Genomic DNA, 57,671 nt, shown 5'->3' with positions numbered 1-57,671 from the left:
ATCTTGGACCGGAAGAAAAGCACGTCTGGATATGGAAGAGAGAGGATTACGTAAGGTTAACCGGAAGTTCAGATCGCCGTTTTGATCCTGAAAACCTTGTAGAACACGCTACCCATTATATTTTGAAACCCGGTGATTGTCTGTTTATTCCGAAGGGAGATTTTCATGTATTTAAGAACGTAGGGTTTTCTTCATTTTTAGGATTCATCCTCTATCCTTCTTCCGCAGGGACGGTTGGGACAGAAGGCATAAAGATGCTAACAAAACTAAACGGCAATCAGCCTCATTATTTTGTACAAGAAGAAAACTTGGAAAATAGTATATATGAGCAAATTGATTCCATAACAAAGTCTCATCGGGATGATCTTGAAAAGGGAATAAAGCAAGGATCTTATTTTTATCATCTTCTACTAAAAAGCAATGGCTACGCTATACACAAACCTATCCTGAAAGAAATGGATACTACTAATGATTTGAGTCATGCAACATTGATTAAACCTTCATGTTTTCCTATCCTTCACATCATTGAAGAAGAAAAGATCACATTATTTATTCGCGGGAGGCTTCTCCAGCTTAATAATATACCCGGCATTGCTCAGTGTATCGAAATAATGGATGGTAAGAACGAGATAACGTACTCGGGTCTCATTGAGGAAATGACAAACGTACTATCTTCCGAAGTGGCTGCGTTCTTGGTTGATTGTGCCATTCAATATAAGGGCTTAATCGTAAAGGAGGACGGAAAATGAGTATAACCGCATTATATAATCTGGAGGAAGAAACCGGTCACTTTACACGCCCAGTCGTTTGGAAATCATTTCTGGAAAAGATGGATTGGGATGAAATTTACACTGATTTTGTGGGGGAAGTGCAAAATAGTGAGAGAATTCCCCAAATGAATATTAATGTTAAGGATGCAGTCAAGCCATGGTTAAGAAATAAATTGAAAGACTCTCCAGTAGGGAATTATGATTCATTGGAACAATGGTTTTCTCATTGGCTTGGAGATGACGAATTCTGCGTATTATTTGACCGGATAACGGATTATAGTGAAAAAGTACATGAGATCCTTACTTCTAAGGTGCTGGCTAATTTGGGTGAAAAGGACCTGGTAATGGGTGCGGATTCTTATGCGATATTTGGTAACTATGGATATACTCCATTTGGTATTCACCCGGATAACGAACCTATCTTCCTGATTCATTGTGGACCATCGAATAAAGAGATTTGGTACTGGGAATCAGAACCAGATCCAAGTATCACTGGGAGAACAGATCTGTTGGAGTCTGGATCAGAGTGGGAAAAATCTGCTGTACATGTTGTACTCGAACCCGGTGATATGATTTTCATTCCAAGCAAAATGTATCATTTGCTTTATACCCCGGATTTTTCAGTTACACTGGGGACGGCTTTGTTTCCAAGCAGCGCTTCCTCGTTAGTTCGTTCAGGGATAGCTAATTTGAAGCATCAGCCAGCCGAATCTTTAACCTTATCCTGGTCAAAAGAAAATTCTATTGAGGAACAATTTCATTCCATAATAGAAAAAGAATTGAATATAAACTATAAAGATCTTGGGGAATTACTCTTCCAAGGAGTACTCGACCAGCGAAATAAAATCAAAAGCAATGGTGGCTTTATAGGAAATCCAACTGGTATAAAACAGCCGGCTTCGGTTGATTTTACAAAGTCCTGTTTTAAAGTACGGAAGAATACTGAAATACCAATAAAAAAAGTGGGTAGTGAACTAATCCTTTATCTACGAGGCAGGAAATGTACATTGAATTATGATCCAGTAATTGAAAAAGCAGTGAACTTTATTCACAAAACTCGAAAGTTCTCTTTAAAGGACATAGTAGATGAAGTAGGAGAAGAAACTGTAGCGTTACAATTGATTAAGTTACTCTATTTGAACAAAAGTATCGAAATTGCTTGTACGTGTAAAGTACACGGAGGTATGAAATGACTATCACCGTTAACGAATTGACCAAAGAGGAAGAAATCTCATTAGATGCATTGAACCAGCCATTTATAATAAGAAGGCATTTATCAGTGCCGGCATGTTACGATCTTTTATCGAATACTATTGAGTCTCCGAAACATAGTGCTTCCTTAATTGCAGCAAGCCAAAAAGGGAAGCGGGAGACCCGGGAATTTACCATAGAAGAATATTTGAAGTATATGAAAAGAACGTGTGATAGGGAACCATGGTATGCGTCCAATCTGCGTAACGAGGAAATGTTAGACGAGATCATGGAGAAAATCGAGCTCCCTCCAACTTTTTCTAATTGGTTAGACTCTTTACCCAAAGGAGTGAAGCCACCCTGGCTCTGGTTATTTCTAGGTCCCCAATCATCCGCTACTGCCCTTCACATTGATGTAATGATGAGCAGTGCATGGAATTTACTGTTAAGTGGAACGAAAAAGTGGAGGTTCCTATCTCCTTCAGAATCTATTGCCAAGAATATATTAGATGATGGATATACATCCGAGTTTCCTTCTTCCCGATTCGAAGTGGAAGTTCTTCAGTTTCCGGGAGATTTGGTTTTCACACCGAGTGGTTGGGCACATGAAGTAGTTAACCTCGAACCAACGGTTTCCGTCACGGGGAATTTTCTCAACGAAAGTAACGTACATCTTGCAGAGATCTATCTTGAGAAAAGGAAGAAGGAAGCCTGGCTCAAAGTACTCAACAAGCTAAAGGAAATGAAAGGTACATCCAGTCTATCAACCGCAGGAGGAATTCAATGAAAACTCATTTAACTACACATGTTCTAAAAGATCTGAACTTTCTTACGTTTTGGCTGTCACATGTCATTTCTTCTATTGGTAATACCCTTATACCTGTCACCATTACATTTGCCGTATTGGAGGTTACAGGAAGCGCAACCAGTCTCGGTCTCGTGCTGGGGGCACTTTGGGTTTCAAGAGTGGTGTTTGTCATGTTTGGAGGGGTTTGGGCCGATCGTATTTCAAGAAAGGCCATTCTCATATGTTCAGACCTGCTCCAAGGGGCCAACCATTTATTGATTGCTTATTTATTTTTCACGCATTCCATTGAACTATGGCATTTAGTAGCTTCGGCATTACTATATGGGGCAGTAAGTGCCTTTCACTCCCCTGCATCAGGTGGATTGATCCCACAAATTGTTAAAAAAAACCAGCTTCAACAGGCTAATTCACTTCTAAGCATCGTGAATAGCATATTTGAAATAGCAGGTCCTGCAATAGCGGGGATATTGGTCGTATTGGTCGGATTTGACGTAATCTTTTTCATTGATGCCATGACATTCTTTGTAAGCCTGCTCCTCATGCTTATGGTTTTACCTAAATACAAGTCGGAAACCAGCGTAGATAACTCCTATTGGCAAGATTTAAAAGAAGGGATAAAAGTAGCCCGAAGTCATACTTGGATATGGAAATCCCTTGTCACATTCTCCCTGTTGAATTTTGCAGTTGCAGCATTTAATGTCCTGGGGCCACTAGCCCTTATAGATCAATTAGATGGTCCGAAGAAGTGGGGATTAATTTTAACCGCTGCATCGGTTGGCGGCTTACTTGGAGGTTTATTATCTCATAATTTAAAGCCCAAGAATCCATTAAAGTTTGCATTTACCTTAATGACCGTTTTAGTGCCACTTGAGATTCTCATGCTGATTGGACCGGCTTCACACTGGTTGATCATGATCGTGGCTATGTTTGCCAGCGCAAGTATTATTATCAGTGCGGTGTTCTGGGATACACTTGTTCAGCAGAAGGTACCCGAGCACATGCTCTCCAGAATCGGTTCATTGGATTCCTTTGTTTCCTTTGTATTTATGCCAGTGGGATTCGTATTGGCCGGCCCGCTGTCTGAAGCGCTTGGCATGACATGGACTCTTATTCTCTTAGCATCTTTAGTGTTCATCTTAAATACATGGGTGATCTATTTCAAAGATGTTAGAAAAGTCGAGTTTGATAAAGCAATCGAAATAGAAGCGTAATAAAATAGGGACTTTGGGACAGCACCCTGTCCCAAACATAAAAGCGACGAGGGGATTCATCCCTTCGTCTTTATTTTGGTTCTGGGACAAGGCACCTGTCCCTATGGCCCACTAAACAAACGTTTGATTAGGTTCTCGAAGTGGCTTGATTCTCCTTTTTAGACCTTTAAACAGTTGTTTAATAGGGACGTGGGGACAAGACACCCGTCCTAAAAGTGAGAGAGACGAGGGAACAAACCACCGCGTCTCAATTCAGACCCTGGGACAAGGGACCTGTCCCTCCGTCCCTTACTCCACAACCGGAATCCTCTCAATACTTTTATCTGTAAATATATCATTCTCATCCGTACTTTTTGTCGAAAATTCAGATACGATGGCCCCTTCCTCTCCTGCTTGAAACCAATGGAGAGTATTTGGATGGATAGTATATTGTTCTCCCTCTTTAAGAATGATCTCATTCCAAACAGTGAAGGTGTCATGTTTGTCTTCGGGAATAATCGCTCTTGGACTTTCTGTTGTTGGACCCGGTACATATAAGTAGACGGTTCCAAGGCGGCATCTGAACGTTTCCTCTTTCCCTGGCGATTCTCCTACTGGGGGATGTAAGTGCTCAGGGCATGTTTGCCTGGGAAGGAGCACGAGATCTTTTGCACAACAGCGTTCTGTATTTACGTACTCAATTAACTGTAATCCCAATTCTTTTATTCGATTGAGCCCGAAATCCGCTACCTCGATCCTTTCTATTTCATTATCCGTTAATCTAATGTTTGCCTTCTGGAAATAAGCCAATGTTTCCGTCTTTATTTGATTAAATTCTTCACGTGAAAGCATAATGATCCCTCCTATAGTAGTGATGTCACTCCCTGAAGCATAATGTACTACCTTAATTTTTTCTATGACAGATATGAGTGTTCTCTTATCTGATATTCAGATATCCATAAATCAGTCCTATCTCATGAAATCCCGTTAACTCGAGACGGTAATAGGTTATTTTTATACAAATCTGAATTTTGGTTAAATTCATTTGAATTCTCTCCATAGAACTATCCTTACTCCTCACCTATAGTAGAAATACAAATGTAAGTGGTTACAAAAAAACGAACAACGAAGGAGAGAGATTAAATTATGGTAAGTAAAATGACCGTACCTCCAATGCAATTAGTGGAGCATGATGGAGTAGGGACTCAAATGTGTGCAGTATTATCAGACATAGAAAAAATAGAAATTAAACGGGCAGCGATCCCGGAGCCGGCTGAAGGGGAAGTCAGAATCAAAGTAAAATGGGTCGGCATTTGTGGAAGTGATGTGGAAGTTTATCGCGGGGTCCGTGAGCCAGAATTTATCTCTTACCCGACACGGCTGGGACACGAAGTAGCGGGTGTCATTGATAAAGTCGGAGATAATGTCCTAGGGTTGAAAGTGGGAGATCATGTAGCTCTTCGTTATATCTGGGGGGCCTTCGCAGAGTACGTGTGCTGCAAACCCTTCTCCGTTAAAGTGCTTCCTAAAGAACTGCCATTAATAGAAGGTTCATTAATAGAAGTAGTACCAGCATTATTATCCGCCGCAGAAAATGCTGATATATCCCCAAACAAAAATGTACTCATTATGGGGCAGGGAGTAAGCGGGCTTGCATTGACTCAAGTAGTGAAACTTTACAGCCCGAAAAATTTAGTGGTAACAGACTTGTTTGATGAAAAGCTGGAATTGGCAAAGAAATATGGGGCTACCCATACGTATAAAATGCCATCGGCAGATGCGAAAACCATGGATGTAGTGGGAGAGAATTTTCCTGAAGGATTTGACATCGTCATCCCTTGCCTCCTCGAAGGCTCTGGAATGGTGGACGCAATCGATGCAGCTGCACAAAACGGAAGAATCGTGATGTACGGATGTATCGGCACCTGTCATGAACCAATCGATTTCTTTAAGGTTCATAAGAAGCGTCTTGATATCTTATCGACAGAACCTAAAAGGGATATAGACAACCGCCGTTATTTTGAAGAAGGACTGAAACTCGTAATGGATGGTCTTGTAAATACAAAGGAAACCATCACTCACATTTTCCCCTTGTCTAAAGTCGATGAAGCTTTCAAGACAAGGAATAACCATCGCGGGGACACGATCCACGTCATGATTGATTGTGAAGTGGAGGGAACCAATGAGTGACACCTGTTTTTACTGCAAAAAAGACAGCAGGTTAAGCGATTTGATGATTAGAATGGAGGTCTTAACCACCTCGACCTTCTATCTTAATAGGGATCAAACCCATCGAGGCAGATCCATTCTGGCTTTCAACGGTCATAAAAGAGAATTGTTTGAACTGACACCCTTTGAACTCCAGGCATTTATGGAGGATGTAGCAAAGGCTGCTAAAGCTTTGCAGGAAGCCCTTCGACCCCAGAAGATCAACTATGCCATCTATGGGGATGTCGTTTCCCATCTCCATTTTCATATTGTCCCTAAATATGAAAATGGAGAAAAGTGGGGTGAGGCCTTCGTGAATGCTCCAACACATAAGAAGTTTATGAATGAAGCGGAATATGAACTATTGATTAAAACGATTAAAGACCAATTATGAATGAGGGGGTACCACAAAGATGAATAGGTTGAATAGGAAGCTTGTGATATTTATGTCCGTATTACTAATGGTTGCTGGTATCGTAGGCTGTTCTTCCAAGGGAACCACAAGTAGTGACAAAAATGATAGCGCTGTCAAATCCGGTGATCAAATTGTATTGAAACTCTCAGAGCCTCAAGTAGATGATTATCCAGATTCCATAGCAGAAAAAGAGTTTGCTAAAAAGGTAGAGGAACTTTCTGATGGAAGAATAAAAGTGGAAGTATATACTGGTGGTCAGCTTGGAGATGAAACGACCACCATTGAACAGACTCAAGTAGGTATCATTGATATAGGAAGAGCGAATGCAGGTCCGTTAACGCAATTTGCAGATAGTCTGGGAATCTTTAGCTTCCCGTTCCTATTTGATAGCAGGGAACATATGTGGAATGCGTTGGAATCATCGTTAAGAGAAGATTTATTTTCTGATTTAGAAGAATCAGATCTTATTGGGCTGGCTTTCTATGACGCAGGTGCAAGAAGCTTTTATTCGACTGAACCAATTGAAACAGTCAAGGACATAAAAGGGAAAAAGATTCGTGTAATGCAAAATGACATCCTCATTGACGCCTTTAAAAAGCTGGGAACTTCACCTACACCACTTGCTGCTTCTGAGGTGTACAGCGCTTTACAAATGGGAGTCATCGAGGGAGGAGAGAATAATGTCAGCACTTATGTAGCAGACGGTCATTTTGAAGTGGCCAAGAACTTCACACTCTCCGAACATTTGAGAATCCCGGGAGTATTATTCATGAGTAAGAGCTCTTGGGATAAGCTTTCCGAGGACGATCAGAAAATCATTAAAGAAGCTGCATTGGAATCAGAAAAAACGCAATTGGAGCAGTACGATAAATATGCCCAAACCTCGATGGATCGTGTAATGGAATCAGGAAATAACGTGGTGGAATTGTCCGATGAAGAACGAGCTAAATTCAGGGAGAAGGTCCAACCGCTTTATAAAGAATATGAGTCAACATATGGTCCTTTATTCGACGCGATTGATGAAGCAAGATAGAACATTGGGGCAAAGGGTATTCCTACTCTTTGCCTATTTTAAAAAGGAATAAGTAAGGAGGAGACTACATGATTAACAGAGCTCTTTTAACTGTGAGGAAGATAACAGAATCCTTCGTTCTACTAATGATTGTGGTCATGACCGTTATCATTAGTTACCAAGTCATCTCGAGGTTTGGGTTGAACTATACACCGACTTGGATTCAACCAATGTCCCTACTACTGATGGTGTGGATTGGCTTTCTTGGTATTGCCATCGGTTTTCAGGATAACAGTCACATTAGAATCACTCTTTTTGAGGATAAAATGCCCAAAAAGCTTCAGCGTGTATTGAATGTACTACAGCGCCTATTAGCTATTTTATTCGGTTTCTTCATGCTGATTGAAGGAAGTAAGTTTTCTTATAAAATGCTGGATTCCAGTATCCCCGGTATCGGTGTACCTTCAGCCCTCCTTTATGTTGTCGTACCTGCAGCGGGTGCGCTGGTCATAATCTATTTGCTTTCCGAATTTTTAGGGTTTTGGCAAGGTGTGAAAGAAGAAAGTGAGGTGGAGGGGTAATGGCTATCGCCACTTTGATCGTATTATTCCTTGTATTTTTAGTGATTGGGGTACCGGTGGCCTTGGCAATGGGCTTGACATCCATGGCGGTTGCCTTCCTTCTTGATATTCCAATGTCCGTTCTTGCACAGCGCATGGTTGCGGGAGTAAACAGCTTTCCGTTATTGGCTATCCCGTTCTTTATCCTGGCAGGTGAAATCATGAATGCTGGTGGAATTTCACAGCGACTGATCAAACTTTCTGATGTGATTGTTGGAAGGTTCCGTGGCGGTCTAGGGATGGTGAATGTCAGTTCAAGTATGCTCTTTGGCGGTATATCGGGATCCGCCTTGGCAGATACATCTTCCACGGGTTCGGTCATGATCCCGATGATGAAGAAAAAGGGGTATGACGCGGATTATTCAGTAGCTGTAACTGTTACCTCAGCGACCCAGGGCATTGTCATTCCACCAAGCCACAACATGATCATTTATGCATTGGCAGCTGGAGGAGGGCTCTCCATCAGCTCTTTATTTCTCGGAGGCATCATTCCTGGAATTCTCCTAGGCCTTGGACTGATGGTTACTGCTTATCTAATTGCGGTCAAAAGAAAGTACCCAGCAGAAAAACCGTCATCTTTTATGGAAATCCTTGCTGCCATCAAGGGAAGTATCCCTGGTTTAATGACGGGTGTCATCATTATCGGTGGAATTATGACAGGTATATTCACGGTCACAGAATCTGCAGCCATTGCGGTTGTGTATGCATTTGTTGTCAGCTTTGTCTTCAATAAGGAAGTACCATTATCCATGATTATCCCTGTATTAAGACGAACATTTAAAACGCTGGCCTTGGTATTATTTTTGATTGCGACATCGAGTGGATTTGCTTGGTTGCTAGCTTTATTGAGGGTTCCTGCACTCATTTCAGAAAATCTATTAAGTTTAACCAGTAATCCGATTCTGATCACACTCATCATCATTTTTATTTTGTTGATGCTTGGTATGATCTTAGATGTTGCCCCCATTATTTTGATTACCACACCAATCCTGTTACCAATTGCAACAAGTATCGGGATGGACCCTATACATTACGGGATTGTCATGATGATCTGTATGGCGATTGGTCTTGTCACTCCCCCGGTTGGAGGAGCCTTGTTTATTGGAAGTGCTATTGCCAAAATACCAATTGAAGGTGCTGTGAAAGCGTTACTTCCATTTTATGTCAGTATGCTTGCCATCTTGTTGTTGGTTGCTTTTGTGCCACATATAACCTTATATATACCAAGCATATTTCAATAATTCATTATAGAATATCTTTAGAAATCTCAGGTTGTTTTTTTAAGGAAGGCGAAAAATCCTCTTCTAGAAGGATATGTTTCCCGACGACCGTTCGGGCTTGCTCTCTATACTCTGTTGGAGAAATTCCTTCTTTCGAATGGAACAACCTTGAGAAATATGGAGCAGATAAGCCAACAAGTTCGGCAATTTCCGTAACGGTATAATTGCTGAATTCCAGATACTCTTTTGACTTCTCGATCCGTAACTCCTGCAGCAACTTCATTGGGGTTGTATCAAATTTCTTCCTGAATAAGTCGATGATATAGTGTGGATGAAAGTTGAAATGTTTCGCAATATCTTCAAGGGTAATGCTGGATTGAAGGTTTTCCAACAGATAGTCTATCACTGGAAAATCAGGGTGGAACTCACTTTTTAATGAATACATGGAGCGGGGACTGGTATCTTGTGTAAAAGAATTTTCCTGTATCATGGCCAGTAATATGTCTTTAAAACCAACGTCTATCCGGTAAGGAATAATGGGGCTGGAATTCTTTAGATTCATAACGGATAGTTTAAACAATTCTTTCAACTTGGGAGAATCACCCATGAAATATGGCACCGGAAAACAATCTGCTTTTAAAAGATTTTCCAAGTCGTTACTGATCATATCAAATTTTAGATCGATGGTGGAGGAAGGGCGTGTAAAATAAAAACGATGCTTATATCTTTTTGAAATAAAATAAGCATGCTTAGGGAGTAACTCATATGTCTCATCGTTAATATGGATTGTCCCTTCTCCATCTATAAGATAGAGGAATTGGTACAAATCATCATGGAAATGACTTCTAACACCGGTATTTTTCTCGTAATCTATGCGGGACATCCAGAAAACACGTAATTGCTCATCTCGTAACACTTTTTCCACCTCTATTTTTTTAGTAGAATACTTACCTTGATAGTTATTAGAATATTACCACAATAATAAGTGTTTTTCATAGATAGCAAGAATTTTGACAAATATACGTGGAACGACTGACAACTGGGGGGATGGACATGAAATATGTAATTGGAATCGATTTGGGTTCAAGCGCCGTCAAAGCAATAGTAGTGGATCGAGGGGGGATCGTTCATCAAACCCTATCTAAGCATTACCCAATGATTCAAGAAAAATCAGGATTTAGTGAGCAAGACACAGAACAATGGTACATAAAAACAAAGGAAATCCTCGCAGAAGTAATGAAGAATTTTAACGGAAAAAAAGAAGAGATTGAAGGAATAAGTTTTTCAGGTCAAATGCACGGTTTGGTTCTTTTGGATGAAAACAACCAAGTACTTCGAAATGCCATTCTGTGGAACGATACGCGAACGTCCAAGCAATGTGAAGAAGTGGTTGACGTGCTGGGTAAAGATAAGCTTCTGGCCATTACAAAGAACCAAGCATTAGAAGGATTTACCCTGCCCAAGTTACTTTGGGTAAAGGAAAACGAACCCGATATCTTTGAGAAGGTCAGACACATATTACTGCCTAAAGACTATCTTCGTTATCGACTTACAGGAAACATTGGGATGGATTACTCCGATGCAGCCGGAACACTCTTACTAAACGTAGAGAAAAAAGAATGGAGTCAAGAAATCTGTGAGGCATTTGAAATCGATTCTGCAATATATCCTCCATTAGTGGAGTCTCATGCTTTTATGGGAAATATCACGGAAGAATTTTCACAAGAAACAGGACTCTCAGTATCTACAAAAGTATTTGCAGGCGCAGCGGATAACGCTTGTGGTGCTATCGGGGCTGGAATCCTCACAGAAGGAAAAACGTTATGCAGTATTGGAACGTCAGGTGTGGTGCTCTCTTATGAAACTCCAAATCATACAGATTACCAAGGAAAAGTCCATTATTTTAACCATGGGAAGGAAAATGCTTTTTACAGCATGGGGGTAACCTTGTCTGCCGGCTATAGCCTAAGCTGGTTTCGGGACGTTTTTGCTGAAAAGGAATCGTTTACTTCTCTTCTTGATGGAATAGAAGACATTCCACCCGGCTCAAATGGACTCTTATTCTCTCCTTATCTAGTAGGGGAGCGAACGCCACATGCCGATGCTTTAATTCGTGCAAGCTTCATAGGAATGGATGCGAATCATACGAAAAAGCATTTTGTCCGTGCTGTGTTGGAGGGCGTCACGTTCTCACTTAAAGAAGCACTGGATATCTTAAGACAAAGCCGTAGTCAAATCGATACCATCATATCGATAGGTGGAGGAACAAAAAATAAAGAATGGCTCCAAATGCAAGCAGATATATTCAATGCGGAAATCATTACATTATCGAACGAACAAGGCCCTGCGCTAGGAGCCGCCATTCTAGCAGCATATGGCTGCGGCTGGTACAGTTCCCTGCAAGATTGCTCCAGAGTATTCATATCCTTTGAAGACTCCTTCGTGCCTGATCCTGAAAACGTCGATACCTATGAAATCTTATATGAACTTTACAGAAAAGTATATCAGCAAACGAAAGAACTGAACGAAGGATTGAAGAGGTTTAGGTGATTGGGACGGGAACGTTAAGTCTGAACCCCATATTTATTGAGGGACAAGAAGCAAGGGTGGGAAACGGGGACAGGCACCCCGTCCTAAAACTGAAAAAGACGAAGGGACTAATCCCCTCATCTCTATTTAGACCCTGGGACAAGGGACCTGTCCCTTCGTCCCTTTATCCTTTAAATAACTCAATAACAGGGTCTAATAATCCCGTAAACCTCATAATGAGAAACACGACGCAAAAAATGGTAAATCCGAAACTTAATCGTTGGAAAAATGTTTTGTGCTCTTTCTTTGCTACGCTTGCCATAACTTGTTCACCTCCTGTTTGATTGTTGTTTTATTGCTTTTGTATAACATTCGAATAATGATCACGATTGTTAGAATTCTTCATAATAATTATAGCTGTTACATTCACGATACCCTTTTATATGTAAAAATGTAATATATTAGTATTTGAAGTTAATCATAGCATTGTACATTCTCTTTCAACAAGAAAGAGAATACCAGACGAAAGAATCATTTTCTCTGATATTCCCTTATCTATGTATGTTGGGGGGACAGGCACTCTGTCCCAAGAGTGAAAAAGAGGAGGGGAGTATAACCCCAGTCTCTACTTAGATTTCGGGACAAGGGACCTGTCCCTCCGTCCCTTATGAGGAAAGATCAATCGGATGGTTGTTCCGGTGTTCAGCTTACTCGTTACTTCGACTTTTCCGTCATGTGCTGACACCAGCTGATGAGCAATGGCCATCCCTAATCCTGAGCCGTTATCACTGTCTTTGGTATTTCCGCCGCGGTAATATTGATTAAATAGGTTTTGTATGCTTTCAGAATCGATCCCTGTCCCGTTGTCTTCCACACTTATGATGATGGAGTCCTCTGACTTCAGTACCCTAATGTTAATGATGGTCCCGATAGGGTTGTGTTTGATGGCATTGACCACTAAATTATTCATAATTCTCGTAAACCATTTTGGATCCACATCGAGGAACACCACCTGATGGGCTGTCTCGAGAAGAATCGGTTTATCAGAGGATTGATGCTGGGTCATCCATTTTTGCAAGAATGAAATGACGTCGATTCTCTCTTTATGGAGGGGGAGGGCATCATTCTTCAGTCGATACGTCAGGTTCAGATCTTCAATTAATTCACTCATATAATGGGATTTGTCTTGTATGATTTGCCCGAATTCATTCATCTCGTTTTGACTCCACGTATAAGAATCAGAAACGAGGAGGGTGGAGTATCCATAGATTGAGCTGATGGGAGTCTTTAAATCATGGGAAAGACCCGTAATCCATTCTTCTCTTGTTTTGTCCATTTTTTTCTGGATTTGTTCATTTTTCTTCAAGGTGGATGTGAGCTTTTCCAAAGAATGAACGACATCCTTAAAGAAAGCGTATCGTTTATGCAGCATTCCTGCTTTATTTAGTAAAGGGCTTACTCCTTTTTTATTTAGAGGGATGACATATTTTCCTTCAGACATATCGTTGATCCACTTCATCATATACAACAAAGGAACCCCGAATTTCTTTCCGTACCATAGCCCCAGTAATATGATCATTAGGCCAAGAATGGTAGAAACGATCAAGAAGCCTTTGATAAACGAACGGTCGATCATGCCATCCGTGATCGCATCGGGGCTGTAGTATGTATTCTCCGTACCAATTACATATAAATGACTACTGCTGTCAGGACGGTATAACGAAAGGTCATACTTTGAATTCCACGGTTCTTCCTTGACTCCCAATAGTTCGTTAAACGAGTAGTGTAACGTCTTAGGTGCTCCGTAATCCTTGATCATATCTCCCTCAGAGTTATAGATCTGTATCCAGGCATCGTTTTGAACTAAATAATCTTGAACTTCCTTGCTGATTTCGGGAAAGTCGTCCAATGTGGTCAGTTCATTTTTGATTTTAATGCTTCTTACTTTTTCCCCATAGATGACGGTGTGGCCGTCTGGGATTTTCCAATAGTTCATTCTGTACATTCGGTTCTCTAAGGAGAGTATATCCATGAAGGTATAGGAAGCGGGCAATTCTGATGGAGTATTGTATTGACCGATTACGCGGCCATCCCGATTAACGACTTGCAGCCATCCTTCATTTTTTTTGACAGATTCTTTCACATCTTGATTTATGTTCACTTTCTGTCCCTTAATCTCTATGGCGTGTTCAATGTACTCTTTGGAAGTTCTTGAGAAGTCTGATTTCATCTCAGATTGAGAGATAATGAAGGACAGTGTGACAAGGGCAATGATGATCAGCACAATGATGACAACTAACAAGAAAATGAAGTGCGATAAAAAGTGTATGGTCAGTTTTTTTCGTAGATTCATAGTGTCCGGCTCTTTCCGCTTACCAGCTTATATCCCAGCCCCCTGACAGTTTGCAAAAAAGTTGGCTTGCTGGGGTTTTTCTCGATTTTTTCGCGGATTTTTCTTATATGGACCATGACGGTGTTATCGTCCATCAGTACATGATCTTTCCATACTTGATGATAGAGTTGCTCTTTTGAAAAGATCCTGTCAGAGTTTTTACAGAAAAAAAGCAGGAGGTTATATACTTGAGCGGAACAAGGGACCAGGCGATCCTCAACCCATAACTCTGCCGATTTCGTATTCAGCTTAAAATGACCGAAGTCCAGGATTTCTCCTTCTTCCTTCTCTCCTTGAGAGGCAAGATACCGCTTCATTTGGACCTTTACTCTTGCGGCCACTTCAAGAGGATTGAACGGTTTGGTGATATAGTCATCACCGCCATGGGTGAACCCGGTCAATTTATCCAGATCAGAATTCCGGGCCGAAATAAAGAAGATCGGAGCGTTGGATTTCTTCCTGATCGTTGAACAAATCTCATATCCATGCATATCGGGGAGCATCACATCCAGAAGGATCAAATCATATCGATTGCCTTCCATTAATTTGATTGCCTCCTCCCCGGTTGTGCATGTTTCCACCGACTGGAATCCTTCTTTGTTTAACACCAGCTTTATCATTTTTAGAATTTCCACTTCATCGTCTACAATCAGTATTTTTCCTTTTTCCATTTCTCGGCTCCTTTTTAAGGTAATGTTAAGGATGAGTTAAATTTATCTTAATTTACCAATAGTATACTATTTTTAGAAAGGAGTGGTAATGAATGTGGGCAATATGCATGAATGAATTTAAAGGACATTTTAAAAGTGTTAAATCGATCATCGTCATCGCAATCATCTTTGGGATAAGTTATGTATTGGCAGATTTCATGACTACGGTTGCAGATCAGTTGGATTTAGGTGGGAGTAAGGATGGATTTGCGATTGGAACCCTGATGATCGTATTTGGATTAGGGTTTTTATTTATAGCAGGCCTGTCTCATGATTTAATGAACCGGGAAATCAGCAGCCGCACGATGAGATTTTTAGTGACGAAGACCACCCGAACGAAGATTTTATTAGGAAAATATCTGGGGGTTTGGTTTTTCTGGTTCTTTTGCATAACGGTTTCTTATCTGTTGGTAACATTTGTTTCGAAAGAATTCCTATGGCTTGGTGTTGTGGATTGCATGTTGTTTCTTTCGGTCGCCCTGGCATTGAATCTTATCTTTTCCATTGTGATGCCGAAGCCTGCCGTCTCGATGTTTTTCGGCATCGTATTCGCTCTTGTGTTCCCTGCGCTCAGTTTTTGGGCGATCTATGCCGATAGCATTTATACGAACTGGTTTAAGTATTTAACCCCCTATTATTATTCAACGCTTGGAAGTTACTATATCTTAATCAATCTCATTTATGCGGTATTACTATTCATCGTTGCAAGAGAGATCTTCAAGAGGAGAGATTTATAATGAATGTGATAGAGGCAAACGGACTCACGAAACAATTTGGTTCCAAAAAGGTAGTCAGTGAAGTAAGTTTACATGTGGAAAAAGGGGAGATATACGGGTTCCTGGGAAGGAATGGCGCAGGAAAATCCACCTTTATCAATATGATCACCGGGGTGATAAAACCTACTTCAGGAGAATTCAAGCTGCTGGGTGAAACAAAGCTTGAGAACGTATACAGCCGAATCGGGGTTTTACCTGATTACTCAACCTTTTATGATTCCTTAACCGCACTTGGTCACATAAAATATTTTGCCAGCATTAACGGCAAAAAAATATCAACGGCACAAGGAAAAAAGGTTCTGGATCGAGTGGGGATTTTAGAACATGCAAACGTAAAGGCCGGAAAATTTTCTTTCGGTATGAAGAAAAAATTAGGGATTGCCCAGGCGATCGTTCATGACCCCGATCTGGTCTTTTTGGATGAACCAACTTCAGGTGTCGATGCGGAATCAGGACTTAGCATCCAGCAGCTAATATTGGATTTGAAGAGAGAAGGAAAAACCATTTTCATGACCTCCCACAACTTAAATGAGGTCGAAAAAATCTGTACCCGCATGGCTATCATGAAAGATGGAAAAATTATCAATGAAGGAACATTAGAGGGATTAAGGGCCCATTATTCTTCCTCCATCCAGGTGGAGATCAAGCATTCTTCCCTGGAAAACGGAAACCCTCATCTCATCAACCAGTACCTTGAAACCGTGGGAAAAGAGATCGAGACAAGAGGAAATGTCACATCTCTTGTAATCGAATCAGAAAAGAAAATCCCGCAAATCGTCCGGGCATTCACCGGACATAATATTGATTTATACAGGATTAATGTTGATGAACCGTCTTTGGAAGATATTTTTTTGCAGAACGAATCCGGGGGACAAGGGGACAGGCACCCTGTCCCGCTATAAGAAGTGCCGGGACGCGATACCTGTCCCCATGTCCCAAAAAAAGAGGTGCTCCTAGTGCTTGGAACACCTCTTGGATCTGGAACTGAACTGCCTTCCAATTGAGAAATACATTGGACAAAATGTTATATCATTAAAACTTTAACGTTCGTTTTAGTCTGGCAAATTTGCGGTTTGCTTTTTCTAAAGCGTGTTTAGATCCAAATAATAGTTGGAACATATGGACCCCTCCCGGAGATTTTTATATTTTTCTTAATATCTTTAGTATAAGAAGGATATGATAGGAAGTCAATGATAATTGTATACCAAATACCTTATTTTAAATGTAATTAACGTAAAAAAATAGATGAATAAAGCATTATGGTATACCATAATAAAGAGGTGGATTTCCGAAAACCGTATTAAATCCATGTTATAAGTCAATTATCAGCAAGGAACCGATACTTATGTTGTAATAGGAAAGAGTAAACACAATCAAAAAACCTGGTTTTTTCTGAAATAATGTATACCATACAATTGATTTTCATTCTCAAGAGGTTTAATATATAGAATAATCAGAAAAAAGAATTGGTGATTAGATGATAAAATTCTTATCCGGTGTTTCCATCCTGTTTTATTTGATCAACGAACTTTTCAGTGGTATCAATATTTCTCCCATCATTTCTGTGATTTCCTTCCTGATTGTCATGATCACTTTATTCAGAGTAAACAAGTTTGTAAGGGTGATAGGGGGGACGTTTCTTGTATTGGGATTCATCATGTTGTTGAAGGGTGACGCCGGTTTGAAAGATATTCTGTTTTCATTCGGCCCGATGCTCAATCTTCTGACGTTGTTTGCTTTGGTCCCTTTGTTAGCGCTTCCTATCAAGCTCGGAAACTACTCTGAGAATATTCAAGGCTTTATATCCAGGAGGGTGAAATCCTCAACAAGCTTATATAGTCTCACATCAGGGATTTCATATTTCTTTAGTATTTTCATGAATCTGGCCACGCTGCCGATGACGTATTTCTCTGTCAGGCCGGCTGCGGATGCTTTTCCGCTCCAAGATAAAGAAAGGTTCATGAGCAGAGCGATCACTCACGGATTCTCCATGCCGTTGATGTGGGCCCCGGTGACTCCGATTGTCGGGATCGTAATTGATATGACGGGGGTGAAGTGGGGCGGGTTGCTTCCTTATGTACTTCCTTTAAGTGTGATGGGACTGCTGCTTGATTGGTATACAGGCGGATTCAGAAAGAGGAGAAATCGTCCTTCCTATCGTACAAGCCCCGCCGCTAACGAGACGGCTGCAGCCATTGAGGGGATGGAGGGAAAGGCGGGGGCAGGAAAGCTGTCACATATTTTGCTGGCGATCCTTGCCTTTAATGTCGTGATTTCATTCCTGGAGCATTGGTTGTCCCTTTCGTTCTTGATCGTCGTGTCACTGCTCGTCATTCCCTTCGCTTTCATATGGTGTCTATTGTTGGGAAAAGCACGGAATTTTAAAAATGGGCTGGTGGATCACTATCAGCACCATTTATTAAAAATGAAAGATCAGTTTTTCATCTTTCTGTCTGCAGGTTTCTTTATATCGGCGATTGAATTCTCCCATACAGATCATCTGGTGAATGAATGGATTACCGCTTTCAAGGATACAATCGGGATTGAAATCTTTGTCCTATTAATCCCTCTGATACCTTTGATCCTGGCGTTTATCGGACTTCATCCAGCGGTGGCACTTGCCTTACTGGCAGGAACACTTGACCCTCACAGCTTGGATGTTTCACCCTATATCCTGACGGTTTCCATGCTCGCAGGGGCAGTATCTGCGTTTCTCATGGGACCCTATAACGCAACGATCGGTCTAATGTCTACCATTGTAAAGACAAGCTCCTTCAAAGTATCGAATTGGAATTTTACATTTACGATTTCTTTTCTGGCATTGACCGTGACGTACCTCATCATTTTGCAGATTCTTATATAGGAAAAAAACACCTTCGATTTTTGTATGTTTGTAGATACTAGAATCAAAGGTGTTTTTCGTTGGGATCTCTTTTAAAAATAAATAGAATACAAAAAGAGCTGATTGGTGCGGAGATTTAGATAGTTTGTCTTGGAGAACCCTCAATCTAAAATAAGGTCTGTTTTTTATATTTTTTTAACACGTAATTTGTCCGTCAAAATGTAGCAGAAAAGAGTGGATTGCAGCGGAAGGCAAGTGCCTGGAGCGGAAAGGGACGGTCCCTGTTTTCAAACTATCATTCATCAATTCTGGAAGTTATATAAAGCCAGGGGCTAAGACAACATAGGTACTTAACTTAGAGGAATCTCACCGCAAGCCCCGCGGAAAAAGGTCATTCGGAACGGAAATCAACCATCACTCCCACAAAAAAGCAGGCTTACCTAACCCTCCACATTCCAAAGGATCGAGTAAGCCTGTATAATAACAGATTGAGGTTATTACTTTACTAGACAGCTAATTCATCAGACTTAACCAGCTTGGAATGTTTCGAGTCCTCGCTGTTTCCATTCGCCTTCACAATTTCATATAACTCCTCGCGTGCGCCTTCGATCGTCTCGAAGGATTCGAAGAACTTCACCCGGATATGATTGACATACTCTTTCCCCTCATACTTCTCATACAATTGAATCTTCGCATCGTCATCCAGGACTCTGGCAATGGTATAGGAAGATTTCAATTTATCGAAGAAATAAAAGTGATACGTTTCTACAGGCTGGAATCCGTCATTTTCTAGTATCGTCTGAAAGGTATCCTTGTTGGTCAGTACAATATACTTTTCCATAATAAAACCCACTCCTTCATGATTGATTCAGTACACTTTGTATTTTGTATACCAAATCTTCTTGTCTACAGTGTAAAGGAAGAGCCGAATGAAATCAATATAGTTTTCAGAATTTTTATTTATTTGTTGATTCGTCGCTAATTTATCCTTTTTCACTTTCAAAACTTACAGTCATTTCCAATCTCGTTTTTGTAAGAAAACCTTACGAAAGGGTTTACATTTTTATAGATTCATATGTATACTTAAGAAAATTCTAAAAATTGTGATAAATGTCACGGTAAAGGAGTGTTTTGTATGCCAAATGTCAAGCTGTATGTTGAAGGTGGAATCGTTGAACAGGATGTGAAAGATGGCGCTAATTTGGTTGTACTGGCAGGAATTAAGCAGTTTCCGAAACTGAAATATGGATGCGGGATGGGGAAATGTACGAAGTGTACATGTAAAGTGCTGAGTGGCGGTGAAAACCTGGATCCACCCAATTGGAAGGAGGATAAAATGCTGGGGGAATTGGTGAATGAAAACTACCGGCTCACGTGTCAGCTGAACATTAAAGCGGATATCGAACTGACGCAGGAAGGTGTGGACGTCAAGAAAAGAAAAGCGGCAGCAGAGGCAAAGGGTTAATTTTTTTTGTGGTTTTAATCGGTATACAAAATACCGTAAAAAGTGTAAGGGGTGACAATATGGATTCGTACGTACTGACAAATATGACTTGGGAAGAGGTAGAGGAGGCGTTAAAAACCGTTAAGATGGCGGTCATACCGATCGGGGCCCATGAACAGCACGGTCCTCACATGATTGAAAGCTGTGATGCGGTACTTGCAACCGAGATGGCGAAAAAAATTGCCGAGCGGATGCACCCGCATCTGATCGTTACCCCGACGGTCAATATGGGCGTATCTCCCCATCACATGAATTTCCCGGGGACCATTTCCCTGAAGCCGGATACATTAATCGCGATTTTAAGGGATATGGTACGTTCTTTAAAGCGTCATGGGATCAATAAATTTCTATTCCTAAATGCGCATGGGGGAAATCAATCGACGTTAAGTGTGGCGAGCACGGTCCTGTCAGAGGAGGAGGGGGTTGAGGTTTATTATGCAAAAACCACCTCATCTGCTAAAGAATCGATCAAGGATTTCATCCATTCCCCGATTTTCGGGCATAGCTGTGAACGCGAAGTATCAGAAGCGCTTTACTTAGCACCATACTTGATCAGACCGGACAAATTGACGTCGGGAGACTTCTGTGAAGGGGGGAGATATAAACAATTAAGACCGGGAAAAGCGATTCAAGGATACTATCAGTATGAAGAAATGACGAAAAATGGATGTATCGGGGACGCAACAAAGGCATCGAGAGAGATAGGGGAACAGATTGTTACAGAAGCGACAGAGAATATTGCACAAGCGTTAAGGGAATTATTACGTCTCGAAGTTGAAATGCTGAATTAAATCGCTACAAAAAAGTGGGAAGGGTGAATGCTTTGGATTTATCTGCTGCTCATTGGTTGTATGCATTGGTTACTGCACTTGTCATCGTTACGATGTTGTTTCGGAAAGGGGTTGTACTGCCGACGATCGTCGGGACCTTTTTGGTTGCCTGGTTGTATAAAGGGTCCCTCGTCGGCGGTTTTATGGCGGTCTTCAACGCCAATCTGGTTGCAGCCAGAGAATTATTCAGTATCTTTTTAATTATTACCCTGATGGTCGCTCTATTAAACTCACTGAAAGATATCGGAGCCGATCAACGGATGATCGTGCCCATACAGAAAGTCATGGTCAACGGTCATATCGCTTTTTTCGTATTAATGGTAGTGACGTATGTCATTTCATTGTTCTTCTGGCCGACACCGGCTGTTCCACTTATTTGTGCTCTGCTCGTTCCTGCTGCCATGCGTGCCGGCCTGCCGGCGATGGGGGCCGCGATGATCGTGGCGATTGCCGGACAGGGGATGGCGTTATCGTCTGACTATATCATGCAGATCGCGCCGATGCTGACGGCAACATCCGGGGGGATGGAAACGGTGCAGGTTGCGGATAAAGCGATGATTTTATCGATTATAACAGGAGTGACAGCTGTCGGGGTTGCTTATGCAATGATGTATAAGTCGATTGCCAAGCCGAATAGCGAAGAAGCAGAGAATGCGGTCAACCTATTGAATGCCATGACTGCGGACAAAAGTGTTGTGGAAGCTGAAGTATCCGCGGCGTCTGAGCTTGAGGTTTACAGAGGCAGAAAAGAAATATGGGGGAAAGTGTTTGCTGTTCTCGTTCCATTGTCCATGCTTGCCGTCATGATTTTTATGTTTTCTACCAAGTTTAGTGATGCAGAGGCGGGGAGATTTGCAGGTGGGGACGGTGCTGCCTTTATCGGTGGAGTCGCAGCCGTACTGCTGATTTTGGCTTCCATTGCATTTGGAAGAATCCATGCCCTGGATAAAATCGGGGATCACATCACAGACGGTTTTGTTTTCGCGTTTCGTGCCATGGGTCCTGTTATCCCGATAGCCGGATTCTTCTTCCTGGGGAGCTCGGATTTTACCGGGTCGATTCTATCACTTGGGGAAGAAGCGGCCAAGCCTGCCTTTCTATTCGATCTCGTTCAGTCTGCACAAGCATCTATTCCTGAAAACGCTTTCTTTAGTGCCTTTGGTATCCTTTTAGTTGGTATCATCACTGGTTTGGATGGTTCAGGCTTCTCAGGACTACCTTTAGTGGGAGCATTATCAGGTGCCATGTCAGGTTCAGCCGGGATTGACCCTGGTACACTGGCGGCGATCGGTCAGATGGGATCTGTTTGGACAGGCGGCGGGACACTGATCGCATGGTCATCCCTAGTGGCGGTGGCAGGCTTTTGCGGGGTATCCGTACTGGAGCTCGCCAGAAAGAACTTCATTCCCGTCATGACAGGGCTTGTGGTGGCAACCCTTGCGGCCATATTGTTCATGTAGCCAGCATTAAAATTATAATTTTAAAAAAAATCAGAAAAGTATATTTACAAAGTACGATTCATAGGGTAGTATAAAGTCAATGGTATACCAAATGAACAAGCTAAGTAGTTGTTTTCACGAACTGTATCTCTTTAGATGCTGTCACTTCAGTCGAAAAGGAAGATATGGTTGTTTTTTCAACACTATTTGGTATACAAAATACACAATACAATGTGCAGATCAACTGCAGCATACTTTTAGGAGGAGAATGATCATGACAAAACTATTATCTAAAGATGAATTCCGTAAAGAGCTGGAAGAGGCAATCAAGGGAAATCATAGTCAAAAGGCTCCTTTTACAACTGCTTGGGCAGAAGGGAAGCTCGAGAGAAAGCACTTTGCAAAATGGGCTGAAAACCATTACCACTATGTTGGGCCTTTCGCGAACTATCTTTCTTATATCTATCACAATACGCCTGATCATCCAAAATTCGAAGACGCGAAAGATTTCACCCTTCAAAATATGTATGAAGAAGAAATCGCCGCAGATCGCCATACCGACTTGTTGATCCGTTTTGCTGAAGCGTGTGGAACGACAGGCGATCGAGTAAGAGATCCGAAGAATATGGCTGCAACGACTCTTGGACTGCAAAGCTGGTGCTATTCAGTGGCGGCACGTGAAAACTTCGTAGTGGCAACGGCAGCATTAGTAGTAGGTTTGGAATCACAAGTACCTGATATTTATCGTAAACAAACGCCGGTCCTTCGTGAAAAATACGGATTCACAGATGAAGAAATCGAATTCTTCGACCTGCACATCGTATCGGATGAAATCCATGGAGAGCGTGGATACAAAATCGTGTTGGAGCATGCTGATACGCCGGAACTTCAGCAGGAATGCCTGGAGATTGTGCGTGTAGGAGCGAAAATGCGCCGCATGTACATGGACGGATTATGGAAAGAGTATCTTGAAAAAGATTTAGGTGCTCTTGTACAGGCTTAAGATACTTAGAACATTGTAAAAAATGCATAAGTGGCAGTTTCCTGGTATGGGAACTGCCATTTGTTCATCATATCCGAGAAATGAATAGGAAAGGATGTTTCGAGTGCTAGTAGCAAAAGCCGAATTATACAAAAACTACATTAATGGTCAATGGGAGGATTCCTCCAGTGAAAAAACGTTTGTCAGCCTTAACCCGGCCAATAAAGAAGAAGTGGTCGGTGTCTTCCAGGCGTCGACACAAGAGGACGTGAAAAGGGCCATTGAATCTGCGGATGCCGCTTTTCCTTCCTGGTCTGATACGGCGCCTTCCAAGAGGGCAGCGATCCTTAACAAGGCAGCTCAATATTTGATCGACCATGTAGATCAATTTGCAAAGGAATTGACTCAGGAAGAAGGGAAGCCGATCGGGGCTGCCCGTGGGGAAGTGCTGAGATCTGCTGAAACCCTGAAATATTATGCGGTCGAAGGTCAAAGCCAAAGCGGAGAGACCTTTCCCCAGGATGATCCCAACATGGATGTATCATCGAAGCTTGAGCCGCTTGGTGTCATCACCGTCATCACTCCTTGGAACTTTCCATTATCGATACCTGCCCGTAAAATAGCGCCTGCATTGATCACAGGAAATACGGTTGTATTCAAGCCATCCTCTGAAACGCCATTGGTTGCTTATCGATTAGTGGAAGCTTTGGTACACGCCGGACTTCCGGATGGGGTACTTAATTTTGTAACGGGGAACTCCCGTGAAATAGGTGACAGCCTGGTCGACCATCCAGCAGTGAAGGCTGTGACGTTTACAGGATCTACTGGCGCCGGGGAACGCATTCATCGTAATGTTTCCTTCGATACGAGAACACAGATGGAGCTTGGCGGGAAGAATCCATTGATTGTGATGGAAGATGCCGATATCGAGCTTGCAGCTAAATTGACAGTGAATGGCGGCTACAATCTAAGTGGTCAGGCCTGTACGGGAACCAGTCGTGTCATCGTGATGAAAGAGGTCAAAGAGAAATTCCTCAGTGCTTTGGTGGAAAAAACAAAGAACCTAAAGATCGGTAACGGATTTGAAGAAGGGATCACGGTTTGTCCGTTGGCGAGTGAGAAGCAATTGACGAATGTGTTGAAATACATTGAAATCGGTAAAGAAGAGGGAGCCGACTTACTGTACGGGGGAGAGCATGTAACGGAAGGCGATTATGCAAAGGGCTATTACGTTCGTCCGGCGATCTTTACGGAGGTCGATCCTTCCATGAGGATTGCGAAAGAAGAAATCTTCGGTCCTGTCATCGCGGTGATCGAGGTTTCTGATTATGCTGAAGCGATCAAAGTGGCCAACGACGTTGAATACGGTCTGTCCGCATCGATTGTGACCAATAACTTAAAAACGGCCCAACAGTTCACGAAAGATATCAAAGCCGGCACCGTGAAAGTGAATCGGACAACGACCGGTAACCTGATGAACGCTCCATTTGGCGGCATCAAGAGGTCAAGTACGTCCACCTTCCGTGAATCTGGAAGAGCAGGACTCGATTTCTTCACTCAAATCAAGACCGTATATATAGGATACTAAAATTCTCTGGGGGTAACGACGATATGAAAACTGTACTAAGACTCCAACTCGAAGAAGCAAAAGTAATCATAGAAGAGGCAAAAAGAAAATCAGAAGAAATCAATGTACTTGAAACCATCGCAGTTGTCGATGACGGAGGACATGTGATTGCCCTTGAACGTATGAACGGCGCCCGGATCACCGGTCCCGACATCGCGATTGCCAAAGCGTTTACGGCAGCGGGGCATAAGCGTTCCACTCATTTATTTAACAAGGAACCGAACGGGCCTGTATTGCCGGGGAATGAAGCATTTGGTATCCAGCAGATGCTCCCAGGGAAGTTTGCGGTATTTGTCGGAGGATTTCCGATCGTAGTGGATGGTGAAGTCATCGGCGGCATCGGGGTCAGCGGCGGTAACGGTGAACAGGATACGGCTGTCGGAACAGCTGCGCTGAAAGCATTGCAGTCCCACTTAAAGGATCATGACGTCGTAACAGATGCAGATATTAAGAAATAAGTCATTGCAGCCGAGGTCCTGACGATAAAATAATGAAAGAAGGAGTAGGCATGAAATCTTATTTGGACCTTACGGTTGGTTTTGCCAGAACGGGAGTGACCGGATATGGGGGAGGACCCTCCACCATACCATTGATCGAATATGAAGCAGTGAAGAAATACGAATGGATGACAGAGGATGAGTTCGGCCAGACCCTGGCACTTGCCAACACGCTGCCGGGTCCGATCGCTACGAAGATGGCTGCGTATATCGGATACAAAGTGAATGGTAACCTGGGAGCGGCAGTAGCGATCCTGGCCCATATCCTTCCTTCTTTGTTTGGAATGTTATTCATGCTCGGCCTCCTTTACAAGTACCGGACGTCCCCGATTGTAGGGGGAATGGTGCAGGGAGTGACGCCGATCATCGGGATCATGCTGCTTGAGATGGCGTACAAGTTCGCAGACAAGGCACGTAAAGGTCTCGGGCTGCCCATCGCATTTGGGCTGGGTGGCGTTTCCCTTGTACTGATCCAGTTCCTGAATCTACATCCGGGAATCATGATCGGGGCTTGCCTACTTGGAGCCTTTATCGTGGCCGCATATAAGAACCGGAGGAAAGAAGTGTCTGAAGACATGTATGAGCCAAGAAAGGAAAAGAGCGTATGATCTATTGGGATATTTTCTGGGCGTTTTTCATCTCGAATCTCCTTGGGTATGGCGGCGGGCCATCAACGATTCCATTGATTCAGAACGAAGTGGTCAACCGCTATGAATGGATGACCCTGGGCGAGTTCGGGGATCTGTTCGCGATTGCAAACGTCCTGCCCGGACCGATCGCGACGAAGATGGCAGGGTTCATCGGCTATGAAATGGGAGGCGTGTTGGGGATGGTGATTGCCCTTGCAGCAACCATTCTTCCATCAGCGATCGCCGTCATCATCCTTTTCAAATTCGTGAACCTTTTCAAGGATTCCCCGCAGGTAAAGCTGATGACACTATCCGTACAGCCCGTCATTGCCGTTTTACTCGGGGTACTGGCATATCAATTCTTCCTGTCCGCCTTTGAAAAAAGCGGAGTATTGCATCTTGTGATCCTGACTGCTGCAGGCTTTCTAGTCATGAAAAAGCTTAAGGTCCATCCGGCACTTGTGATTGTATGTGCACTATTTTATGGAGGAATCTTTTTATCGAATTAATGGAAGGCGATCAAGTTCAGCTTGATCGTTTTTGCATTTTTAGAAAGTGATTTTTGCATTTTTTTATGTGGCTGGGGTTGGGGATGGTGCTTGCGTGTAAACGATAATGGTTATTGTCGTCCACAATTTGGCACAAGTTTAGTGGAAAGTGGCACAACAACAACTAAAATGGTCTACATTTCAGAGGATAATCAGCAGAAAGTGAAGGTTTTTAAGGCAAATGTGCCAACTTGGCAGGTGATTTTCAAGAAAAGAAATTTGAGATGGATAAAAACTAAAGTTTTATTCTCTAAATATCTTAGTTTTGCGTTACAAGCGCCCTTTCCATCATAAGTAACGTCAAAAATATCTTAATAATATAAAAATGACAGAGTCTTTGATAAAATAGATAAACAAGTGATTTTATATCGGAGAAGGGGATAATGAAATGAAGTGGGAAGAAGAGGAATTACTTTCAATCCGTGAGCGTGCATATATTTATTTAAAAGATTTGATTCTGGGCGGAGAATACAAGCCAGGTGACCGCCTGATCGAGAGGGAAGTGGCAAGTAAACTGAATATCAGCCGGACCCCGATTCGTGAAGCACTGTTCCGGCTTGAATCTCAAGGCTTCGTCAAGACAGTCCCTAGAAAAGGCGTCATTGTTTCCAATATATCTGAAGAGGAAGTCATCGAAGTGTTTACGATTCTTTCTTCACTCGAGGTCTTGGCTGCAAAGCTTGCCGCGCAGAAAATGGATGACGACATACAACAAGAGTTCAATGAGAAGATCGAAAAGCTGGAAGCGTTGGAAAAAGGTGAGGGAGAAGGGATCGATACGGAACATATCGAGATGAACCTCCTCCTCTATAAAGCCGCCAAAAGCCCGAAGCTTTTCCAAATCCTTTCCGGGTTGACCGATTATATTCAGATGTCTGCCAGTATGGGATACGAAACCCCGGGACGCAGGAAGGAATCCTTAAAGGAGCATATCCAAATCATGAAAGCGGTAAGGGATAAAGAAGCGGATATGGCCGAATTCTTAACGAAGATCCACATTGAAAATTCCAAAAAAGCCTATATCCATTTCATCGAAAAGCAAAAAGAAAAAGTGAAGAAAAAATAAAGAGGGACTGTGTCTGAATGATGAGACACAGTCTTTTTTTGTGGAAGTGGACTCAAATCCCAATGACAACAGGGGAAGTAAGGTTATTCAAGGCTTTGCAAATGCTCATGGCTACAATGTAGCCCGATTTAGGATTGTCTGCCGACGGGGTATTCTGGATGGTCAGTTCCACCTCGCCGAAGTATCCCTTTGCTACGATCTGATGGGTATTATTCTTCACTCCCGGGTCTACCAGTACCTGTACCTTCGTTTGATCAAACCCTACCCCGGCAATGCTGAGGGCAGCAGAAACATTCGTACTCTGCGGAAAGAGTTTAGCAGATTCACGGGCTGTACCTTCATAGATTGTAAATTCTTCCTTGATGGTATCTAAATCTACTTTTGCTTCAGCGACCGTTCCTCTCCATGCCTCCGGTGGTTTGCGGGTAATGAGCTTTACTTCATCCAGCTCATTGATGGAGGACGCAGCGATGCGGTCCAAGCCTCCTATGGCAGCTGAAGGAAGAATCAATTTACGGCCATACTTCCTTGCTGCTTCGACGACTTCCTCATATAGCTCCACATCAGAGAACGCTCCTACAGATACCGTTATAAAGTGACTGCCCGTTGATAGGGATTTCACTGCATATTGATAGACAGCATCATGGCCCGCACATTCTATGATTACGTCCAGTCCGGAAGAGAAGAAGGTTTCCTCGCTATCCCTCACCATGAAACTCTCAGTCTTTAATTCTTCATATTGCTCTGAGTTCCTTACGAGAATCGCGTGCACCTCTGTCCCCTCTACCTTATCTTCCTTTATATAGGAGACAACATCTTTCCCGATCGCGCCGTACCCGATTAATCCTACTTTTAACATGATGGAATCCTTCCTTTCGTTTTGATGGAATTTTGTATACCAAGAAGTATAGCAGTAGAGCATTCGTTATTCAAATTAAAATTCAGAAAAGTGAGAAATGACTAAAAATATATTGTCAGAATATTTCGTTTGTGGTATATTGTATACCAAGAAGGATTAAGGGAGGAATACTCGATGCCTAAAATCAATTATTCTACAAGTGGAAAAGTTCTGGATGTACCTGAAAACTCAAATATATTACGAATGTCCTTACGATACGATGGCGATCTTCCTAACAAATGCGGTGGGGGGATATGCGGAAGCTGCCTTTGCAAGATCGAAGAGGGAGCTGAGAACCTGGACAACGTGAAGGTTCAGGAACGGAGAAAGCTCGGCGAAGAATGGCTTGAAAAAGGATATCGCTTAGGGTGCCAAACATTTGTCACGGATGGGGATGTCACGATTTCCTGGGATGAAGAAACAACAAAGGTTGTGAAGAAAAGAAAACCGGATAAAATCCAAAAACAAGTAGTCAATAAATAAGACGAAACACATTAAATGAAAGAGGTGTAGCAAATGTGGACGTGTAAAAAACATGTGACGAAGGCAATTGAAATATTGGATGTCCCTCATATCCGCAAGGCTCCGGAGGGTGTGAAATGTTCTTTTTGCGATAAACAGGCAAACCTCAATGTGTTCTATTCCCATCAACCAAGTACATTCAAAAATAGAAGGGAAACGCTTTTGCAAACATCATAATCTGCTGCATCTTGATTTAATGGCACTCGCCAGGAAGGAAGATCGATGTGGAGAAACAATTGATAAAGGTTGAAGACAGGCTTGAAGAAATGGGACTGATCCTGCCCGAAAAGCCTAAACCGTCGGGGCATTACTTAGGGTCGGTACGAGCGGATCCATTTTTATTCGTCAGCGGGGTGACCTGTAAGTGGAATGGAGATCTCCCCTACAAAGGAAGGGTTGGAGTGGATGTATCGATAGAGGAAGGATACGAGGCCGCGCGGTTGACGACACTTAATCAGCTCGCAATCGTGAAGGATGTATTGGGATGCTTCAGCCTTATCGAACGTGTCGTGAAAGTCACAGGATATGTCAGTTGTGAAGCAGGTTTTCCAGATGTTCCGAAGGTGATCAATGGTTCATCCGATCTGCTGGTTGAATTGTTCGGGGAAAATGGGAAGCATGCCAGATGTGCAGTGGGAGTCAGTTCCCTGCCAGGCAATGCAGCGGTAGAGACGGACTTGCTTCTTTTGTTAAAGAAGTTATAGGTCAAACAACGTTGAAGAAAAGGGGTTTGAGTGTATGGAAAAAGGTCCAGTTTTTGATGTCACAATCATCGGGGGAGGACCGACAGGATTATTTACGGCTTTTTACGCAGGGATGCGTCAGATGAGCGTGAAGATCATAGAAAGTATGCCTCAATTAGGAGGCCAGCTGTCGGCTCTGTACCCGGAAAAATATATTTATGATGTAGCGGGGTTCCCTAAAGTGCTTGCGAAGGATTTAGTTGACGGCTTAAAGGAGCAAGCCTTTCAGTTCAATCCTTCTGTAAGTCTGGGTCAGACTGTGGAAAAAGTGGAAAGGCTTCCTGATGGGTCTTTTTTATTAACGGCGAATAATGGGGAAGTCCACCAGACCAAAACCATCATCGTCACAGCAGGTGCGGGGGCATTCAAGCCACGCCCGCTGGGAATCGAAGGGTTAGACGAGGAATATCAGAACCTTCATTATTTCGTTAATGATCTACAACGCTTCAAAGACAGGAAAGTGATGGTCTGCGGAGGCGGGGATTCAGCGGTCGATTGGGCGAATATGCTCGAACCGATTGCAAGCGAGGTAACACTCGTTCATAGAAGGGATAAGTTCAGGGCCCATGAACACAGTGTTCAGCAGCTAATGAATTCGAATGTCAGGATCATGACCCCCTACAATGTAGCGGAATTGAATACAGAGAGCTCCACGATTCGTCACGTCGTCCTTCACCGCGCGAAAGAGGAGCGGACTGAAATTGTTGATGTGGATGATGTTCTTGTCAATTACGGTTTCATTTCTTCACTTGGTCCCATAAAAGACTGGGAGCTTCAAATCGAGAAGAATTCAATTGTCGTCGATTATAAAATGGAGACGGATATAAAAGGGATCTTTGCCGTCGGCGATATCGCCACCTATCAAGGGAAAATCAAACTGATCGCCACCGGGTTCGGCGAGGCACCTGTAGCCGTAAGCCATGCCAAACAATATGTCGATCCCAGTGCACGCGTGCAGCCATTACATAGTACAAGCGTGATGGGGCAAACGGATAAGAAAGAAACCATCAAAGCGTAAAGGAGATTGAATATGGGTAAATACACGATCATAGACCAGGAAACCTGTATTGCCTGCGGATCATGCGGAGTATCCTCCCCTGAAGTATACGACTACGACGAAGAAGGACTGGCATTTGTCTTGTTGGATGATAACAAAGGGACAACACCAATTCCGGAAGAATTCATGGAAGACGTGGAAGAAGCATATGAAGACTGTCCGACGGAATCTATTAAACTGTCGGATACGCCGTTTGGGTGATGGTGGGACGGGGGGACAGGCACCTTGTCCCTCGGTCCCCGCAACCGAGCTTAATGAAATAAAGGTGGGCTAATAAGCAGCATTCTCCTTATTAGTCCACCTTTTTGATTCATGGAAGAGACAAGGGACAGGCCCCTTAGTTCCACCGCAGCCTAGTCCCTTAACCGCACCAAAATCCCATTCCCCTTATCACTTACCTTCACCACTGCAGCCTTCACTTTCCCCTCAACATCCAGCCCGGTTCCTTCCGGGATGAAGAAATGTTCGATTCCATATGTGATCTGGGCGTTGTTGTCCCATGAGTTTGTAACTTTTCCGTTGAGTAGGACATCACCGGGTTTCTTTTCGTAAGGAGTATTCCATTTCTCGTTAAAGCGATAAATACCCACATGTTCATGGATGCCTTGTGCATTTTTGCGCAACACAATAGTGATGGGTCCGTTGTCTTCAATGGAGGTGTCTTCAAGCTGAGAAATCGTGTAATTCAATTCCACATAGTCACCCTGGAGGAGAGATCTCGGATCGACAGGTTGAAGTTCCAGTACGATCGTTTCCCCATTTTTTAAAAGGGTCTCGTTGGAATAAACCTGGTACCCAACCCATCCCGCTTGAAGAAGTATGATCAGAATGATTCCGAGTCTCTTACCGGCAAGCATTGAGTGTGATTTCTGATCAGAACCAACTTTCCTATCCAGATAAACCGCCATCATTAAGAAGAGGATTCCCAACACGGCTAAAAGCAGGGATTTATGGACGAGCTTCCAGGCCAGATCATAATACAGCTGGACGATAAGCATGAACCAGAATACCAGCGATGAAACCCAATAGAAGGTGCGGTCCTGCTTTTTGAAGTAATAGACGCAGCCTGTCGCGGTCAGAAAAAACAGAGCGGTATAGACAATATGAAGCGTTAATGAAAGGACGATTGTAGTTAACGAGAAAAAGGCAAGGAAGCCAATGAGAAACGCTCCATATTGTAGGATATATTTTTTATAAGTAGCAAGGTACACGGCAACATTCAAGAGCGTCATCACGACAAGGAGGGGATGGGTACCTAGATCCAGGGTTTGGCCCAAGAAGATTGCTGTGTTCAATTGAAAGAGTAAGTAGAATACAAACCTCGCAGCGGACCGTTTCTCAACATAAAACACATAGGCCAGAACGAGAAACATCACAAACGAAAATTCATCAAACACACTTGCTGTCATCCCGATGATGATACCGGTCATCATGAGTGAATACTTTACAGGAGACGGCCAGCTGGTCAACGTGCTTGGGATGACGAGAAATACCGTCGCGAATACAAATAGAGTGACCATTGAGACATCGACCATGAGCAATGAAAGCAGTCCGAAAACAGACGCCACGATGAAAACAGAGGCGATGGTCGTGACACTTGCAATGAAGATTATCTTTGTCCAATGACGGGAAGAGGAATGCTTCCGTAAATAGTTCACAAGAAAAACACTTCCCGTTAGTAACAGAACGGCGGCAAATAAGAGACCGACAAAGAAAAGGCTGGATACATACCTTGCCATCAACTCGAACATTTTGATGATGATAAAGCCTGTTCCAAACATCGAAAGGATGATGAAGATGGATGTTTCTTTATGAAAGTACCTGTACACGCCAACGGCCAGGATGAAAACATAAAACAGGGTAAAGAAAACGGAATACTCGTTATCGAATGCTGTGACCATAAGGAGGAGATTGGCTGAGATCAGGCTCAGATAAAGGAGCGGCTTTGATGCAAGGTAGCCTTTTTTAATGATCAAAAATAAGAGAGTGTTCAGAATTCCTACTCCAAACGCGATCCATGTATGGGCGAGTGTCCAGTGCCCGAATGGAGATGAAGGGAACAGATAAAAATAAATCGTCAAATGGATGAGGATATGGGTTAATACGTAAAATCCGCTATACCTTGTGTTCAAGCTGAATAAAAGCGCCGGAATAGACCAGACAAGGAACAGCAAGAAACTGTCCGCATGGGAATTGTACAGCTGCCCGAGTAAGGCGACGGACAAGCCGAAGGAAATCACCCCGCTGACCATCAGCCAGTTTGAAAGGAAGTGGGCCCCCTTTAACACACGGTCCAACAGAAAAGCTGCCCCATAGAACAATACAATCAAAAATCCCGCCAAAGCCACTTTCTCAAGCCGCGAAAACACCTGCCAGTTAGAAGCGAAAAAATAAAGTGCACTTGCCAATAAAAACACAACCCCGAATAAATACGTCAGTGAAATCACTTTTTTCATATGGTTCACCCCTTTTTTAGTTGATTACTCTACTATATGAGAGAGAAAGATAATATAGGCATATGGGACGGGGAGGGAATAATAAGAAAACAGCTTCTTGGACAATTTACAATATTTAATGGAGTTGGCATATGTGTGGGGGAATAAGTGCTCTTAAAATTAATTACCATTTTATGTTATATTTATTTTCAGATAATTATAATTTCTGGACTTTCAGTATAAGTGTTTAATAGGAAATAAGGGTATGCTGAATACAGAAATTATAGAAAACAGGAAAGGATAGACAGTTATGATTAAACTTATTCAAAAGTGGATAAAGCCATCCAGATGTGCGATCTGCCACCAAAAGCCTATTCAAGATAGACACTATTTCAATGATAGAGGTAAGAAGATAGCGGTTTGCTTTAAGTGCGTACCATATGCTGAGAGAAGAGCATTTCGGAGGTAGTGGGGGCGAATTAGTGTTGATATGAGACACAAGAAAAAAGATAAAATTTTTAAAAAGTTCTGTAAACAAAGCTAGCCTTTGAGCACGGCTCGTTCCTCAAATACAGAAGGTGGTAGAGTACAGGCATTTAGTTAGGGTAAAGTTTTTGTCGTGAACGTTCAATGTTGGTGTTCACAGTTTACCACAATAAAGTTAAAAATAGCACGACTCCTTGGAGAATGCAGGCAGAATTAAGGGTATTTAAGGAAAATAAATAACCCCAAATCTAGTCAGCTACTAAATCCGGGGTCATTGATCTACATTAAAGGTTATGCTCCAGCTTTTAAATCAGCATTTTCTTGGATCACAGTATTCATGTCATTATTAATTTCTTTAAAGCGTTTGATCATCTTGTATAAATAGAATGGAGCTACAAAACCTCCGATAACCCACGAAGCCAGGAGCTTCGCAAATGGATAAATGATCCACCCTCTTATTCCCATAAATAATACCCAACCACTAAGTATGCGAGAAATAAGTGTCCATCCAAATGGGATTGCCGCAATAAAATAAGTAGATATGATAGCCGTTCCTAGGGATCCTGAACCAATACTAAAAATCATCCCTATAAACAATAAAATTCCGGAAATAGTGAATTTCTTTACTATTTCTTTCCGCTCACTACTTTGACTGCTTGTAAAACAGCCCTCACATAAAATGGGATTGAAGCGATCTGAACAGGAACTACATAATGTCCTTCCACATTCATGACAACTAGCTGACCCGGCAGTACCGTGATGATAATAACAGTTCATATAATTCTTTCCTCCTATTACTTTAGACTCAATAAATATTATCTCTTATTTCTTTTTGGTGTTCAACAAATATTTCCATATTTTTATGAAATTGTTAATTTTGCATCCTTCTATCAAAAACATATATTGCTAATTTAATAGGATGAAAGTATTATGTATTTACAACCATAAAATTCCTGTTTTTGTAAAAGGTTACAGACATTGTTCTGTACTTTTTTCTTTGTGACCTTCGGTTGACTAAACACTATTATTTAAAGGGGATTATGTATGAAAAAAGTTTTGATTTTGGTGATGGTTTTAGGTTTATTTGGTATGCCTTTTTATTCTGTTGAAGTGGCAAAGGCAAATGGAGATACTGCTGCTCCTTCAGATGATCAATTAGCAAAACGAGTGATTGTGAAGTTGAAAAAGCCAGTGGATAAAGCAGCTATTGAGGGGTATGAGGTATTGGCAAATCAAGAAAATGATGCCGCTCCGATTGTGACAATGGATGTCCCTGAAGGGCAGGATGTGGAATCTTTTATAAAGGATCTAGAGAATGATCGTGATGTAGAGTATGCAGAACCTGATCACTTGATTAAATTGAACCACGTACCGAATGACTCTTATTATAGTGTTCAGTGGCACCACCAAATGATCGAGTCCGAAAGAGCATGGGATCAAATAAGAGGTTCATCGGATGTGGTGGTGGCTGTCATTGACAATGGTGTGGATATGGATCATCAGGATTTGAGAGATCGTATTGTTTCTCCTTATGATACAGTGTTCGATTCCCCCTACACCCTGACCAAAGGTGATCATGGTACCCATGTAGCGGGAATAATAGGGAGTTCCATGGACAACTGGACTGGGGTAACAGGTGTTTCTCCATTTACGAGTATCATGCCGATTGATGCATTTACAGATGAATATGCTTATTCTTCTGATGTTATCCAGGGAATTTACTATGCAGTCCATAACGGGGCAGACATTATTAATATGAGTTTAGGTAGCTATAATTATAGTTACTCTTATAATGAAGCGATTCAATATGCATATAATAATGGAGTGGTTGTAGTGGCAGCGGCAGGGAATGAAAATACGAGTTTAACTCATTATCCTTCTTCCTACCCGAATGTCATCTCTGTGGCATCGACAGATCGCTATGATCAAAAATCGTATTTTTCAAACTATGGAAGTGAAATTGATATAGCCGCACCCGGTTCTTCCATTTTTTCTTCTTTACCCTATAATTCATACGGAACCATGAGCGGAACTTCCATGGCTTCACCAGTGGTAGCCGGGGTAGCAGCACTTATAGTAGCAAATGAACCTGATTTGACAAATGCTCAAGTCGAACAACGTTTGTATGCTACAGCCGATGACCTCGGTGAATCAGGGAAGGACGACTATTTTGGGCATGGCCGTGTGAATGCCAGAAAAGCAGTCGGAGTTGCCCGCTATGTAGCACCTCCTCAAGTCTCACAAGTATATGATTACTCTACATATGTAGAAGGAACCGTTGAAACAGGCGATGATAGTTATATTGAAGTAACCAATGGACAACAAGTCATTGGAAACGGATTTCCTTATGGAGGAAGTTTTTATATTGATATTCCAAAACAACCGGCAGGGACGACTCTATGGGTAACCGTGACAGACGGTGATACCACAAGTGAAGCAACGTCCATTACGGTAATGGACGGAACAAGCCCTGATGTTCCAACCGTGAATGAAGTAACCGACCGCCACACCTCAGTGACTGGAAAAGCGGAAGCAGGGGCGACGGTAGAGGTCAAAGCCGGACCTGAAATCATCGGGTCTTCGACGAGTGATGGATCATTCACAGTCGGAATCGCTAAACAAAAAGCGGGAACGGAATTAAGCGTTTATGCCATCGATGGATCTGGAAACCAAAGTGGATCAGCAGTGGTGACGGTAAAGGACAAAACAGCGCCTGCTAAACCAACTGTTAACCCGATAGGCGACAACTCGACTGCCGTCACAGGGAAAGCAGAAGTGGGCTCTATAGTGGTTGCAAAAGTGGGTTCAACAGAGCTGGGCCGAGCAACGACTAACAGTAGTGGTGCTTATACCATTACAATCAGTAAACAAAAAGTAGGTACCGAAATAAGTGTATATGCAGCGGATGCTATAGGAAATCAGAGTGAAACAGTAAATGTTACTGTCGAAGACAAAATAGCACCAGCGAAGCCGACTGTGAATCCAGTAGGGGATCAGTCAACGTCGATTACAGGAAAAGCGGAAGCAAACGCAACTGTGTTTGCAAAAGTCGGATCAGCAGAGATTGGAAAGACATCTGCAAACAGCACAGGTGATTTTACTTTGGCGATCAGCAAGCAAAAAGCAGGCACGGAGATTAGTGTGTATGCAGTAGATGCTGTCGGTAACAAAGGTGAAGCGACAACTGTAAAGGTTGAAGATAAGACAGCTCCAGCAAAACCAACCGTAAATCCAGTAGGAGATAATTCGCTTTCTATCACTGGAAAAGCAGAAGCGAACACTAATGTGCTTGCTAAAGTTGGTTCAACTGAGCTTGGCAGAGCCACTGCGAACAGTAATGGTGATTTTACCATTACAATCAGTAAGCAAAAAGCGGGTACAGAAGTAAGTGTGTATTCAGTGGATGCATCAGGAAATCACAGTGAAACAGTAAAAGTTACTGTCGAAGATAAAACGTCACCAGCGAAGCCGACTGTAAATCCTGTAGGAGACCAGTCAACGTCGATTACAGGAAAAGCAGAAGCGAATTCCACAGTCTATGCGAGTTCAGATTCAACGGAAATCGGGAAAACATCTGCGAATAATAATGGTGAATTCACGATTGCAATCAGTAAACAAAAAGCAGGCACCGAACTCAGTGTGCATGCAGAAGACCAAGCAGGTAACAAGAGTGCCATTGCTAAAGTACAAGTTGAGAAAGGAAAACCTCAACTGAAAACCCTGATCGGCACAACGAGGTATTCAACCGCTGTTGAAGTATCGAAACAGGGGTGGGAAACATCCTCAACAGTATTTTTAGTTAACGGTGGTGCGATTGCAGATGGTTTAACCGCCACACCATTAGCTTCTGCACACGACGCACCAATTCTACTGACAACAAAAGGGACGTTGCCAGCAGAAACAGAAGCAGAATTAAAACGACTTGGCACGAAGAAAATTGTATTAATCGGTGGTAGCGGGGTTATTTCCGATGAGGTAAAAGGAGCACTTTTGAAGGTGGGTTATAGTGTTTCTCGTATTGGAGGTAAAGATCGTTACGAAACCTCTTTACTCATTGCAAAGCAGCTCGATAAATCAGTCGATGTGACGGAAGCATATCTTGCTTATGGAAGAGGGGAACCGGATGCACTGTCGATTGCGGTCCAATCTGGAAAGGTGAAACAACCGATCATTCTTTCAGAGAAAAAATCTGTTCCTAAAGCCACGTATGACTGGTTGAAATCGGAAGATTTATCGAACGCTCACTTTATCGGGGGAGCAGCGGTACTTGATGCAGCCATCATGAAAGAAATAAATAGCATCACAACTAAGAATGTGGAGGGCAACCGTATCAGCGGCCTTTCCCGACATGATACCAATGCGAAAGTGATAGAAAAATTCTACACAGAAAATCACTATCCAACCATTTTAATTGCCAAATCCGAAACAGCCAAACTGGTTGACGCCCTATCAGCAGGTCCACTTGCGTCTAAACTCGGCGTACCAGTACTGCTCGTTTCACAAAAAGGACTGGAAAGATCTCAGATTGATACTATTGAAGGTAAGACTTCTTCAGAAGTTCATCAGATTGGTGGGGGGATTAATGAAGCAGTGGTAGGAGAGGTTTTAAAGTATATGGATTGATGTGGATTAGTAAAGGAGCCAAAGGGGATAGTTCTCTTGGCTCCTTTTTCTCTTTTCTTATTAATGAGGTAAGCAAGGGGACAGGTTCCATGGTTCCTCTTTTTAGAAAGGAGGATTGCAGAATTTACAGGGCTAATGGCGAATACTTTATACAACTCCCCACCAATTCACCATATTCTTTTCAGCGCTCTAAACTCTATTTCACCTTTCATCCAATTACCTAATTCCCCCTGACCAAGACACATAGCACTTCGTTTTCTAATTGCATATGAAGAGGTGAAAACTATGGTTAGCCAGTAAAATGCCCTTATTAATGAACTTACAGTAGAGTTTGTATTCATGTGAATAATAAAAGGAGGGTGAATGTTTTCTGAGGTAGTAAATGGTTAACTATAAAAAAATACACGGGTTAAGGTGGTTTGCTAAATGCCAAGGAAAGCCAGGATAAAGAGCAGAAGTGGGATTTATCATATTATGTTGAGGAAACAACAGTCAAACAATTTTTAAAACGACGAAGATAAGCAAAGATTTGTCGGCACGTTACTAAAGTATAAAAGTAATAATAAGCTTATTACCTATTTCATTATGGATAATGATGTTCACGTTTTATTAAAGAAACCTCCGACCCTATACCTATCCTCATTAAAAAATCAGTTCAAGTTGCGTTTATTGGAATAATACCAAATACAACCGATGTGGACTTTTATGTCATGCACGGTTTATAAGTACATGCCTAGAAGTTACTTTAAGCGATCGTAAAACAGATCCGAAGTTCGACTATATATGTGCAAGCTAGTAGTTACAAACAACAGCATGTTTCAGAAAATGAATAAGGAACGGAGAAATAAATTCTTAGCAATGTTGAAAACACTAAAGGTGTATCGGAAAGTCAACTATCTAAGGTGACTGGAGTATTCAGAAAAGGGATTCACAGAGTAAAGTGATTGGGAGCCAGGGAACCTGTCCCTTGACTCGCGTTCGGGTGTATATTATAAAGAACAAAACGTTCTCAATAATAAATAGAAAGATAAGATATATAGAGATAAATAGAGGAAAACCACGCTTTTTGTTCTTTTTAACGAATAAACGACCGGATTTGAAGTTTTTCAATCTATGACATTTGTCTTATACTTCAAGTGTAAGGTTCGTTAAAAAGAACAAAATAAACTTTTGAACGAACCGAATAATAGGATGAAAACGAGGAGGAATTTAGAAATGAGTATTAAGCAAAAATTAGGTTTAGGCGTAGCATCAGCGGCACTAGGATTGGCATTAGTTGGGGGAGGTACATATGCGTACTTTAGTGATACTGCAGAAGCTAACGCAACGTTTGCAGCAGGTACATTAGATCTGAGTGCAAATCCAACAACAATTGTCGATGTAGGTAATATTAAACCAGGAGATACAATGCTACGTTCATTTGAATTAGTTAATGGTGGAACGCTTGATATTGCAACAATTGATTTAATGACGAAATACACTGTAACCGATGCAAATAATAACAATACAGAAGATTTAGGAAAACATATTCGAGTTAATTTCTTAATAAATGCAGATAAATTAGATGCACCAATTTGGTCCACAACTTTATATGATTTGAAAAATATGTCTCCAGATGTTATTGAAGGGAATTTCTGGAGTGGGTGGTTTGCTGAGCATGGAGGGAACCTTGCTGCAGGGAGTACAGATACTCTTTATGTTCAATACGAATTTGTAGAGAATGGCCAAGACCAAAACAGATTCCAAGGCGATTCCCTTAAACTAGAATGGACATTTGATGGTAAGCAAGGCGCAGGTGTAGAACGTTAAGATAGAATAATGGAAAGGTGGGTCCCCACCCACCTTTCTTCTATTAAATAATAATTTGATTTTCTGAAGAAGTCAGAAGGATATAACTTCTGACTTCTTCAAGAAATTAATTCATCACATATCCAAAGGATGTGATCTCCATAAGATACCCAAGAACAAGAAAACACAAAACCCCAACAAAAAAGTGGAAGCTTCTATGTCAGTTAATGGTCATCTGGTATGCCACTACCATCACGACTTCTTTTGTAGACGGTAGTACAGGCGCCTACTTTAACGATCAAGACCATGTAACTGGTGTAATCACTGCTGGAACTTGGAGTATATGGGATAACAGTTCTCTAAGCTTCCCTGATCAACAGGATAGGACGGTTAAGGCTTGTTCCCCAATTGATATTTCAACCAGAATTGTGAATACGGGAAGTGCCATGCAAGGTACAACGGAATATGAAGTATTCTATGAACCTGGTGGAAAAAATCCTATGAAAGCCGGTGAAAAGATAAGTAGTGGGATGATTCAACCTATACCTGAAGGTGGAACAGACAAGATCGTCTTTAACACAACTAAGCCGGGATCTTATAAATTCAAAGCCCTTCAACGCCCAGGACACGGAAATAAGGAAGATACCAGACATGAATTATGGAGTGAAACAATTACTATAAAGTGCGACAAAGAAACACCAAAAGCCCCTGATAAGGGCGGAGATGAAAGTAAACCTGTGCCACCAGAAGAAATAGACAAAAAAGAAGAACAGGAAGTAACCGAAACTGACACAGCTAATGATCAAATTAAAGAGAACAATAAGGAAGAATCTCCACCACAGGAAGAGGAAAAGCAAGAACCTGAACAGCCTGCAGTACCTGCTGAGCCAGAACCAGAAGAGAATGCACAACCCGAAGTTACAGGAGCAAGTGTCCAAAATTCAGAAGCGCCCCCATCCAAGGAAGAAGAACAGGTAGAACCATCTCCAGCTTCACCTGATAAAACTAGTAATCAAGAGTAAAAGAAAGGTAAGGTTGATAAAAAATGAAGCTAGCAAAAAGAATACTAAGTACGAGTATTACGGTCGTTCTGTATGCTGTATTGTTCATAATGATATTTGTTGTCGTTTCATCCAAGGCAGCCGGTGGGGAACCCCAATTCATGGGCTATCAAATAAAGACAGTATTATCAGGGTCGATGGAACCTGATATCCAAACGGGATCAATCATTGCGGTGAAGCCCGGGGGAGATATGACCCGTTTTAAAGAAGGCGATGTTATTACATTTAAAGAGAAAGAGAACATTCTCATCACTCACCGGGTTTTGGAAGTGATAAAGAGCGGAGAACATGTAATGTATAAAACAAAAGGGGACAATAACGACGCTCCGGACCTTGAACCTGTGCTATCTGAAAATGTAGTGGCAGAATACAATGGGTTCACGATTCCCTATATAGGATACTTCATGAATTTCATGAATTCGAAAAACGGTGCATTGATGTTCATCATCCCGGGAGTTTTACTCCTTTTATATTCAGGTTTTACGATCTGGAAAGCCATCTCGACCATCGATCTTTCAGCAAAAAAGGTAGATGCGATAGAGAAGAATGTATCTTAATTTGTTTTAAGAGAAGCGAGGGACGGACCTTTTGCTTCTCTTTTTTCATTTGTTTATAACAAGATTCACTTGAAAAAAGCTATCGTTCCGCAGTTAAAGCCACTCAAAATGAACCTCAGTCCAAAGGAATTATCTCTGTACTTAAGAAGCTCGTGTATAGGCTGATTATGTAATGTAATCAGCTTTTTCCTGTTTTCTTGCCACTTGAAATATTGACCATGGTGAAGGAAGATGATCTGAAAGAACTTCTGATTCAATAGAGTTTCATCAATCCTTAATAGATTACGGGACCCTTTTCGGTAACACTTCACTATTCCTCTCATTCCCACGTTAGTGATATTCCTTATTTCTCTGCTATTTAAAACCTCTTTGGAACAATAACTTAAAATCCTCAAACTGTTAATATTTTACACTATCTTTTACAATAAAGAAGTACTACAAAAGTTATTCAGGGCGAGTTACATAGGTATTAACAAAACCGGAGCATGGATCATTTGTATTTCTTTTATTTTCTTGCTGCTCGGAGGTGGCATTTCTTCTCAGGAAGGGGTAGAGGAAGGTGGATATGTAAGCGTCCAGGACTATAATGGACAAGGATACACCCTCCCAAATAGAAAAGAAACCGACAAAATTGCAGAATCCAATCGTGGGGAAGTAGGAAAAGGTGCTGACGGATCGCGTGTTTACGGAAGAGGGGCAAGTAGAGGACAGGATCAAGGGGGGATCATATCGTCTCATTTTTGAAAATGAATTTAATAAGCTGGATCGATTCCCCGGGGGACCTACAGGGTAGCGGTAAATGATAATGGAGTCCATAAAGAATCCTTTGAGGGGTTTAAAGATAATTCGATAGAAGAGGATGTTTTTCTGATGGATTAAGAATGTTTTAAGTTCAATAGTGGAGGTGTATACGTTCATGGTCACTAAAAATAAATGGTTTATATGCGGAATCGCCTTTCCATTGTTGCTAGGCGGATGTGCGAATGGGAATGGTGTGAATGAAAAAGAATATCCTAAAAAACAGGTGAAGAATCAATTTGTAAGTGTCCAGGAGTATATTGGAGAAGGATACACCCTGAAAAATGGGGAAGAAACAGACAAGATTGCCGAAGGCAAACGTGAAGAAGTAGAGAAAGCGGTAAAAGATTTTTTCTTGAAAGAATATAAGACAGAGGTACATGTCCATAATATTGTAGGCAATATAGACGGAGCTACAGTATTTGTGGAATCAACTAATCCTCTTCATTTTTACACGTATGCAGTTGTTCCAATCGATCAATCAAATAAAAAAATTCTGTCAGACGATGTGTTTTCTCAAGAAGGACAGGTGGAGGGTGCCATAACAGAAGGTTTATACAGAAAAATATTTAAAGACGAGTTTGATCGTTTGGAGGAGTATTTAGAGAAAATTGTAAAGGAAGAACCCGTTACTGGAAGAACGATTGAATCCCTTCAGAATGTTGGTGGATCAGGATATATGACACCTTATTACTTTTTATCTTCCTCCGTTTCAAATGATGAAGCAATTAAACCAGTTTATGAGCTATACATGGAAGATCCCCGGGTTAGTAGAGAAAAATTAAAGGCTACTTACAATGAACAAGCGTTTATTCCTACTTATTTTGAGGTAGTCATTAATTTATTTATGAAAGATAAAGAAACTGACCCGGATGAGAAGGTATTTAATAGAGTTGTAAACGATATTGAAAGTATGGATGATATACCAAAAGGAACATACAGTATTTTCGTCAATGACAATACAGTCCTCAAACAGTCGTTTGAAGGGGTGAAAGAAAATTCCCTCGAAAAGACGACTCCGGATGAGATTGTTAAGGAGTAGGTACTCATACATAGAGGTTATGAAGAGAGAGGGATAAGACAAATATGAATGCTAAACATAAATGGGTTATATGAGGAATCGGACTTTTATTATTCCTTGGTGGATGTATGTATCAGGATAATGAAAAAACAATGTTGATTCAAAAGAGGCTAACGGAGTATATAAAGATACTTTTGTGAGAGTGCAAGATTATAAAGGTGACGGATATGTCCTCAGAAATGGAGAAGAGGAAGGTAAGATTGCAGAGGAAAAAAGTGATGAAGTAAAAAAAGCAGCTAAGGATTTCTTTATGGAAAAGTATAAAACAGATGTCAAAGTCCATAACATAGTCGGAAATGTGGATGGTGCGACAGTATTTGTTGAGTCGAAAGGACCTGTGCACTTTTTTACAACCGCTATAGTGCCAATCGATTTGAGTCGCAAAAGGGTATTAGAGGATGACGTTACGTCTTTGGACGGTGAAAGCGAGAGCGCCATTCAAGGAGGTCTATATCACCTTATATTTGAAGATGAATTTAATGGACCAGTATCTAAGTAAGATAGAGTCCGAAAATGAAGTGGTTGGGAAAAGGAAAAAATCACTGGAAAATGTCGGAAGGGCAGGTTATATGACCCCCTATTTTTATCTATCCACTCCACCGGACGATAAAGCCATCCAACCTGTGTATAAGGCATATCTGAAAGATCCTGGCATACCCATCAGTGAACTTAAATCGCTATTTTCGAAAGCTGATTTCGTAGCAGAAGATTATAATATTACCATTCAGTTATATATGGAGAGTGAAAATGTAGAACCTAATAAAGAAATATTTAATAAAGTTCAGCAGGATATTAGGTCTATGAGCTTGATACCTAAAGGAAATTACAGTGTAATCATTAATGATAATTTAATTACGAAAAAGTAGACGATGGGATTAAAGATAATTCTTTGCAATTAACGTTTCCGGATTCCATTGTAAAGAAGTAATGTTAAAGTGGTGAGCTGTGTGACCCACTATGATTATCTAGCTACTCCCGACCTGGTGATAAGCTTAAATTTCAGGAGATTTATTTTCAGAACTTATAGGTTATCATTTGAATAATTGGGGTAATTATACAAATATATGAGTCTGAAGACATAAGTTGAATATGTGAAATGAATAGGATGAAAGAAACGTAACGAAGAAGTCTGCTCCCCTACTTTTTTCCTGTTTTACTGGATTGCTCTAAGTATTACCCGATTGAACTGTTAATACTTTACAGACTTTTATACAATATAAAGGTAATTCTTTAAATGAACCCATCCAATTAGGAGGATCAGACATTCATGAACAGAAAAAATAAGTGGATTATATATGGAATCGGACTTTCATTATTACTTGGAGGATGTATGAATATGGATAATGCGAATGGTAATGGTGTGGATGAAAAGGAAAGTGCACAAAATGAAGTGGCAGCTCAGTATGAAAGAGTGCAAGATTATAAAGGTGAAGGGTACACATTAAATAATGGTGAAGAAAACGATAAAATTGCTGAAGCTAAAAGAGAAGAAGTAGAAAAAGCGGTCAAGGAATTTTTCTTAGAAAAATATAAGACTGAGGTAAAAGTTCATAATCTAGTAGGAAATGTAGATGGAGTGACGGTATTTGTAGAGTCGACAGGACCTGTCCATTTTTATTCTTATGCCATTGTTCCAATCAACCAGAAAACTAAAGAAATCATTTCCGAAGAAGTAAGGTCCCAGGAAGATGTTGTTGAAGAAGGAATTCGAGAAGGTTTGTATAGACTGATTTTCGAAGATGAGTTTATTAATCTGGATAATTATCTTGATGGAGTTGTATCCGAAAAAGAGGTAGTGGGTAGAACTGTTGAATCACTTCAGAATGTTGGCGGATCAGGTTTCATGACTCCCTATTATTCGATTACTTCATTTAATGGTGATGAGGCAATACAGCCAGTGTATGATTTATATATGGAAAATTCGAATACCAACATAGAAGACCTGAAAAATGCATTCGATAAAAAATCATTTGATGAACAATATATAAACATTAATATTATTCTATTTATGAAAGAGGATAAAGTATCTCCGAGTAAAAGTATTCTAGATAAAGTATCAAATGATTTAGAAAAATTGAATTCAATTCCTAATGGGACTTATCAAATCATAATCAATGATAATGGTGTACACAAAGAATCATCTGAGGGATATAAGGATAATTCAATAAAAACTGAATTAATTAAATCTAAATAAAGGTGATTTGGGATATGACTAAATTACAAAAACCACTTATACAAGAAGTAAATAAAATTAATATGGATAAAGATTTAGTTGAATTAGCTGGGTTAGTTGCTTATGAGCATCCAAAAGTTACTGACAAAGTAACCGTTAATGGTCATGACTATAAGGTCATAGACACAATGTATGAACACCCATCAGGACTTGATGCTCTAACAGTCGAGAACTTTAAGACAAAAGAAATTTCAGTAATTTATGTTGGTACAGATGCAGGTGCTGTAAACGGGAATCAAGATTTATTAACAGATGTCCAACTTTTAAGCGATTTGACACTCCCCCAACTGGAGGCAGCGGAAAGTTATCTCGCAAAAGTAGATAAGGAAAGTAAAAATAAAGGCGGAGTGAAATACGCCACGGGAAACTCTCTTGGTGGTCCATTAGCAACCTACGCCGTCAGAAATCGCCCAGATATTAAAGCAGTTACCCTAAACCCGGCACTTCTTCCAAAAGGGGTGATCGATCCTAACAAAAGCTACGACAACATCACCAATTACTTCACCAACTATGACGTCTTAACCGGAACTCTCATTGCCCTGAATCTTGATTCGCGAATTCCAGGAAAGAGATACGATATTTCGACAGGGATACCGGTGATCGGCGAGAAGTTCAGTATCCTGACAAACAATCATACGGGGTATACCGATGGTGGGAAATACGTAATTGGTCTAGATGGGGAACCTGGTTACGGTGAAATCCATGTTGAAGCCGATGCCCACATCATGACTAGCATCTGGACGGGGGAACCCCTCTATGGCGGTCATTCGGAAAGGATCGAAATCAATCGTGAGAATCTTAACCTGTTGGCTGAGGCCCTGGCAGGTGATGTCACCACAAGGTTGGGGTATGCCGGGGACTACTTGATCCATTCACAGGAAATCGCCCAGCATGAGGGAGACCGGTACTCCGAGCGGTTGAGCCGCCTGCAGATGATCTTTGAGGATTCCTTCGAAAATTTGATCGGGAACCCTTTATTCATAGGCATCACGACGACGGGACATCGTTTGACCTCGGAGATCGACCATCTTATTTCTCTTTTGAATATGGCTGAAAACGCCAGTAAATCTCTCAATGGTGTTTTGAATTCCCCACCTGTCGAACTCGTGGAGCACTTATTCAACCGAAGCGTCAGTGTCGAAAGTATTTTCGGTCAGGCCCGGAATCAGCTGCTTGAATTCAAACAGGAGATTACCAGTTTGACAGGATTCCTGCAGAACATCCTTCATAAAGAAATTCCTGAGCTATTTAGCGGGGGGAAAGAAACCTTGGAGGATCTTCTTGTGAACGAGATGCTGGCACACTATAAGATTATCAACTTCAATAGTGCGCAGATGAATAGTCACATAGCAGAATTTCAGAGTCAGGTTGGGGACCTTGCAAAAAACTTTGGAGAACGTGATTCTTCTTTAAGTGCAAGCATTTCAGGGGGGGCCTCGGTTCAACATGAAGTAGTGATGCCGAAGAAGAACGACTACGTGCTGGAAACGTCTCATCACATGCTTATCGGTATGAAGGTGAAAGAGATCTACCTGGATGGATCCTTTGAAGCTTTCAAGGGAGTTTCACACCGTTTTCTATTGCCGCTATTGGGAGGTTTGACTGGGCTTGCTTTTGCCATCGAAAACACATTGGAGGTCATCTCCGCTCAAATCAATGGTGCCATGAATATTGCCCTAAGTGGGACGGTTCCTGGAAAGCTCATCAGCATCTTCTCTGATTTCGATGACAAAATCCGCTCGTACGTTTCTTCCGCACTGGAGCCGATCGATGAGTTGGCTGCGACCATTGAAGGACTCCGAGACGGATTGACCCGATTGACGATTGGATTCCCGGCGTTACTGGACAGCTTCAGACCTTATATCGACTCGGCGATTTTTGATCTGACGAGCTACTCCAATATCCATATTTACAATGTATCGGCCATGGCCATCCATGAAGAAATGGAAATGCTCTTTGACGACATCGTCCACCAGCTCAGTCAACATAAAGGAAATTCGATTGAAGCATTATGTGAAATTTCACAACGAGTGAAAGATAACATGATCCAACTTCGTCAACAAGTGGATCGTGTGACATTGTAGGAACAAGGCATCCGCTTGTTCCTATTTTTTTTTGGCTCTTTTGCAATCGGTAGATGAGAAACGTCGACTTGAATGATTACTGCTTCCGGGCGCCCCGACAAAGAAAATTTGACACGAAGGATCAATTAATCGTAATGAGGATCAATAAATCAAAATCAGGATTAATAATCTCAAAACAGGATTGAAAATTGCCCAATCAGGATGGATTTAACTGCGAGAGGGTTCCGTATCAGAATCAAAAGCCATACCGGCACCCGCCAATCCGTTCAGCTTCCCCCTCCAGCTGAAAAAAAAGACAATCTAAAGTCATTTTCCGTCCATAAGCATACAAAATATAGCCTTTGGACCTTCAATCGAGCAAAGTCTCACCCCAAAAGAAGCATCCTGTAGTGAAATCATCTACTACTATAAAGCAGCCACTATGTTTACACTAATAATAGGAAAAAAATCCCCCTTTTGTCATATAGCCACTCCTTTGAATTTATTGTAAAATAAAAAAGACAGAAAATTGCAAGCGTTTGCACTAGTTCGAAATAACTACATTAATATTGATCTCACATTTTTTTAACTCTTTGTGCAAACGTTTCCACAATCATCAAGAGCACTTCTATTATTCTATTAATCCAATTTAAGAGGGGGAAAACATGAATGGGAAATAAGACAAAGCGTCGATTCTCGATTTTTATGACTTTGATGATACTCATCAGTCTGTGGTCACCGTTTGCACCGGCAGCTTCTGCTGTCGCGGATGGAAATACCACGACTGACGCAGCTGATACGGGTGAACGCACAGTACGCTTCACATATGAGCGTGAAGACCAAACGTATGACGGCTGGAATATATGGGCCTGGAACACAGGAGTAAAGAATGATCAAATCAACTTTGACTCCTATGAAAACGGAGTGGCGGTAGCGAACATTGCCGTTGCACCTGAAACAGAGCAATTCGGTTTCGTTCTTCGCAGTACCGAGGACTGGAATACGGCGGAGAAGGAGTTTGGCGATCGTTTTATAAAAGTGAACAAAAACGACACCCTCACCAAGGCGTACATAACAAGCGGTGTCGAGGAAATCCGCATTGTGCCTGATGGATCGGCCCCGGTCATCGATCAGGGGAGTGCGACGTTCTATTATCGTGATAAAGAATTGTTCGCAAACGATACGATGGATTCAATCGAAAAGGTAGAGTTGAAGTACAACGGGGAAACAAAGGAAATGACGTATGAACCAGAGAATGAGAGATTCGTTCTATCATACGAGAACATTCCGAATGGAAAGAACCCGTACTCATTCCTGGTCACAAAAGACGGTGAAACGACAGAAGTAAGTGACCCTTACAATTCAATGGACGGGCAATCATTTCTTGATTTCCAAAAAGCTGATCTGACGGTTACTGGTTCAGTGGCTCCAACTGCTGTGGACTATAATGAGAACGCTGTCTTGACGGTTGATGTAGCTGGACTGACAGAGGATGTGAAAATCCAAAAGATCACGGCAGATGTTTCTTCACTTGGCGGATCAGAGAAACTTGAAATCGATCCTTCATTAAAAGAAGTGACATTAGCCGTCGATGATGACATTACGGCAGGGACGAAAACGATTCCTCTGACCGTAGTGGATTCATACGGGAACTATTATGAGGGAACGACTGAAATCGAAGTAAATGCAAGACAGTCTGTCGGCGATTCGGATCTTGATTGGGATGAATCTATTATTTATTTTATGCTGACAGATCGATTCTTCAATGGGGATACGTCGAATGATGATCCTTACAATTTGAATTATGATCAAAGCAAACGCGGTACGTACCAGGGTGGAGATTTCAAGGGAATCACGGAGAAACTTGATTACCTTGATAACCTTGGCGTGAATACGATCTGGATCAGTCCGGTCGTTGAAAATATTAAGTATGATGTCCGTTCCGTTGAAACAAACGGGGAATCGGATCAGCCTTATTTTGGTTACCACGGCTACTGGGCGAGTAACTTCGGTGAGCTGAATCCTCACTTTGGATCAATGGAGGAGTTCCATACCTTAATCGATGAGGCACATGACCGCGGCATTAAAATCATGGTCGATGTGGTCTTGAATCATACGGGGTATGGGTTAAAAGAGATCGATGGTGACTTAGCCACCGATCAGCGTCCACCAGGTTACCCGACGGATGCAGAACGCAACAAGTACAGCGACATCGTACGCCAAGGCAATGTTGGCACGGATGAAGTTGTCGGAGAACTAGCAGGATTACCAGACGTCATCACGGAAAATCCAGAAGTCCGCCAGCAAATCATCGATTGGCAAACGGATTGGATCGAGAAAGCGACAACGGCAAAAGGGAATACGATCGATTATTTCCGCGTCGACACTGTGAAGCACGTGGAAGATGCTACGTGGATGGCCTTTAAAAACGCCATCACGGAAAAAATGCCTCAGCACAAGATGATTGGTGAAGCTTGGGGAGCAAGTTCAGACAATCAGCTGGGATATCTTGATACCGGAATGATGGACTCCCTTCTGGACTTCGGTTTCAAAGGTATAGCTAAAGATTTTGTAAACGGCGACCTGAAAGCAGCCAATGATAAGCTGACGGCACGAAACGGAAAGATTGATAACACGGCAACACTCGGTCAATTTTTAGGAAGTCATGACGAAGACGGCTTCTTGTATTCGTTAGGCGGAGATGAAGGCAAGCTGAAAGTGGCCGCTTCACTTCAGGCAACGTCGAAGGGGCAGCCGGTCATTTATTATGGTGAAGAACTAGGGCAAAGCGGTGCAAACAATTATCCTCAGTATGATAACCGTTATGATTTTGCCTGGGATGATGTAGAAAATAATGACGTGTTAGAGCACTATACGAAGATTTTAAACTTTAGAGGGGCACATTCCGATGTGTTTGCTAAAGGGGAGAGAAAGACTGTCGGTGGTTCGAATAGCGATAAATTCCTCGTATTCTCCCGTGACTATAAAGAGGACTCTGTCTACGTTGGGTTGAACGTGGCGGACGAAGCGAAAGAGATCACGTTGACAGTGGATTCTCCGGATGCAGTCGTGACGAATGCGTATTCCGGTGAGACATTCAATGCTGACGGAGGAAATGAGATTACGATGACTCTACCTTCCAAAGCAGACGGCGGTACCGCATTGCTGACCGTTGAAGGCGGTAAGATTACAGGTGCTGAAGCTGGATCAGGTTCAGGGGGAGAAGATCCTGAAGTAGAGCCGGTTCCGGAAAACAACATCCGCATCCACTATAACCGTACCGATGGAAATTACGAAAACTACGGTGCATGGCTATGGAATGACGTGGAATCACCATCGGCAAACTGGCCGACAGGTGCTACCATGTTTGAAAAGACCGACAGCTACGGCGCGTACATTGACGTACCACTTGCTGAGGGTGCGAAAAACATCGGCTTCCTTGTAATGGATATTACAAAAGGCGATGCCGGTAAAGATGGTGGAGATAAAGGATTTACGATCACTTCACCTGAGGTAAACGAGATTTGGATCCAACAAGGATCGGATAAAGTGTATACGTATGAGCCGGTTGATCTGCCGGAAAACACGGTGCGTATTCATTATGAGCGTGAAGACGGGAATTATGAAAACTTCGGTTTATGGACGTGGGGAGACGTGAAGAATGCCCCTGCCACGTGGCCGGCAGATGCCATTGATTTTACGAAAAAGGACCGTTATGGTGCTTACGTAGATGTTGAACTTAATGAAGGTGCTAAAAGCCTTGGATTCCTGGTAGTGAATGAAGCTACGGGAGAGAAAGATGGCGGAGACAAGTCCTTCAACTTACTGGATAAATATGATCATCTGTGGGTGAAGCAGGGTGAAGACAATGTCTACATTTCCCCACATGGCGACGTAGCAACGGGACTGATTTCTTCCGAGGTCATTTCTGACGATACGATCCGTCTGAACTTCACGATGACAGATGGTTTGACAGAGGAAGCGTTATTGTCCGGTTTAGCCATGAAAGACAGTGCCGGATCCGATGTGACAGTGGAAAGTGCTGAAATCACCGGAGACAAAACAGTGGAAGTAAAAGCTGATTTTGACCTGGAAAAACTGCCGTTATCCATCACCTACTCAGGCAGAACCGTTAAAGCGGCAGCTGGCTGGAGACTGATCGATAACAAGTATGCCTATGATGGTGACGACCTCGGTGCCACATATAATAAAGGAAACGCGACCTTAAAACTATGGGCACCGAAAGCAAGCAAGGTAGTCGCGAACTTCTTTGATAATAAAGATGCCGCAAAACCAATCGGCAGTGTGGAACTGACCCTTGGTGAAAAAGGTGTCTGGTCAACAGACGTAAAAGCGAATGACTTAAAGGTGAAAGATTTGAAAGGTTACTACTATCAATATGAAGTAACCAATGACGGCATAACGAAAAAAGTATTGGATCCTTACGCGAAATCAATGGCTGCTTTTACAGTGAATACAGAGGGTGAAGCTGGGCCTGACGGCGATAATGTCGGGAAGGCAGCGATCGTCGATTTAACAGGAACCGATCCTAAGAAATTCAGTTATGCTTCCATTGATGGCTATGAAAAACGTGAAGATGCGGTCATTTACGAAGTCCACGTCCGTGACTTTACGTCCGACCCTTCAATTGAAAAAGATTTGAAGAAGGAAAGATGGGGCACCTATGACGCCTTCATCAAAAAGCTTGATTATATCAAGTCAATGGGTGTGACACACGTTCAACTGCTTCCCATCATGGCCTGGTACTACGGCGATGAAACGAATATGGGCGAACGGGAGCTTGAGTATTCAGCGGGAGGAAATGAATACAACTGGGGCTATGACCCTCACAGTTATTTTTCCCCGGATGGTGCGTATTCACAGGATGCCACTGATCCACAATTACGAATCGAAGAAACGAAGCGATTGATCGACGCGATTCATGACAAGGGTATGGGTGTCGTCCTCGACGTGGTCTACACGCATATGGCTAAAACAAGCACACTGAACGATATCGTTCCAAACTACTATGCGTTCCAGGACGACAAAGGAAACTTCCTTGGAGGTTTCGGAAACAACCTGGCAACCAACCATACCATGGCTGAAAAGCTGATGGTCGACTCAGTGAAATACTGGTTTGACGAATACAAAATCGATGGTATGCGATTCGATATGATGGGCGACGCAACCTACCCATCCATTCAAAAAGCCTATGACGCAGCGGCTGAAATCAACCCGGATGCATTGTTCATCGGTGAAGGCTGGAGAACATTCGCCGGTCACTTATCCGATCCTTCATTAGAAGGAATGGGAGCGGATCAAGATTGGATGGACAAAACCGACGACGTAGGAGTCTTCTCCGACGAAATCCGTAATGAACTGAAATCCGGATTCGGTTCAGAAGGTGAGCCACGATTCCTGACAAACGGCGCACGCGACATCAACACGATTTTTAACAACATCAAAGGACAGCCGGGCAACACGGCAGACGACGACCCGGGCGACATGGTCCAATACATCGCAGCACATGACAACCTGCCGTTATACGATGTCATTGCCCAATCGATCAAAAAGGATCCGGCCATCCCGGAAAACAACCTGGAGATTCATAAGCGTATCCGCCTTGGGAACTCCATGATCCTGACATCACAAGGAACGGCCTTTATCCACGCTGGTCAGGAATATGGACGAACGAAGCAATGGCTAGGGGAAGGCGTACCGGAACAGAAATACCATGAGCTGGAAGATGAAGAAGGAAACCCATTCGGCTACTTCATTCACGACTCATATGATTCATCCGACGCTATCAATAAGTTTGACTGGGAAAAAGCAACGAATAAGAAGAAGTATGAAGTTAATACAACTACGAGAGAATATACAGAAGGTTTGATTAAGCTCAGAAGATCAACCAATGCTTTCCGATTGGGTGAGAAAGAGCTGGTTGATCAGAATGTATCACTGCTTGACTTGCCTGAAATCCAGGATACAGACTTGTTGCTAGCTTACAAGAATGCATCTACAGATGGTACGGGTGAGTACTACGTATTCGTCAATGCGGATAGCGAAGCGCGTACCCTATCGGTGGGTGACTATGACTTCTCTAAAGGTAAGGTTGTAGTAGACAACGACGAAGCGGGAACTAAGCCGGTTTCTAAGAAGTCTGGCTTTACATTGACCAAAGATACTTTGACTTTGGATCCTTTGACCACTGTTGTGATCAAGGTGGATGAGAAGGGGAAGAAAAAGAAGCAATAGTATGATAGAAATGGATAAAAACAAACAACCTCAACCCTGAGAGAAAGGGTTGGGGTTTTGTTTAGGATTGAGACTATTTAAAAAAGTGTTGCAGAAAGAAGAATCCAGCCAGTGTCATTTTTAAACAAACGTATGATTGATTGCTGAATCTCTATAAGTAATGGCACAAAATCAACTTAATAAACGTTTGTTTAATATTGAAAACATCTTAGCAACGGAAGGAAACATCGACACGATGGTTATTTTAAAAACCAAACCTTTGAAGTTCTTTTTAACGGATTTATTATCTCGTATAAATCGGTCATCTGTAATATAATAGACTTATATGTTCTCGAAAAAGAACAATAAATATCTTGTATAATGAACAGGGAGGTCCATTCCATGAGGCAACTTCTTCTTTACATCGCAATTATAAACCTCTTAGATGCATTTCTGACCCTGTATGGGCTACATTTCGATTACATGACAGAAGCCAATCCTTTAATGAATAATCTTTACTCCGCCAGTCCCTGGTTATTTCTCCTATTGAAAGGTGGGCTTTCTCTATCCTTATTTATTCTTCTTTACAAACTCCATCCGGATAAAAAGTTTTCTAATGTCTTACTCAGTGTCTCAGTCATTGCGGCAGCCTCTTATAGTTTTACCTGTATGATGCATGGTTATTGGCTAATGGAGGTTATCTGAACTGAAGGGCGGAGACGAGACCCGGGACAGCTATAACGTCTCATTCACATAGGGGCGAATGACTATGTACTTTCTCTTCTATTTGGAGTCGCTTGATAGCCAAAAAGAAGAGAGCGAATTAGTTTTCCGGACAATAGGAGAGGCTTGTTGTCCCTAAACAATGATCCGGGACACCGGACCTGTCCCTCCGTCCCTTAACAACCCAATGTTATTATTGGTTTCAATAATCGAAGAATCGTTTATATGCCTGTAACGAATGCTTTCCTTCCATACATAGTCAGAAGGAGTGCTACTTTCCTGTTCCTCCTGAAATAGATCAAACTGATGATCACAGTACCGGTAGATCGTCCGGTCGGTCCTTTTTCTGGCATTTAAGGCAATGATGAATTTCATGATGGCACCCCAAATCCCTGTATAGCTCATATTCTTGATCGGGCTGCTTGTGAACTGATGAATCGTAAGGGTCCGGCCATCACGAAAGGTAATATCAGATGTAACGGACGAAGCCGAATGCACATCGCCTGATAAGATGATGCAGTCACTTGGGTTCCAGGCTAATACCTGATGAAGGAAGTCGCTAAAGCCTTTCCCGTTGTATTTCCATGCTTCTAAATCAAAGTCGCTTTGGACAGGTAAACCAAACGTCCTCAGTGGAAGCATATAGTCATGTAGAAAGTTTTCAATTAATCCGATTCCGTAAAGGGGAGCAGGGGATACAAGGATTAAGGGCTCACCTTCATTCCAACCAGACGCGGTCAGTTTAGTGGAAATCCTGTACCATCCCTCCTGATTAATAAGGTTTGGACTATATCTTTCTTCATCTATTCGTCTTCCTACCTTCACAGGCTTTGGTTTATTCACATAACCGCGCTGGGTCCTTGTATCAAGAAATACAGCCTTTGGTGCAGTGGGGGCGGTGAAATGCCAAGATTCATAGTTCCATAGAGCCTGTACCCAGTTGGAGTGGGGGAGTGAACCGGGATGAAAAGAGTCAAAGTAGGTTTGCATGGTTTGACCGAAATGGGTAAACGTATCGGGCTCATTTCCCCAGCCTTGAAAAAGCCAATAGGATGCCAAGCCGTTACTAATGACATGTCTTCCTAAAGGAGCGTTCCAAACGCTCGTTTTCCAATCCTGTGTCAGGTTCCAATCATCTGACATATCGTGGTCATCAAACATCATATAGGTCGGGGTATTGGCCAGTACTCTTCTGACAGAATACAAGGCTTCCTCCAGATGAGCCAGTTCTTTCATCTGCTTTTGGTAGCGGTCTTGAAGCCGCCGATATTCCGTTTTATGCTCTTTGCTTTGACAATCCTTAAAAGCGAAATAGACTTCATTGTTATCAACTGCTTCTTGAAAGGTATCGAACATCCCTTCCTTATGTGCGAGCTCCCATAATGAGGGACTCCACGACAAAATATACATGGCTGCATAGTCACTCAAGCTTAACAGATGATTTGCCGCTTTTCTGGAAGTGAATTTGCAAAAGTGTTCCGTCATATATTGCCTGCCATTGATTTGTTGAAGTCCCTGTCTAAAAGGCTCTTCTTCTAAGCGGGGGTCGACGGCACATAGGTCTTCCTCTTGTCCCACCAGCTCTTTTCCGAACCTTGTTATGATTTTAAAAATGGGATCTGCCACATCATCAGCATATATTTGATCTCCCATTAAAAATAGAGAGGAAGGTCTGTCAGTATGAATATAAGACGTTGCAATGACATGATCTGCTTCTGACAACACATCCGCCCCCTCCCCGTGGAGCTTTCGACATGAACCGTATAGAATATTCGATGGAGTTCCTTCGTTAATATAAAAGGTAGGGTAAGCGAGATTTTCGTAGACAATCGAGTGTGGGTGAGTAGGGGAGAGTAAGTCGAAGCTGCCCAGGTCCAGTGTTTCATTACTATCATCAAACAATAAATTGTACCCTAATAATTTATTAGTAGGAAAAGATCCGGCTTGTGGAGAAATGTTAATTAAACTTATATATAAGTTCTTTCCTGCTTGTACCGTTTTCGTCTCAGTCTCACAGGCTATGCTCATATAGTCAAAACATTGAGATTCGTTACCCAGTTTTATCTTGAATAACTCCGCTTTAATATCATATGGCTTGCTCAATGCAATCCAAATAAAAGCTTGTGCAGGTTCCACCCGACGAACAATCGGCCCACACAAAATCGTTGGAAGCTCCATGAATCCATCACCTCATTCATAATCTACTACTATCGTATTCAACTCATAAAGATAGTGTGTAAACAAGCTTAAACCTGAAAAAGAGGTCGGTCCCACATCGCTTTAAAGCGATGAGGGACGGACCTCTTTTATGAAATTATTGGGTGCGTGCAAAATTAAATTTGAAAACCGGAATTGATACTACAATTTAATGAGGAAGAAGAATTGAAGGGGGATCTTAGTTGCTAATAGTTTAAATATGACGATGTAGTGATACTTTACTGAATTCTTCAATATGGGAGAGCAGGAGGGCCTTGTAGTTATTAAAAGAATTAAAAAAACACCATTTTGGAAGGATTAATGAATTTCCTATTGATATAAGATTTAAAAATGTGGTATATTCTTTT

The 57,671-nt window shown here is 42.1% G+C and carries 48 protein-coding genes (1 of these 48 running past the window's edge); 38 read left to right on the top strand and 10 right to left on the bottom strand.

The window, feature by feature from the left end:
* The 4 genes in view from AAEM60_RS21345 to AAEM60_RS21330 are tightly spaced (each overlapping or abutting the next) and all read left to right on the top strand, a layout consistent with a single transcriptional unit that may run on beyond the window.
* Nucleotides 1-749, top strand: the 3' portion of a protein-coding gene (locus tag AAEM60_RS21345) for a hypothetical protein (RefSeq protein WP_341357079.1). It extends 505 nt beyond the left edge of the window; only the last 749 of its 1,254 coding nucleotides appear in the window; its start codon lies beyond the left edge, outside the window; its stop codon occupies nucleotides 747-749.
* Nucleotides 746-1,963, top strand: coding sequence for a cupin domain-containing protein (locus AAEM60_RS21340; protein WP_341357078.1), 1,218 nt, complete (start codon nucleotides 746-748; stop codon nucleotides 1,961-1,963). The genes AAEM60_RS21345 and AAEM60_RS21340 overlap by 4 nt, the downstream gene beginning before the upstream one ends.
* On the top strand, nucleotides 1,960-2,748 hold the full coding sequence (locus AAEM60_RS21335; protein ID WP_341357077.1) for a cupin-like domain-containing protein: 789 nt from the start codon (nucleotides 1,960-1,962) through the stop codon (nucleotides 2,746-2,748). The genes AAEM60_RS21340 and AAEM60_RS21335 overlap by 4 nt, the downstream gene beginning before the upstream one ends.
* Nucleotides 2,745-3,980, top strand: coding sequence for an MFS transporter (locus tag AAEM60_RS21330; RefSeq protein ID WP_341357076.1), 1,236 nt, complete (start codon nucleotides 2,745-2,747; stop codon nucleotides 3,978-3,980). Before AAEM60_RS21335 ends, AAEM60_RS21330 begins: the two co-directional genes overlap by 4 nt.
* 288 nt (nucleotides 3,981-4,268) lie before the next feature.
* Here the strand turns inward: AAEM60_RS21330 and AAEM60_RS21325 are convergent, their stop codons facing one another.
* Nucleotides 4,269-4,811 carry a D-lyxose/D-mannose family sugar isomerase gene (locus tag AAEM60_RS21325; RefSeq protein WP_341357075.1) on the bottom strand — a complete coding sequence of 181 codons (543 nt, stop codon included), beginning with the start codon at nucleotides 4,809-4,811 and terminating at the stop codon, nucleotides 4,269-4,271.
* 294 nt (nucleotides 4,812-5,105) lie between these two features.
* Here AAEM60_RS21325 and AAEM60_RS21320 point away from each other — a divergent pair, with 294 nt between their 5' ends.
* The 5 genes from AAEM60_RS21320 (at nucleotide 5,106) to AAEM60_RS21300 (ending at nucleotide 9,455) form a co-directional block, all read left to right on the top strand.
* Nucleotides 5,106-6,149 (top strand): alcohol dehydrogenase catalytic domain-containing protein, encoded by a 1,044-nt coding sequence (locus AAEM60_RS21320; protein WP_341357074.1) that lies wholly within the window; start codon nucleotides 5,106-5,108, stop codon nucleotides 6,147-6,149.
* Nucleotides 6,150-6,192: 43 nt separating this feature from the next.
* On the top strand, nucleotides 6,193-6,561 hold the full coding sequence (locus AAEM60_RS21315; RefSeq protein WP_341358031.1) for an HIT family protein: 369 nt from the start codon (nucleotides 6,193-6,195) through the stop codon (nucleotides 6,559-6,561).
* A 19-nt stretch (nucleotides 6,562-6,580) separates the two neighbouring features.
* Nucleotides 6,581-7,615 (top strand): TRAP transporter substrate-binding protein, encoded by a 1,035-nt coding sequence (locus AAEM60_RS21310; RefSeq protein WP_341357073.1) that lies wholly within the window; start codon nucleotides 6,581-6,583, stop codon nucleotides 7,613-7,615.
* A 68-nt stretch (nucleotides 7,616-7,683) separates the two neighbouring features.
* On the top strand, nucleotides 7,684-8,175 hold the full coding sequence (locus AAEM60_RS21305) for a TRAP transporter small permease (protein ID WP_341357072.1): 492 nt from the start codon (nucleotides 7,684-7,686) through the stop codon (nucleotides 8,173-8,175).
* Nucleotides 8,175-9,455 (top strand): TRAP transporter large permease, encoded by a 1,281-nt coding sequence (locus AAEM60_RS21300; protein ID WP_341357071.1) that lies wholly within the window; start codon nucleotides 8,175-8,177, stop codon nucleotides 9,453-9,455. The genes AAEM60_RS21305 and AAEM60_RS21300 overlap by 1 nt, the downstream gene beginning before the upstream one ends.
* Nucleotides 9,456-9,459: 4 nt before the next feature.
* Here AAEM60_RS21300 and AAEM60_RS21295 read toward each other — a convergent pair whose 3' ends face one another.
* Nucleotides 9,460-10,350 (bottom strand): AraC family transcriptional regulator, encoded by an 891-nt coding sequence (locus AAEM60_RS21295; RefSeq protein WP_341357070.1) that lies wholly within the window; start codon nucleotides 10,348-10,350, stop codon nucleotides 9,460-9,462.
* A gap of 137 nt (nucleotides 10,351-10,487) precedes the next feature.
* Between AAEM60_RS21295 and xylB the strand changes: the two genes are divergently transcribed.
* Entirely contained in the window at nucleotides 10,488-11,984 is a 1,497-nt protein-coding gene (gene xylB / locus AAEM60_RS21290) for a xylulokinase (RefSeq protein WP_341357069.1), read from the top strand.
* 163 nt (nucleotides 11,985-12,147) lie between these two features.
* Here xylB and AAEM60_RS21285 read toward each other — a convergent pair whose 3' ends face one another.
* The 3 genes from AAEM60_RS21285 to AAEM60_RS21275 all read right to left on the bottom strand — a co-directional run bounded on the left by AAEM60_RS21285 (nucleotide 12,148) and on the right by AAEM60_RS21275 (nucleotide 15,026).
* On the bottom strand, nucleotides 12,148-12,285 hold the full coding sequence (locus tag AAEM60_RS21285; RefSeq protein WP_341357068.1) for a hypothetical protein: 138 nt from the start codon (nucleotides 12,283-12,285) through the stop codon (nucleotides 12,148-12,150).
* Nucleotides 12,286-12,588: 303 nt separating this feature from the next.
* On the bottom strand, nucleotides 12,589-14,316 hold the full coding sequence (locus AAEM60_RS21280) for a HAMP domain-containing sensor histidine kinase (RefSeq protein ID WP_341357067.1): 1,728 nt from the start codon (nucleotides 14,314-14,316) through the stop codon (nucleotides 12,589-12,591).
* Complete coding sequence (locus AAEM60_RS21275; protein ID WP_341357066.1) at nucleotides 14,313-15,026, bottom strand: response regulator transcription factor; 714 nt, start codon at nucleotides 15,024-15,026, stop codon at nucleotides 14,313-14,315. Before AAEM60_RS21275 ends, AAEM60_RS21280 begins: the two co-directional genes overlap by 4 nt.
* Nucleotides 15,027-15,118: 92 nt before the next feature.
* Between AAEM60_RS21275 and AAEM60_RS21270 the strand changes: the two genes are divergently transcribed.
* From AAEM60_RS21270 to AAEM60_RS21260, 3 genes are all read left to right on the top strand, one after another.
* The gene (locus tag AAEM60_RS21270) at nucleotides 15,119-15,802 is read left to right on the top strand and encodes an ABC transporter permease subunit (RefSeq protein ID WP_299744452.1); all 684 of its coding nucleotides are present in this window, start codon (nucleotides 15,119-15,121) and stop codon (nucleotides 15,800-15,802) included.
* A complete protein-coding gene (locus AAEM60_RS21265) occupies nucleotides 15,802-16,743 on the top strand; it encodes an ABC transporter ATP-binding protein (protein WP_341357065.1) in 942 nt (313 codons plus the stop codon). The genes AAEM60_RS21270 and AAEM60_RS21265 overlap by 1 nt, the downstream gene beginning before the upstream one ends.
* 575 nt (nucleotides 16,744-17,318) lie before the next feature.
* Nucleotides 17,319-18,704 carry a hypothetical protein gene (locus AAEM60_RS21260; RefSeq protein WP_341357064.1) on the top strand — a complete coding sequence of 462 codons (1,386 nt, stop codon included), beginning with the start codon at nucleotides 17,319-17,321 and terminating at the stop codon, nucleotides 18,702-18,704.
* 484 nt (nucleotides 18,705-19,188) lie between these two features.
* Here the strand turns inward: AAEM60_RS21260 and AAEM60_RS21255 are convergent, their stop codons facing one another.
* Nucleotides 19,189-19,524, bottom strand: coding sequence for a hypothetical protein (locus tag AAEM60_RS21255; protein WP_341357063.1), 336 nt, complete (start codon nucleotides 19,522-19,524; stop codon nucleotides 19,189-19,191).
* A 294-nt stretch (nucleotides 19,525-19,818) separates the two neighbouring features.
* Between AAEM60_RS21255 and AAEM60_RS21250 the strand changes: the two genes are divergently transcribed.
* The 10 genes from AAEM60_RS21250 to AAEM60_RS21205 all read left to right on the top strand — a co-directional run bounded on the left by AAEM60_RS21250 (nucleotide 19,819) and on the right by AAEM60_RS21205 (nucleotide 27,805).
* Nucleotides 19,819-20,148: a 2Fe-2S iron-sulfur cluster-binding protein gene (locus tag AAEM60_RS21250; protein ID WP_341357062.1), complete on the top strand. Its 330-nt coding sequence runs from the start codon at nucleotides 19,819-19,821 to the stop codon at nucleotides 20,146-20,148.
* Nucleotides 20,149-20,207: 59 nt separating this feature from the next.
* Entirely contained in the window at nucleotides 20,208-20,978 is a 771-nt protein-coding gene (locus AAEM60_RS21245) for a creatininase family protein (protein ID WP_341357061.1), read from the top strand.
* Nucleotides 20,979-21,010: 32 nt separating this feature from the next.
* Entirely contained in the window at nucleotides 21,011-22,477 is a 1,467-nt protein-coding gene (locus AAEM60_RS21240) for a hypothetical protein (RefSeq protein WP_299744469.1), read from the top strand.
* A gap of 253 nt (nucleotides 22,478-22,730) precedes the next feature.
* Entirely contained in the window at nucleotides 22,731-23,459 is a 729-nt protein-coding gene (locus tag AAEM60_RS21235) for an iron-containing redox enzyme family protein (protein WP_299744472.1), read from the top strand.
* Nucleotides 23,460-23,553: 94 nt separating this feature from the next.
* A complete protein-coding gene (locus tag AAEM60_RS21230; RefSeq protein ID WP_341357060.1) occupies nucleotides 23,554-25,026 on the top strand; it encodes an aldehyde dehydrogenase family protein in 1,473 nt (490 codons plus the stop codon).
* Between the two features lie 23 nt (nucleotides 25,027-25,049).
* A complete protein-coding gene (locus AAEM60_RS21225; RefSeq protein ID WP_299744478.1) occupies nucleotides 25,050-25,523 on the top strand; it encodes a heme-binding protein in 474 nt (157 codons plus the stop codon).
* A gap of 50 nt (nucleotides 25,524-25,573) precedes the next feature.
* Nucleotides 25,574-26,170: a chromate transporter gene (locus tag AAEM60_RS21220; RefSeq protein ID WP_299744481.1), complete on the top strand. Its 597-nt coding sequence runs from the start codon at nucleotides 25,574-25,576 to the stop codon at nucleotides 26,168-26,170.
* A complete protein-coding gene (locus AAEM60_RS21215) occupies nucleotides 26,167-26,700 on the top strand; it encodes a chromate transporter (protein WP_341357059.1) in 534 nt (177 codons plus the stop codon). Before AAEM60_RS21220 ends, AAEM60_RS21215 begins: the two co-directional genes overlap by 4 nt.
* Before the next feature lie 21 nt (nucleotides 26,701-26,721).
* Nucleotides 26,722-27,033, top strand: a complete 312-nt coding sequence (locus tag AAEM60_RS21210; RefSeq protein WP_341357058.1) for a hypothetical protein — start codon at nucleotides 26,722-26,724, stop codon at nucleotides 27,031-27,033.
* 94 nt (nucleotides 27,034-27,127) lie between these two features.
* On the top strand, nucleotides 27,128-27,805 hold the full coding sequence (locus tag AAEM60_RS21205) for a GntR family transcriptional regulator (RefSeq protein ID WP_044339901.1): 678 nt from the start codon (nucleotides 27,128-27,130) through the stop codon (nucleotides 27,803-27,805).
* Between the two features lie 52 nt (nucleotides 27,806-27,857).
* On the opposite strand, the gene AAEM60_RS21200 is transcribed toward AAEM60_RS21205, so the two are convergent.
* Entirely contained in the window at nucleotides 27,858-28,664 is an 807-nt protein-coding gene (locus AAEM60_RS21200) for an aspartate dehydrogenase (RefSeq protein WP_341357057.1), read from the bottom strand.
* 174 nt (nucleotides 28,665-28,838) lie between these two features.
* Between AAEM60_RS21200 and AAEM60_RS21195 the strand changes: the two genes are divergently transcribed.
* The 4 genes from AAEM60_RS21195 (at nucleotide 28,839) to AAEM60_RS21180 (ending at nucleotide 31,226) form a co-directional block, all read left to right on the top strand.
* Nucleotides 28,839-29,186, top strand: coding sequence for a 2Fe-2S iron-sulfur cluster-binding protein (locus AAEM60_RS21195; protein ID WP_044339899.1), 348 nt, complete (start codon nucleotides 28,839-28,841; stop codon nucleotides 29,184-29,186).
* 263 nt (nucleotides 29,187-29,449) lie between these two features.
* Nucleotides 29,450-29,929 carry a RidA family protein gene (locus AAEM60_RS21190; RefSeq protein WP_299744493.1) on the top strand — a complete coding sequence of 160 codons (480 nt, stop codon included), beginning with the start codon at nucleotides 29,450-29,452 and terminating at the stop codon, nucleotides 29,927-29,929.
* 34 nt (nucleotides 29,930-29,963) lie between these two features.
* A complete protein-coding gene (locus AAEM60_RS21185) occupies nucleotides 29,964-30,986 on the top strand; it encodes an NAD(P)/FAD-dependent oxidoreductase (protein WP_341357056.1) in 1,023 nt (340 codons plus the stop codon).
* A gap of 12 nt (nucleotides 30,987-30,998) precedes the next feature.
* Complete coding sequence (locus AAEM60_RS21180) at nucleotides 30,999-31,226, top strand: ferredoxin (protein ID WP_299744499.1); 228 nt, start codon at nucleotides 30,999-31,001, stop codon at nucleotides 31,224-31,226.
* A 152-nt stretch (nucleotides 31,227-31,378) separates the two neighbouring features.
* Here AAEM60_RS21180 and AAEM60_RS21175 read toward each other — a convergent pair whose 3' ends face one another.
* Together AAEM60_RS21175 and AAEM60_RS21170 are read right to left on the bottom strand one after the other, a co-directional pair.
* Entirely contained in the window at nucleotides 31,379-33,481 is a 2,103-nt protein-coding gene (locus AAEM60_RS21175; RefSeq protein WP_341357055.1) for a GDYXXLXY domain-containing protein, read from the bottom strand.
* A 756-nt stretch (nucleotides 33,482-34,237) separates the two neighbouring features.
* Nucleotides 34,238-34,723 carry a hypothetical protein gene (locus AAEM60_RS21170; protein WP_341357054.1) on the bottom strand — a complete coding sequence of 162 codons (486 nt, stop codon included), beginning with the start codon at nucleotides 34,721-34,723 and terminating at the stop codon, nucleotides 34,238-34,240.
* A 267-nt stretch (nucleotides 34,724-34,990) separates the two neighbouring features.
* On the opposite strand from AAEM60_RS21170, the gene AAEM60_RS21165 reads away from it, so the two are divergent.
* The 11 genes from AAEM60_RS21165 to AAEM60_RS21115 all read left to right on the top strand — a co-directional run bounded on the left by AAEM60_RS21165 (nucleotide 34,991) and on the right by AAEM60_RS21115 (nucleotide 55,089).
* The gene (locus AAEM60_RS21165; RefSeq protein WP_341357053.1) at nucleotides 34,991-38,569 is read left to right on the top strand and encodes an Ig-like domain-containing protein; all 3,579 of its coding nucleotides are present in this window, start codon (nucleotides 34,991-34,993) and stop codon (nucleotides 38,567-38,569) included.
* 1,215 nt (nucleotides 38,570-39,784) lie between these two features.
* Complete coding sequence (locus AAEM60_RS21160; RefSeq protein ID WP_341357052.1) at nucleotides 39,785-40,378, top strand: CalY family protein; 594 nt, start codon at nucleotides 39,785-39,787, stop codon at nucleotides 40,376-40,378.
* Nucleotides 40,379-40,509: 131 nt separating this feature from the next.
* On the top strand, nucleotides 40,510-41,379 hold the full coding sequence (gene tapA / locus AAEM60_RS21155; protein WP_341357051.1) for an amyloid fiber anchoring/assembly protein TapA: 870 nt from the start codon (nucleotides 40,510-40,512) through the stop codon (nucleotides 41,377-41,379).
* A gap of 23 nt (nucleotides 41,380-41,402) precedes the next feature.
* A complete protein-coding gene (locus tag AAEM60_RS21150) occupies nucleotides 41,403-41,975 on the top strand; it encodes a signal peptidase I (RefSeq protein WP_341357050.1) in 573 nt (190 codons plus the stop codon).
* 916 nt (nucleotides 41,976-42,891) lie between these two features.
* Nucleotides 42,892-43,815, top strand: a complete 924-nt coding sequence (locus AAEM60_RS21145) for a DUF1672 family protein (protein ID WP_341357049.1) — start codon at nucleotides 42,892-42,894, stop codon at nucleotides 43,813-43,815.
* Between the two features lie 175 nt (nucleotides 43,816-43,990).
* Complete coding sequence (locus tag AAEM60_RS21140) at nucleotides 43,991-44,353, top strand: DUF1672 family protein (protein WP_341357048.1); 363 nt, start codon at nucleotides 43,991-43,993, stop codon at nucleotides 44,351-44,353.
* Nucleotides 44,334-44,720 (top strand): DUF1672 family protein, encoded by a 387-nt coding sequence (locus AAEM60_RS21135; protein WP_341357047.1) that lies wholly within the window; start codon nucleotides 44,334-44,336, stop codon nucleotides 44,718-44,720. Before AAEM60_RS21140 ends, AAEM60_RS21135 begins: the two co-directional genes overlap by 20 nt.
* Nucleotides 44,721-45,121: 401 nt before the next feature.
* Nucleotides 45,122-46,048: a DUF1672 family protein gene (locus tag AAEM60_RS21130; RefSeq protein ID WP_341357046.1), complete on the top strand. Its 927-nt coding sequence runs from the start codon at nucleotides 45,122-45,124 to the stop codon at nucleotides 46,046-46,048.
* A gap of 14 nt (nucleotides 46,049-46,062) precedes the next feature.
* Nucleotides 46,063-48,171 carry a hypothetical protein gene (locus AAEM60_RS21125; protein WP_341357045.1) on the top strand — a complete coding sequence of 703 codons (2,109 nt, stop codon included), beginning with the start codon at nucleotides 46,063-46,065 and terminating at the stop codon, nucleotides 48,169-48,171.
* Nucleotides 48,172-48,819: 648 nt separating this feature from the next.
* Nucleotides 48,820-54,405: a pullulanase gene (locus AAEM60_RS21120; protein WP_341357044.1), complete on the top strand. Its 5,586-nt coding sequence runs from the start codon at nucleotides 48,820-48,822 to the stop codon at nucleotides 54,403-54,405.
* Nucleotides 54,406-54,786: 381 nt separating this feature from the next.
* Entirely contained in the window at nucleotides 54,787-55,089 is a 303-nt protein-coding gene (locus AAEM60_RS21115; protein WP_341357043.1) for a DUF5658 family protein, read from the top strand.
* A 153-nt stretch (nucleotides 55,090-55,242) separates the two neighbouring features.
* Here AAEM60_RS21115 and AAEM60_RS21110 read toward each other — a convergent pair whose 3' ends face one another.
* Entirely contained in the window at nucleotides 55,243-57,285 is a 2,043-nt protein-coding gene (locus AAEM60_RS21110) for a hypothetical protein (protein ID WP_341357042.1), read from the bottom strand.
* Between the last annotated feature and the right edge of the window lie 386 nt (nucleotides 57,286-57,671).

The sequence above is a fragment of the Rossellomorea sp. y25 genome, from assembly GCF_038049935.1.
Classification (GTDB): Bacteria; Bacillota; Bacilli; order Bacillales; family Bacillaceae_B; genus Rossellomorea.
The sequence above is the reverse complement of the archived record's forward strand: the minus strand, read 5'-3'. Positions and strand labels throughout refer to the sequence as shown.

Bases quoted from the DNA above. Each gene is read 5' to 3' on its own strand.
- AAEM60_RS21160 (WP_341357052.1), top strand. From the start codon at position 39,785: ATGAGTATTAAGCAAAAATTAGGTTTAGGCGTAGCATCAGCGGCACTA.
- AAEM60_RS21285 (WP_341357068.1), bottom strand. From the start codon at position 12,285: ATGGCAAGCGTAGCAAAGAAAGAGCACAAAACATTTTTCCAACGATTA.
- AAEM60_RS21230 (WP_341357060.1), top strand. From the start codon at position 23,554: ATGTTTCGAGTGCTAGTAGCAAAAGCCGAATTATACAAAAACTACATT.
- AAEM60_RS21110 (WP_341357042.1), bottom strand. From the start codon at position 57,285: ATGGAGCTTCCAACGATTTTGTGTGGGCCGATTGTTCGTCGGGTGGAA.
- AAEM60_RS21145 (WP_341357049.1), top strand. From the start codon at position 42,892: ATGGTCACTAAAAATAAATGGTTTATATGCGGAATCGCCTTTCCATTG.
- AAEM60_RS21250 (WP_341357062.1), top strand. From the start codon at position 19,819: ATGCCAAATGTCAAGCTGTATGTTGAAGGTGGAATCGTTGAACAGGAT.
- AAEM60_RS21320 (WP_341357074.1), top strand. From the start codon at position 5,106: ATGGTAAGTAAAATGACCGTACCTCCAATGCAATTAGTGGAGCATGAT.
- AAEM60_RS21175 (WP_341357055.1), bottom strand. From the start codon at position 33,481: ATGAAAAAAGTGATTTCACTGACGTATTTATTCGGGGTTGTGTTTTTA.
- AAEM60_RS21115 (WP_341357043.1), top strand. From the start codon at position 54,787: ATGAGGCAACTTCTTCTTTACATCGCAATTATAAACCTCTTAGATGCA.
- AAEM60_RS21310 (WP_341357073.1), top strand. From the start codon at position 6,581: ATGAATAGGTTGAATAGGAAGCTTGTGATATTTATGTCCGTATTACTA.
- AAEM60_RS21180 (WP_299744499.1), top strand. From the start codon at position 30,999: ATGGGTAAATACACGATCATAGACCAGGAAACCTGTATTGCCTGCGGA.
- AAEM60_RS21130 (WP_341357046.1), top strand. From the start codon at position 45,122: ATGAACAGAAAAAATAAGTGGATTATATATGGAATCGGACTTTCATTA.
- AAEM60_RS21135 (WP_341357047.1), top strand. From the start codon at position 44,334: ATGGACCAGTATCTAAGTAAGATAGAGTCCGAAAATGAAGTGGTTGGG.
- AAEM60_RS21280 (WP_341357067.1), bottom strand. From the start codon at position 14,316: ATGAATCTACGAAAAAAACTGACCATACACTTTTTATCGCACTTCATT.
- AAEM60_RS21300 (WP_341357071.1), top strand. From the start codon at position 8,175: ATGGCTATCGCCACTTTGATCGTATTATTCCTTGTATTTTTAGTGATT.
- AAEM60_RS21205 (WP_044339901.1), top strand. From the start codon at position 27,128: ATGAAGTGGGAAGAAGAGGAATTACTTTCAATCCGTGAGCGTGCATAT.
- AAEM60_RS21275 (WP_341357066.1), bottom strand. From the start codon at position 15,026: ATGGAAAAAGGAAAAATACTGATTGTAGACGATGAAGTGGAAATTCTA.
- AAEM60_RS21120 (WP_341357044.1), top strand. From the start codon at position 48,820: ATGGGAAATAAGACAAAGCGTCGATTCTCGATTTTTATGACTTTGATG.
- AAEM60_RS21260 (WP_341357064.1), top strand. From the start codon at position 17,319: ATGATAAAATTCTTATCCGGTGTTTCCATCCTGTTTTATTTGATCAAC.
- AAEM60_RS21220 (WP_299744481.1), top strand. From the start codon at position 25,574: ATGAAATCTTATTTGGACCTTACGGTTGGTTTTGCCAGAACGGGAGTG.
- AAEM60_RS21340 (WP_341357078.1), top strand. From the start codon at position 746: ATGAGTATAACCGCATTATATAATCTGGAGGAAGAAACCGGTCACTTT.
- AAEM60_RS21195 (WP_044339899.1), top strand. From the start codon at position 28,839: ATGCCTAAAATCAATTATTCTACAAGTGGAAAAGTTCTGGATGTACCT.
- AAEM60_RS21170 (WP_341357054.1), bottom strand. From the start codon at position 34,723: ATGAACTGTTATTATCATCACGGTACTGCCGGGTCAGCTAGTTGTCAT.
- AAEM60_RS21330 (WP_341357076.1), top strand. From the start codon at position 2,745: ATGAAAACTCATTTAACTACACATGTTCTAAAAGATCTGAACTTTCTT.
- AAEM60_RS21245 (WP_341357061.1), top strand. From the start codon at position 20,208: ATGGATTCGTACGTACTGACAAATATGACTTGGGAAGAGGTAGAGGAG.
- AAEM60_RS21150 (WP_341357050.1), top strand. From the start codon at position 41,403: ATGAAGCTAGCAAAAAGAATACTAAGTACGAGTATTACGGTCGTTCTG.
- AAEM60_RS21235 (WP_299744472.1), top strand. From the start codon at position 22,731: ATGACAAAACTATTATCTAAAGATGAATTCCGTAAAGAGCTGGAAGAG.
- AAEM60_RS21325 (WP_341357075.1), bottom strand. From the start codon at position 4,811: ATGCTTTCACGTGAAGAATTTAATCAAATAAAGACGGAAACATTGGCT.
- AAEM60_RS21255 (WP_341357063.1), bottom strand. From the start codon at position 19,524: ATGGAAAAGTATATTGTACTGACCAACAAGGATACCTTTCAGACGATA.
- AAEM60_RS21305 (WP_341357072.1), top strand. From the start codon at position 7,684: ATGATTAACAGAGCTCTTTTAACTGTGAGGAAGATAACAGAATCCTTC.
- AAEM60_RS21215 (WP_341357059.1), top strand. From the start codon at position 26,167: ATGATCTATTGGGATATTTTCTGGGCGTTTTTCATCTCGAATCTCCTT.
- AAEM60_RS21270 (WP_299744452.1), top strand. From the start codon at position 15,119: ATGTGGGCAATATGCATGAATGAATTTAAAGGACATTTTAAAAGTGTT.
- AAEM60_RS21335 (WP_341357077.1), top strand. From the start codon at position 1,960: ATGACTATCACCGTTAACGAATTGACCAAAGAGGAAGAAATCTCATTA.
- AAEM60_RS21225 (WP_299744478.1), top strand. From the start codon at position 25,050: ATGAAAACTGTACTAAGACTCCAACTCGAAGAAGCAAAAGTAATCATA.
- xylB (WP_341357069.1), top strand. From the start codon at position 10,488: ATGAAATATGTAATTGGAATCGATTTGGGTTCAAGCGCCGTCAAAGCA.
- AAEM60_RS21165 (WP_341357053.1), top strand. From the start codon at position 34,991: ATGAAAAAAGTTTTGATTTTGGTGATGGTTTTAGGTTTATTTGGTATG.
- AAEM60_RS21315 (WP_341358031.1), top strand. From the start codon at position 6,193: ATGATTAGAATGGAGGTCTTAACCACCTCGACCTTCTATCTTAATAGG.
- AAEM60_RS21125 (WP_341357045.1), top strand. From the start codon at position 46,063: ATGACTAAATTACAAAAACCACTTATACAAGAAGTAAATAAAATTAAT.
- AAEM60_RS21185 (WP_341357056.1), top strand. From the start codon at position 29,964: ATGGAAAAAGGTCCAGTTTTTGATGTCACAATCATCGGGGGAGGACCG.
- AAEM60_RS21200 (WP_341357057.1), bottom strand. From the start codon at position 28,664: ATGTTAAAAGTAGGATTAATCGGGTACGGCGCGATCGGGAAAGATGTT.
- AAEM60_RS21265 (WP_341357065.1), top strand. From the start codon at position 15,802: ATGAATGTGATAGAGGCAAACGGACTCACGAAACAATTTGGTTCCAAA.